This window comes from Prevotella pallens ATCC 700821, from assembly GCF_000220255.1.
GTDB lineage: Bacteria > Bacteroidota > Bacteroidia > Bacteroidales > Bacteroidaceae > Prevotella > Prevotella pallens.
The window spans coordinates 1,516,225-1,561,659 of sequence record NZ_GL982513.1 but is presented as its reverse complement, the minus strand read 5'-3'; the positions used below and the strand labels follow the sequence as shown (position 1 = coordinate 1,561,659).

General features: G+C 36.3%; 36 protein-coding genes and 1 pseudogene. 27 read left to right on the top strand and 10 right to left on the bottom strand.

The genetic code is table 11. The features are described 5' to 3' along the window. The first annotated feature begins 331 nt into the window (after positions 1-331). The 18 genes from HMPREF9144_RS06045 (at position 332) to HMPREF9144_RS05955 (ending at position 21,026) form a co-directional block, all read left to right on the top strand. A complete protein-coding gene (locus HMPREF9144_RS06045) occupies positions 332-700 on the top strand; it encodes a hypothetical protein (RefSeq protein ID WP_249031165.1) in 369 nt (122 codons plus the stop codon). 112 nt (positions 701-812) lie between these two features. Further along, the gene (locus tag HMPREF9144_RS06040) at positions 813-1,409 is read left to right on the top strand and encodes a DUF3256 family protein (RefSeq protein WP_006045030.1); all 597 of its coding nucleotides are present in this window, start codon (positions 813-815) and stop codon (positions 1,407-1,409) included. Between the two features lie 231 nt (positions 1,410-1,640). Further along, on the top strand, positions 1,641-2,903 hold the full coding sequence (locus tag HMPREF9144_RS06035) for an MFS transporter (RefSeq protein WP_006045029.1): 1,263 nt from the start codon (positions 1,641-1,643) through the stop codon (positions 2,901-2,903). Next, positions 2,903-3,463, top strand: coding sequence for a bifunctional nuclease family protein (locus tag HMPREF9144_RS06030; RefSeq protein ID WP_006045028.1), 561 nt, complete (start codon positions 2,903-2,905; stop codon positions 3,461-3,463). Before HMPREF9144_RS06035 ends, HMPREF9144_RS06030 begins: the two co-directional genes overlap by 1 nt. Before the next feature lie 12 nt (positions 3,464-3,475). After that, complete coding sequence (locus HMPREF9144_RS06025; RefSeq protein WP_006045027.1) at positions 3,476-4,198, top strand: 16S rRNA (uracil(1498)-N(3))-methyltransferase; 723 nt, start codon at positions 3,476-3,478, stop codon at positions 4,196-4,198. Positions 4,199-4,311: 113 nt separating this feature from the next. Next, positions 4,312-7,572, top strand: a complete 3,261-nt coding sequence (locus HMPREF9144_RS06020; RefSeq protein ID WP_006045026.1) for a TonB-dependent receptor — start codon at positions 4,312-4,314, stop codon at positions 7,570-7,572. 181 nt (positions 7,573-7,753) lie between these two features. Then, the gene (locus HMPREF9144_RS06015) at positions 7,754-8,131 is read left to right on the top strand and encodes a DUF2141 domain-containing protein (protein ID WP_040595404.1); all 378 of its coding nucleotides are present in this window, start codon (positions 7,754-7,756) and stop codon (positions 8,129-8,131) included. Between the two features lie 62 nt (positions 8,132-8,193). Then, positions 8,194-10,305, top strand: a complete 2,112-nt coding sequence (locus tag HMPREF9144_RS06010; protein WP_006045024.1) for an outer membrane beta-barrel family protein — start codon at positions 8,194-8,196, stop codon at positions 10,303-10,305. Positions 10,306-10,307: 2 nt separating this feature from the next. After that, the gene (locus tag HMPREF9144_RS06005; RefSeq protein WP_257009647.1) at positions 10,308-10,922 is read left to right on the top strand and encodes a tellurium resistance protein TerC; all 615 of its coding nucleotides are present in this window, start codon (positions 10,308-10,310) and stop codon (positions 10,920-10,922) included. Further along, a complete protein-coding gene (locus tag HMPREF9144_RS06000; protein ID WP_006045022.1) occupies positions 10,912-11,214 on the top strand; it encodes a winged helix-turn-helix domain-containing protein in 303 nt (100 codons plus the stop codon). The genes HMPREF9144_RS06005 and HMPREF9144_RS06000 overlap by 11 nt, the downstream gene beginning before the upstream one ends. Positions 11,215-11,227: 13 nt before the next feature. Then, positions 11,228-12,556, top strand: a complete 1,329-nt coding sequence (locus HMPREF9144_RS05995; RefSeq protein ID WP_006045021.1) for a S41 family peptidase — start codon at positions 11,228-11,230, stop codon at positions 12,554-12,556. 51 nt (positions 12,557-12,607) lie between these two features. Continuing rightward, on the top strand, positions 12,608-13,321 hold the full coding sequence (locus tag HMPREF9144_RS05990; protein ID WP_040595403.1) for a hypothetical protein: 714 nt from the start codon (positions 12,608-12,610) through the stop codon (positions 13,319-13,321). Between the two features lie 612 nt (positions 13,322-13,933). Beyond that, entirely contained in the window at positions 13,934-15,004 is a 1,071-nt protein-coding gene (locus HMPREF9144_RS05985) for an agmatine deiminase family protein (RefSeq protein WP_006045019.1), read from the top strand. Between the two features lie 34 nt (positions 15,005-15,038). After that, on the top strand, positions 15,039-15,923 hold the full coding sequence (locus tag HMPREF9144_RS05980; RefSeq protein WP_006045018.1) for a carbon-nitrogen hydrolase: 885 nt from the start codon (positions 15,039-15,041) through the stop codon (positions 15,921-15,923). 521 nt (positions 15,924-16,444) lie between these two features. Further along, positions 16,445-17,005 carry a sugar O-acetyltransferase gene (locus HMPREF9144_RS05970; protein WP_040595606.1) on the top strand — a complete coding sequence of 187 codons (561 nt, stop codon included), beginning with the start codon at positions 16,445-16,447 and terminating at the stop codon, positions 17,003-17,005. 16 nt (positions 17,006-17,021) lie between these two features. Next, positions 17,022-17,921: an RluA family pseudouridine synthase gene (locus HMPREF9144_RS05965; protein ID WP_006045016.1), complete on the top strand. Its 900-nt coding sequence runs from the start codon at positions 17,022-17,024 to the stop codon at positions 17,919-17,921. 695 nt (positions 17,922-18,616) lie between these two features. Then, complete coding sequence (gene hcp / locus HMPREF9144_RS05960) at positions 18,617-20,260, top strand: hydroxylamine reductase (protein ID WP_006045014.1); 1,644 nt, start codon at positions 18,617-18,619, stop codon at positions 20,258-20,260. A gap of 97 nt (positions 20,261-20,357) precedes the next feature. After that, positions 20,358-21,026 (top strand): Crp/Fnr family transcriptional regulator, encoded by a 669-nt coding sequence (locus HMPREF9144_RS05955; RefSeq protein ID WP_006045013.1) that lies wholly within the window; start codon positions 20,358-20,360, stop codon positions 21,024-21,026. A gap of 104 nt (positions 21,027-21,130) precedes the next feature. Here HMPREF9144_RS05955 and HMPREF9144_RS05950 read toward each other — a convergent pair whose 3' ends face one another. Next, on the bottom strand, positions 21,131-22,108 hold the full coding sequence (locus tag HMPREF9144_RS05950) for an ROK family protein (RefSeq protein WP_006045012.1): 978 nt from the start codon (positions 22,106-22,108) through the stop codon (positions 21,131-21,133). Positions 22,109-22,232: 124 nt separating this feature from the next. Between HMPREF9144_RS05950 and HMPREF9144_RS05945 the strand changes: the two genes are divergently transcribed. The 4 genes from HMPREF9144_RS05945 to HMPREF9144_RS05930 are packed head-to-tail and all read left to right on the top strand — an operon-like array spanning position 22,233 to position 26,026. Then, positions 22,233-22,913 carry a LysE family translocator gene (locus HMPREF9144_RS05945; RefSeq protein WP_006045011.1) on the top strand — a complete coding sequence of 227 codons (681 nt, stop codon included), beginning with the start codon at positions 22,233-22,235 and terminating at the stop codon, positions 22,911-22,913. A 5-nt stretch (positions 22,914-22,918) separates the two neighbouring features. Beyond that, on the top strand, positions 22,919-23,524 hold the full coding sequence (locus tag HMPREF9144_RS05940; RefSeq protein ID WP_006045010.1) for a DUF4924 family protein: 606 nt from the start codon (positions 22,919-22,921) through the stop codon (positions 23,522-23,524). Between the two features lie 11 nt (positions 23,525-23,535). Next, on the top strand, positions 23,536-24,417 hold the full coding sequence (gene rfbD / locus HMPREF9144_RS05935) for a dTDP-4-dehydrorhamnose reductase (RefSeq protein ID WP_006045009.1): 882 nt from the start codon (positions 23,536-23,538) through the stop codon (positions 24,415-24,417). A gap of 40 nt (positions 24,418-24,457) precedes the next feature. Beyond that, positions 24,458-26,026, top strand: a complete 1,569-nt coding sequence (locus tag HMPREF9144_RS05930) for a peptide chain release factor 3 (RefSeq protein ID WP_040595604.1) — start codon at positions 24,458-24,460, stop codon at positions 26,024-26,026. Positions 26,027-26,791: 765 nt separating this feature from the next. On the opposite strand, the gene HMPREF9144_RS05925 is transcribed toward HMPREF9144_RS05930, so the two are convergent. Further along, positions 26,792-27,484 (bottom strand): tRNA1(Val) (adenine(37)-N6)-methyltransferase, encoded by a 693-nt coding sequence (locus tag HMPREF9144_RS05925; protein WP_006045007.1) that lies wholly within the window; start codon positions 27,482-27,484, stop codon positions 26,792-26,794. Further along, entirely contained in the window at positions 27,485-28,513 is a 1,029-nt protein-coding gene (locus HMPREF9144_RS05920; RefSeq protein ID WP_006045006.1) for a diacylglycerol/lipid kinase family protein, read from the bottom strand. 187 nt (positions 28,514-28,700) lie between these two features. On the opposite strand from HMPREF9144_RS05920, the gene spt reads away from it, so the two are divergent. Continuing rightward, a complete protein-coding gene (gene spt, locus HMPREF9144_RS05915) occupies positions 28,701-29,891 on the top strand; it encodes a serine palmitoyltransferase (RefSeq protein ID WP_040595602.1) in 1,191 nt (396 codons plus the stop codon). A 214-nt stretch (positions 29,892-30,105) separates the two neighbouring features. Here spt and HMPREF9144_RS05910 read toward each other — a convergent pair whose 3' ends face one another. Beyond that, positions 30,106-32,301, bottom strand: a complete 2,196-nt coding sequence (locus HMPREF9144_RS05910) for a S9 family peptidase (RefSeq protein WP_006045004.1) — start codon at positions 32,299-32,301, stop codon at positions 30,106-30,108. Between the two features lie 60 nt (positions 32,302-32,361). On the opposite strand from HMPREF9144_RS05910, the gene mnmL reads away from it, so the two are divergent. Next, on the top strand, positions 32,362-33,264 hold the full coding sequence (mnmL, locus tag HMPREF9144_RS05905; protein WP_006045003.1) for a tRNA modification radical SAM protein MnmL/YtqA: 903 nt from the start codon (positions 32,362-32,364) through the stop codon (positions 33,262-33,264). Positions 33,265-33,539: 275 nt separating this feature from the next. Beyond that, complete coding sequence (locus tag HMPREF9144_RS05900; RefSeq protein ID WP_006045002.1) at positions 33,540-36,002, top strand: transglutaminase family protein; 2,463 nt, start codon at positions 33,540-33,542, stop codon at positions 36,000-36,002. A gap of 441 nt (positions 36,003-36,443) precedes the next feature. Here HMPREF9144_RS05900 and HMPREF9144_RS05895 read toward each other — a convergent pair whose 3' ends face one another. Together HMPREF9144_RS05895 and HMPREF9144_RS05890 are read right to left on the bottom strand one after the other, a co-directional pair. After that, positions 36,444-37,136, bottom strand: coding sequence for a copper homeostasis protein CutC (locus HMPREF9144_RS05895; RefSeq protein WP_006045001.1), 693 nt, complete (start codon positions 37,134-37,136; stop codon positions 36,444-36,446). 5 nt (positions 37,137-37,141) lie between these two features. After that, a complete protein-coding gene (locus tag HMPREF9144_RS05890; RefSeq protein WP_006045000.1) occupies positions 37,142-38,500 on the bottom strand; it encodes an alpha-L-fucosidase in 1,359 nt (452 codons plus the stop codon). A 225-nt stretch (positions 38,501-38,725) separates the two neighbouring features. Between HMPREF9144_RS05890 and HMPREF9144_RS05885 the strand changes: the two genes are divergently transcribed. After that, complete coding sequence (locus HMPREF9144_RS05885; RefSeq protein WP_006044999.1) at positions 38,726-39,766, top strand: hypothetical protein; 1,041 nt, start codon at positions 38,726-38,728, stop codon at positions 39,764-39,766. Positions 39,767-39,820: 54 nt separating this feature from the next. Then, positions 39,821-41,446 carry a hypothetical protein gene (locus HMPREF9144_RS05880; protein WP_006044998.1) on the top strand — a complete coding sequence of 542 codons (1,626 nt, stop codon included), beginning with the start codon at positions 39,821-39,823 and terminating at the stop codon, positions 41,444-41,446. A 109-nt stretch (positions 41,447-41,555) separates the two neighbouring features. On the opposite strand, the pseudogene HMPREF9144_RS12880 reads toward HMPREF9144_RS05880, so the two are convergent. The 4 genes and pseudogenes from HMPREF9144_RS12880 to HMPREF9144_RS05855 all read right to left on the bottom strand — a co-directional run. Beyond that, positions 41,556-42,247, bottom strand: a pseudogene (locus HMPREF9144_RS12880) (ISL3 family transposase). A gap of 672 nt (positions 42,248-42,919) precedes the next feature. Further along, on the bottom strand, positions 42,920-43,498 hold the full coding sequence (locus HMPREF9144_RS13260) for a hypothetical protein (RefSeq protein WP_146739280.1): 579 nt from the start codon (positions 43,496-43,498) through the stop codon (positions 42,920-42,922). Between the two features lie 57 nt (positions 43,499-43,555). Further along, a complete protein-coding gene (locus HMPREF9144_RS05860; RefSeq protein ID WP_040595400.1) occupies positions 43,556-44,251 on the bottom strand; it encodes a hypothetical protein in 696 nt (231 codons plus the stop codon). A gap of 834 nt (positions 44,252-45,085) precedes the next feature. Continuing rightward, positions 45,086-45,435 (bottom strand): ISL3 family transposase (locus tag HMPREF9144_RS05855; protein WP_006044992.1); only part of this gene is annotated, 350 nt, incomplete at its 5' end.

Here is a 45,435-nt window from a genome sequence, read left to right as displayed (position 1 = left end):
CAGGTGCATATTTTTATTTTAGCTTTTCCTTATTTTTGGTTTAACACTTCTTTGTTATAGGGATCTATTTTTGTAGGCTCTTTCTTGTTAATGTGTGCCAGATAAAATAGAGCACAAGTAAACAATTTATGCTGAAATAATAGACACTTATAAAAATAACTATTATAGATTTCTTAAAAAAAGTATTTACTTTCGTCAATTTCTATATAACTTTGCACAAAAAATAGATAAAGAATTTAAAATAATGAAGAAAAGTTTAGGGTTTATAATCCTCTTATTTGTATTTACATTAAATTTGTCAGCACAACAACAGATTGAAAACATTAAATTTATGGTAGACAACGCAGAGACAATGCGAGTGTTAGAGAAAATGTTTGGTGTTCCCTATCTATTGAGTAACGAGAAAGCTATTTATAAAAATGTTGCATTTGATGGCGAAAAATATAATGAGGCGGAATGTTTTTTTAATAAAGATGGAAAATTTAATCAGTTGCGTCTAACAACTTATTGCAAAAGTAAAGACAATGCAATAACACGGATGAATAATTTATCAAAAAAATATGAAGGACGTTATAATATAACCAATTCAGAAAATTTAGACGATGGAAAATTTGTAGTAGGATATAATAGTAAAAACAGAACAATGATAATGATTTCTACGTATAAAAACAATTGCGATGTAAGTTTTTCGCTCTTCTAATAAGCGATATAATAAATAGACATTTTTTTATTACAATTTAAAATATAAGGTCCAATTATCTAAATACAAAGCATCGTAGTATTATTAACATATTATTCTATGTAAACTTAATATGAAAAGAATATTTTTGACCCTAATGATAACTTTCAATCTCATTGCAGTAAACGCACAAGAAATGCGTCAGCTTTGGATTGAAATGCCAGATTCTATTGTGCCATATCTCAATAAAAGTTTAAGAACAGAATTAGCAGACTATGTTACAATGAAAATGAAACCAGAGGTTGTGAATAGTTTGCAAGATACAACACGTATAGAGAAATTTACCAACAATTATATTCGTGTACAGTTAAACAATGCATCTAAATTAGAAATAAAGAGTTTAGATAATTCAACTATAGCACTAGTACAAACATGGAATGGACCAATTGCAGAAAGTAAATTAATGCTATTTTCAAAAGAATGGAAGTTGAAACCTTTTGAAATAGACCTTACTCCTGTATTTGAAAAGCCCGATTCTATGTTACAACAACGCTATGAAGACTTATTGAATATGGCAAATATTACACTTTGTGAGTTTAAATTGTCAGAGTCAGACAATAGTTTAACCATTAAATTCACAGTTCCGTTACTTTCGTCTAACGATAAAACAGATATGAGCAACATTTTAAAACAAAGAAAACTTAATTGGAATGGGGCTTTCTTTAAATAATATTAATTTATAACAGATTGCAATGGCAAAACTTTATGGTATGATAAATTCTGCTTAACTTTGCAATGTGTTTTTCATGGTATTAGATTATTAAGGTTAATAAAAAGATTGATTGTCGTGAGACAATCAATTTTTTTTTGCCCATATTGTATCTTTAATATAAATACTTAACTTTACTTTGGTAGTTTCTGATAAAAGCTGTACTTTTGTTGCCAAACAAAGTTCTAAAAGATGAGTTTAAAGATACGTTTAGCACTAATGAACTTCTTAGAGTTCGCAGTGTGGGGAGCATATTTAACGTCAATGGGACGTTATCTTGGAAATATAGGTATTGGTGAAAATATCGGATTGTTCTATTCTATGCAAGGTATTGTTTCTATATTTATGCCAGCATTAATGGGAATTGTGGCAGATAGATGGATACCTGCACAACGCTTATTAGGATATTGCCACCTATTAGCAGGCCTATTTATGTTTGGTACAGCATTTTATGGAATAAGTGCAGGGACAAATGTAAACTTTAGTATAATTTTTACACTTTATTCTATGTCGGTTGCTTTTTATATGCCAACTATTGCCTTAGCTAATTCTGTTGCTTATTCAGCATTATCACAAGCAGGAATGGATACTGTAAAAGACTTTCCGCCCATTCGAGTTTTTGGGACAATAGGATTTATATTTACAATGTTGCTGGTAGACATTATAGGATTTCAAAGCAATCAAAACCAATTCCTTACTTCTGGTATTGTGAGTATTATACTTTTCCTTTATACATTTACATTACCAAGTTGTGAAATATCTGTAGGAAATGAGAAAAAGAGTTTGGTTGATGCTTTTGGATTAAAAGCTTTCTCGTTGTTTAAACAAAAAGAAATGGCAATCTTCTTTATTTTCTCAATGTTATTAGGCGTAAGTTTGCAAATAACAAATAGTTTTGCAAATCCTTTTTTGTTTAGTTTTGCTGCACAACCCGAATTTACAAACGCATTTGGTGTGCAACATGCAAATATACTTATAAGTCTTTCACAATTAAGCGAAACTTGCTGCATTCTACTTATTCCATTCTTTATGCGTCGCTATGGAATTAAGAAAGTAATGTTGATAGCAATGTTAGGTTGGGTTTTACGTTTTGGACTTTTCGGTTTAGGAAATCCAGGAATGCCAGGTGTTTTATTATTTGTTTTATCGATGATAGTCTATGGAATAGCCTTTGATTTCTTTAATATATCAGGTTCTCTTTTTGTAGACAAAAACACAAATCCCTCAATACGTTCTTCAGCACAAGGCTTGTTTATGTTAATGACTAATGGTATTGGCGCAACAATAGGAACACTTGCGGCTCAAGCTATAATTAATAACTATACTGAATTGAAACAATTTGGCGATAATATACTAACAGTAGGCGACTGGAAAACGTGTTGGTTTATATTTGCTGGTTATGCTCTAGTTGTTGCAATAAGTTTTGCCGTCATATTCCACCCGAAAGAAAAGTAATGAACAAGATACAAATCTTTTTTAAAGGAATAACAGAAATAGTTGGTGGCTCTAATATGGGGCTTTTAGTACTTACTAACCAATTAGAAGATAAACAAATAGCCATTGTTTGCGATAAAATAATGGTGCATGAACTGAATATTAGAATAGGAGATAACCCAATTCGGCATAGTCTTCTGCCTGAAGTGCTTTGTTGGTTAAATTCAAATATAGATTCTGAACATTACGAAATATTGTTTAATTCTATATCTGATGGTCAATATAAAGTAGTAATAATAAATAAAATTACGTACGAAATGGTTCCTATTCGTGCCTCAGATGCAATACTTTTATCGAAAATTGCCAACATAGATATTTATATGGAGGAAAAGCTTTTTAAAAGACAAAGTGTTCCTTATGAGTCGGGGAAAAGTAAGGTTGCACTTCCTTTAAATGCATTAACATTAGAAATGTTAGAAAAGGCTTTACGAAAAGCAATAAAAGACGAAAATTATGAGTTAGCTTCTAGTATTCGCGATGAATTGAACAGGCGCAAGAATAGTGAAGAAAGAAAAAAGTAAGACTATCCAACAATGAAAGAAGCACGATACTTTTATGTCCCTAACGCAACCGAAGATAATGAATTGCCAACTGACGAAGCAATTCATGCAATTCGTGTGTTACGATTAAAAATAGGCGATGATATTTTTTTGATAGATGGTAAAGGAAGTTTCTACGAAGCAGTGGTAACTTTAGCAAATTCAAAACACTGTCTTTACAAAATAACCCAAACGTTGGTTCAAAACAAAACTTGGAAAGGACATATACATTTAGCAATTGCTCCAACAAAAGACATAAGCCGTATAGAATGGCTTGTAGAAAAAGCAACAGAGATAGGCTTCGATGAAATATCTTTCTTAAATTGTCAGTTCTCCGAACGCAAAAATCTACGCATAGATAGGATAGAACGTATTGTTATATCGGCAATGAAACAAAGTAGAAAAGCGTGGAAACCCATTGTAAACAATATGCTTTCATTCGAAGATTTTATGCAGAAAGAAGTAACTGGACAAAAATTTATTTGCCATTGTTATAACGAAATAGAAAAAACAGACTTCTTTTCCAATATAAATAATTCAGGTCTATTCGAAGACATAACAGTATTAATAGGTCCTGAAGGCGATTTTTCCATCAACGAAGTACACCAAGCTTTGCAACAACAATATAAAAGTACAACATTAGGAAATAGTCGTTTGCGAACAGAAACAGCAGGATTAGCGGCTGTATTAATGGCAAATTTGGCAAATCGAATCTAACTTTCTTGTTAAGAACTAAGTTTTTAACAGCATTACTAACTGAGTTTTGGCAAATTTTAATTATATTTGCACCATAATTTTATAACGTTATTAAATATTAACATCAAGTTATTATGCAAAAAAGATTGCTTTCTCTTGTTGTAACACTGCTTGTTATATCCGTTTCGGCTATGGCACAGATAACAACATCAGGTATTAGTGGTAGAGTAACATCAAATGGCGAAGAAGTTATTGGTGCTACAGTAACTGCAACACACCAACCTTCGGGTACTATTTATCGAGCTTTGACCAATATAGATGGTCGTTTTACAATTCAAGGTATGCGTGTTGGTGGACCTTATAAAGTAGAAATTTCCTACATTGGTAATCGAACAAAGGTATTCCAAGACGTAACTTTACGCTTAGGAGAGGTAGAAGATTTGTCGTGTAAACTACAAACAGATTCAAAAGAACTGCAAGAAGTTGTTGTTGTAGGAAAGGCTGGAATAAATGGAACGAAGACAGGAGCAGCTCAAAGTCTTTCAGCAAAGCAAATTGCCGAAATTCCAAGTATAACTCACGGTATTGCCGATGTAGCACGATTGAATCCACAACTAACAACATCAAGTAATGGAGCAATGTCGTTCGCTGGAACAAGTAACCGTTATAATTCATTTATGATAGACGGTGCTATGAATAACGATGTATTTGGCCTTACTGCCGATGGATCTAATGGTGGACAGGCTGGTACACAACCAGTCTCTATGGAAACTATTGAGCAAATTCAAATAAATGTAGCCCCATTCGATGTTCGTCAGAGTGGTTTTACAGGCGGTGCTATCAATGCTATTACCAAATCAGGAACAAATAAATTCCACGGAAGTGTTTATGGCTTTGGAAACAATCAGAATCTTATTGGTAACCATTATCCTTATTCCGATGGAACAGGTTATGCACCTAAATATCAAAAACAGCAGGAATATCAATGGGGAATCACATTTGGCGGACCTATTATAAAGGATAAATTATTCTTCTTTGTGAATTATGAAGATGCAAATAAAAAATACCCAAATATAAATGGCTACGGACAAACAGGTTCTCGAGTTCTTAAAGAAGAGGCTGATGATGTGCTTTCTAAAATTAAAGCAATGGCTGCAAAGCAAGGATACGAATATAATGGAGCTTTCGGTAATCCTGATATTTATACCAAGAGCAAAAAGTTTGGTGCAAAAATTGACTGGAATATTAACGACTTCAATAAATTTTCATTCCGTTGGAGCTTAGTAGATGCAAAACAATTAAGTAATGTCAGCAGTGCCTCTTCGTTAAACGACAATCACTATTATTATCCATTCGAGAGTAAAACAAACTCTTTTACAGCAGAATTACAAAGCCGTTTATCTGCTGTTGTTAGTAATGAGGCTCGTGCAAGTTATGTTAGAGTGCGCGATCAACGTGCTGTAACATCGGCAGCACCAATGATATCTCTTCAAGTAACAGGTGGTTCACTTAATATTGGAAACGAGCGTTCGTCTATGGCAAATACTCTTGATCAAGATATTTATACCGTAGAAGATAACCTTACGTGGTATAATGGAAATCATACGTTTACTTTTGGTACACATAACGAGTTCTACAAGTTTGCTAATCTGTTCATTCAAGATGCAAATGGTACTTATAACTTTGCAGACTTAGCGCATTTTAATAAGTATTATACAGACTTTATGGCAGACAATCTTGATCCAAATTATGCTTATTTTAAGCAATATCGTTTTGGAATGGCTAATAAAGAAGTAACAGGAGACCCACGTTGGAAAGCTCCTTTCTCTGCCGGTCAGTTAGGTTTTTATGCTCAAGATAAATGGAATGCCACACCTTCGTTCCAACTTACATACGGCTTACGAATGGAAATTCCTCTTTTCTTCGATACTCCTACAGCTAATACTGGTTTTAATGAATATGCTTCGAAACGAGGCTGGGGTGTCCGTACTGATCATAAATTATCTAGTACTCCTTTATGGAGTCCACGTGTAGGCTTCCGTTGGGATATTAATAACGATCGGCAATTTATTCTTCGTGGAGGCTTGGGTGTATTTACTGGACGTATCCCATACGTTTGGATAAGCAACAACTTTGCTAATACAGGTATTCAAATGTCTAAATATAATGTTTATAATCCTAAAGGACTTAACCTTATCTTCGATCCTAATAAACAATTAGACAATGCCGACAAGCTAAAAGCTTCAACAGGAAATCAAGAAATAAACGTATTTGCCGATAATTTTAAATTTACGCAAACGCTTAAATTTAATCTTGGTTTCGACTTTAAAGCTTTGGGAATAGATTGGACAGCTGAGGCTATCTACTCTAAAACATTGAACGATATTTATTATAAAAACCTTGCTATAGAAGAAACTGGACGAACATTTGGTCAAGAAACTGGATATACCTGGGATAATCGGACTATGTTTGAGCAAACAACAAAGGGTACTCCTTATGCATACGTATACGGATTGTATAATACCAATAAAGGTTATACCGTAAACTTATCACTAAAAGCTGAGAAGCATTTCAACTTTGGTCTCGATCTTATGGCAAGTTACACCTGGACACGTTCTATGAGTGTAAATAGTGGTACCTCTTCAGTTGCAGGAAGCAACTGGATGTTTAATACTACTTATCGTAATCCGAATGATCCTGAACTTGGTTTCAGTGCTTATAATGTACCTCATCGTATTCAAGCAAGTGCATATTATCATGTTGGTTATGGTACACGAAAGCAATGGCAAACTACAGTTGGAGTTATTTATCAGGGACGTAGTGGTTCTCCATACGTTATAGAAATGTATGGTGATATGAATAACGATGGTGCACGTGGAAATGATATTATGTTTATTCCTACCGATGCACAAATAGACCAAATGCACTTTGCACCAACAACTGTAAATAATAGCAAGAATACTTATCCTTTAATAACAAAGGTTTTAGGAACTAACTATAGTGGAAATTTGACAGAAGATCAACAACGTGCTTTATTGAAACAATGGATTGCCGACGACTCTTATATGAGTAAACACCGAGGTGAATATTTCAAGCGCTATGCCGATAATCTAGCTTTCGAACATCACTTCGATGTTCACTTTGCACAGAAATATAGCTTTAAAGTGGGTGGACAAATCAATTCTTTGGAATTAAGCTTCGATATTATTAATATAGGAAACTTGCTCAATAAAGATTGGGGACACACTTATGGTGATGGTTTCGGACGTTATTTCAGTCCATTTAACTATGAAGGCGATGGATTATTTAAGTTTGATGGTACACACGTAAATCGTGATTATGACAGTTATAACAGCCGTTGGCGTGGTCAGATAGGATTGCGTTACACATTCTAGAAATACAATAACTCTAGAAATACAATAACCTAATATGAATAAGAGAAGGAATATCTTTATATTTCTTCTCTTATTTTTGTTAAATAAAGTTATATAATTCTCATAATCAGTATTTTATTTGGTTTATATTATAAACTACATTACTTTTGCAATATAATTAATAAACTAAAGGAGGACTATTATGAAACGATTACTATTATCTATGATTACTTTTGCCGTATGTGCAATTTGTAGTGGTAAAACTGTAACATTATCTATTAATGGAATTAGAGAAACAGAAGGAACGCTTTTAATAATGGTAGAGAATATTGAGGCGACCGACAATGCAGCTAACCCTGTAATGTTGATGGAAGTTGTGAAAGGGCATAAAATGGATATAAAATTTGAAATACCTGAATGGAGTAAGTTTAAAGTGAGTGCCTTTATTGATACAAATGGAAATAAGCAGATTGATAAAGACGAATACGGACGTCCAACAGAAGGTTTTATTCAGCAGGTTTATACAGAAAAAGATATAAAGAAAGGTGTACTCAATGCAAATGTTACCTATTTACAATAAAAGATAAGAATGTATTTTGAGTGAGTTGTTACTGAATGCACTAATCTTTAAAAGAAATACCAATGTTATTTTTGAGTATTATGCTTTCAATGTTCGTATCGTCTTCAGATACCGTGAATGTGTCGAAGGAACATACTTTGCAAGAAGTTGTTGTTGTAGCAAGTAGGATAAGAAATAAAGGTAACAAGATAATTGTGCAAATGCGTGAGGACGAAAACAAAACAATGGACGAAGTTTTGGAGTCTGTTCCTCACGTAACAGTAACGGAGAGTGGTATTAGCATAGACGGAAGAGGGAAAGTGAAGGTTCTTCTCAATGGACACGAGGTGCGAATGGAAGGCGCAGCATTGATAAGTTACTTGCAAAGCTTGCGTTCTTCGGATATCAGCAAGGTGGAAGTCCAGACTATTGCCGATGCTTCGCAAGATGCCAACGTGCAGGGCGGAGTAATAAATATTGTTCTTCGGAAGCAGAAAGATAACGGAGCGAATGGCTCGATAGAAAACCGTTTGAACGTTGCCAACACATTTTTCCGCAACACTGCAGCCGTTTCGGTGTTTTCAAGATGGAACAAAGTAAACCTATATGCTTCGTTTTCCAATCCTATTACGACTAAGGATAACGGAGAAGGTCATATAAAGCGAGTTTTCAACCTACCTTCATACGATTATAATTCTATGAGTAACTATCGCATTCCAGCGAGAGACTATTATTGGAGAGTAGGCGGATTTGCCGATTTAAGCACTCGTTGGAATATCGGAGCAGAGTATGCGTTCACGCTGAACCGTTTGAAAAGAACAACCAACGACCGCACATCTATGCAGACACCAGAGATAAGTATGCACGATGTATTGAGCACTTACACGCAAAAGCTACGAAATCATTTGCATTCTCTGCAGGCAGATGTATCATATAAGGTAGATAATGAAGGCTCAAAAATAAAGTTTTCTACTTCATGTGATGTCAGGCGACTGTGTGGTGATAATGTAAATCTGTTTGAAAACAAGTGCGATTCGAGCAATACAGCATCTATATATAAGGTATTGGCAATGGATTTATCGGTATTCAAACAATTTACAAAGAATAGCAATCTATTGTTTGGACTGAAACACAATGCCATATCGGCAGACAACAATACGCTGTATGGCGGCGTTTCGTCAGACCAGAACGACAACAGTAATGCTGCTTTTGAGCAGAAAGAACGCATATTTGCAGGGTATGCACAGTTTACAGCTGCTTACAAGAAACTGAATTACGAAGTGGGACTGCGATATGAATATGTAGCCACCAAAGAGTTTCCAACGAACATAAAGCGAAATTACAGCGACTTGTTCCCTTACGTTTCGATAGGCTATGACATAGACGAGTACGGCAAATGGAAAGTTATCGCATCGTATTCTCGAAAGATAGCCCGCCCATTGTTCAGTCAGCAGAACCCTACGAAGACGCAGACATCGTTGTTTACTTATACGATAGGCAATATTGCCTTGCGCCCTGAATACGTAAACAGCATTCGTTCGACGTTCGTTTACAACAATGTGTATTCGCTGACGTTGGGCGTTGATATGCACAGCGACCTGATTAGAGAGTTCTCTTTTGAAACACCAGACAACCCTATGGGCAGTTATGTTACTTACATCAACCACCATCAGGAAAACCATTGGTACGCTTATCTAAGCTTGCCTTTCCAGCCTTGCTATTGGTTCAACATAAACTTCAATACGCTTCTGTGCTATCAAACCATTCAGATAACGAAGGGCGAAAGCATAAAAGGACATTTCCTATATATGAACAACACGAAGGCAACTTTCCGACTGCCGCACAATTTCAATGTGGAAGTATCGTTAAACGCCATATCCCGACTGCATTCGGGCAACTCGATGATTAGGTCTTATCAGCGTGTAGACCTACTGTTGTCGAAAGCTTTCAAGCCAAGAGTAAATTTGACGTTGGCAGTGAAGAATGTATTCAACAAGCAGTACGGATTCATTGAAACGCACAGCCGCTATTCCAACTTCTACGATACGATGCAAGGAAGCAACAGTAGGAACATTCAACTTACGCTTACTTACAACTTCGGCAAAGGAAAAGGCGGCAGAAAGCTGAAGCGCGACGACAATGGCGAAGCGGAACGCTTGAACGATTTCAATAAAAACAACAATATAAAGCTATGATTATGAAAGAAAAAGAATTAACAGTAGCAGAGAGTTTGAAACTCATAGAGAGAACGATAGAGCAGAGTAGGAGAGACGTTGCCAAGGCTTCGGCACAGCCGTTGCTTGTTTGGGGCGGATTGGTATTATCTACTTCACTCATCATTTGGTTGCTCATAACGAACACACCGAAGGGAGAAGGCGGTGGCAGTTGGCATTTGCTTTGGATATTGATGTCGCTGATAGGTGGCATATACCAGTACTATTTCAACCGTTCTTGGTCTGTTCCCGACACCATCGTCAGCCGTACCATTGGCTACATGTGGGGTGTATTCGGAATATCGGTGTTTGTTTTGTGGGCTATCAATATATGTGCGATAACCTTTGGCGGCATCTCCGTAAGGCAAATCATACCGATGACGCCAACCATCATTCTGTTTATGGGCTTGTCGGTTGCCGTTACAGGATTGATGATGAATCGCTTGTTCATCTCCATTATTGGTGCGGTGGCGTGTGCGATATGTGCTTACTTCTCACTTGTTAATCAGGGTGTGAACGAATTGCTGTGCATAGCCGTTACAGCCGTGTTCACACTGATAGTTCCAGGTTTATATTTAAAGTTCAGCAATGGTAGATAACGATTTCCTCCCCCTCGACCCTTTGCTGAACAACGAATTGCGTTTGGCAATTATGTCGATACTAATGAGTGCCGACAGTGCCGACTTCACCTACATAAAGAATACCACGAAGGCTACATCGGGCAACATAAGTGTGCAGATAGACAAGTTGGAAAAGGCGAAGTATATAAAGGTGAAGAAAGGCTACAAGGGCAAAGTTCCCCAAACCGTTTGCCGTATAACGCCACAAGGAATACAAGCATTGGCAAACCACGTGCAGGCATTAAAGTCGTATTTGAATTTAAACATATAATGATAGTATTGAAATGAAGCGTTTTTTCTTAATTCTTACATTCGTACAAACATTTATCGGCACAATGAATGCTGGTAACACAGACAATGGGAAACTGAGCAGACAGCAAGCTATTGATGACTTAGATAGTTTAGTTTATATGTTGTGTGAGGTGCACCCCAATGTTTTCTCTGTGTGTACACCTACCGCATTCCTTTCACAAGCGAATACCATCAAGCAAGCATTCCCAGATAGTCTGACCACGCTCGACTTCTATCGGAGTGTTGCACCCTTAGTGGCTGCCGTTGGCGATGGACATACAGCACTTTACTTTCCTTACAAAGATGCTTTCGAAAAAGATATGCCGCGTTTTCCTTTAATGGTTTCAGTTGATGCCAACGATTCTACGATTACTACACGCGGAACCTTGTTCGGCGTTCCTGAAGGAGCGAAGATAGTTTCTATTAATGGGGTAAGCAGCAAGGAAATGATTGAAAAAATGCTACCTTATGCGTCAGGTGAACGGACTTTCTTTAGGCTAACAAATGTGAACAATGGGTTTCTTGCTTGGTTCTATATGTTGTATAATGCTGCTGAATATGACATACAATACATTGAGAATGGCAAAATTGTTAACCGAAAGATGTATAGCGTTTCGTTAGAAGAGAAGCAAAAGGAGATGAAACGTGGTATGAAAGAAGTACCACAGAATGATTTTGCGAGTTACCGCATTATCAATAAAAAAGCTGCTTTAATGACTGTTCCTCACTTTATGAATGCGCAAGAACTTGCAGATGTATGCCGTAAGATGGTGGCAGACTTGAATACACGCCATATTGAGAACCTGATAATTGATATTCGAGATAATGGCGGAGGAACTTCAATGGCAGGTGATACTTTACTTTCATACATTGCAAAAACGCCATTTATGCAGTACGAAAAGGTTTGGACGAAGGTAACACCAATTACGCAAAGGTTAGCACGCCGAAAATACGAACAAGGAGTAAACTTCTATATAATTGATAAGATGACCCAACCGCAAGCCGATGCTGCGCAACGCTTCAGCGGGAAAGTATGGGTACTTGTCAATCATCATTCTTTTTCAGCAGCAGCAAGTTTTGCTTGGACTGTTAAGGCTTTCAGCATAGGTACACTTGTAGGCGAAGAAGCAGGTGGAATGAATATTTCCTATGGCGATGTGGTGGGTTATGCATTGCCACATTCCAAATTACAACTCAGCATTTCTTTCAAACGTTTTTGGCTTTTCGGAGCCGATGAGAACAATATACACGGTGCGTTGCCCGATATAAATGTTGAAAGCAGCAAAGCTTTAGAATCTGTATTGAAGAAGATTTCATATTAGTGCTACACAGGTGTAGTGTGTAAGAAAACAGAAACGATTGTTAGGAAAACTATGAGACGGTTATTAAACACTTTAGGCGTAATAGCACTGCTAACACTGTATTTCGTAGATTGTTTGGCAAGTAACAGAACTACGATTGTACCAAAGTGGATATTGGCGCAAATTGAAGAGACTAAAGCTACAACTGTTAATGCAGACTTTTCGGAGATACTTGCAGATAAACGAGTGCATTATGTTGGTTTTATTGGTACTAATTATCAGAAACTCACGATTGAAATACAACAAGTGTATAAAGCAAATAACCTACAATATAATGTTAGTGGACATTCTGCTGTAAAAGGAAATAAATGCCGTTTCACGGGGAAAATAACTATAATAGAAAACAGAGTATTCACTGAACCAACATATAGTATTGACGATTCGATGCGAGGTAAATTCAAACGGCGTGGTTGTACAATAGCAAGATATAAGTTCAACGAAAAACTTACTGAGAAAGGAAGCGGAATTTTCTCTGGTTATTTATTGTTCTTTTGGTTTGAAACCAATGATAGAACAATTAAATACGATGATATTGACGATTATTCCGATTCGTATTGCAACAATCTTTATTCGGGAACATGGCAAAGCTACAAAACAAAGAAGAGCAAACCTTGTGCATGGGGACAATACAGAATACCCAACAGTGGCGACCTTGATATAGGCGCAGGAGAGTTTTCTGTAAATCCGAAATATATACAGAATGGTTGGATAAATGGCAATGAGTAATTGCCTGCCAAAAAAACACTCTTGTATCTTCATTGTCTGCACACATTTTGTGTTGTGCCAACCTTATAAATTACCTCTGTGTATAGTGTTTGCTGCAATTCTCTCACGTGTTCTATACAATTTATATACGTATGTTCTGTTAGTGCAATACTGGTAAAGTGTTATTACTTACACGTAAGTAAAACTTTATTTACGTGTAAGTAAAACTCTACTTACGTGTAAGTAAAACTTTATTTACGTGTAAATAAAACTCTACAACGCGTAATGTAATAACGTTTATTGCCCATAAAAAGACAACAGAGATATGTAAGAAGCAGAAGAAAGCTATGAGAAAGCTATAGCATCATCGTAGTGCTGTGTTTCTGTGCAAGCCATTTAAGAGCAATTTCCTACATAAACAGTTGAAAATAGTAGGGCTAACAATAGAAGCGCAATAATAGCAATGCAAAAATACATAATGAGAGGTGAGGAACTTAAAAAGATGGTTAAGCGAATAAATTTATAAAAAAACTTGTTCACGATTTTATGTTGTCGTATCTTTGCAGTAAACAAATTGCCTATTTCATAAGATAAAGGTATTATTCGATAATGGCAAATAACTTTTATTAAAGCGTGAACACATTGAACAAATATTCTTTTAGACTTCCTGCAGAATGGGAAAAGCAAAGTGGCATAATGCTAATATGGCCACATAAAGAAACAGATTGGCAACCCTATTTGGAAGAGATAACAGCAACTTATATTGAACTTGCTGATGTTATAACACAATACGAGAAGTTGCTCATAGTAGCACAATATGCTGAAGAAGTAAAAGAACTGCTTGCGAAACATTTGAGAGCAGAACAAATTCATCAAATTATATTTCGTCAATGCGATAATAACGACACGTGGGCAAGAGATGTTGCACCTATTACGTTGCTTCCTATAGCCGAGAATGCAGAAACAAAAATAGGTCCGCATTTGTTAGACTTTTGTTTTAATGGTTGGGGAGAGAAATTCCGGTCAGATAAAGATAACAGCATAAACAGACAACTTTATTTTATGGAAACATTCAATGGCACATTAGAAAACCATAAAGACTTTGTTTTGGAAGGAGGCTCAATAGAGAGCGATGGTAAACATACGTTGTTCACCACAACCTCGTGTCTGAATGCACCACATAGAAATCAGCCCTTAACACAAGAGAATATAGAAAAGCGTTTACTCGAAGTTTTTCCAGATGTGCAGCGCATAGTATGGATAGAACATGGAGAGTTGCAAGGCGACGACACAGATGGGCACATTGATACCATATTTCGTTGTGCGCCAAACGACACATTGCTCTATATAGGTACCGATAACGTGAACGATTCGCACTATAACGATTTAAAGGCTCTCGAAGACCAAGTGCAATCGTTTAGAACCTTAGATGGGAAACCCTACAACTTGTATAAGCTACCTTTGCCCGATGCTATTTACGATGAAGGCGAAAGACTGCCCGCTACCTATGCAAACTTCTTAATACTTAATGGAGCAGTAATTGTTCCTACCTACAACCAGCCAGAAAACGACAAGCAGGCTTTAAATATAATACAGTTAGCTTTCCCTAATTACGATATAATTGGCGTAAATTCACAAACCATTATACGCCAACACGGGTCTATTCATTGTCTAACAATGCAGTTCCCTGAAGGAATCTTATAAGAAACATTTTAGTCCCCCTCAAAACGGAAATATTATGCGAGAATTGAAAATAGGAATGTTGCAGTTGCACAACACAGCTGACACAGAAAAGAATATAGAGAACCTTATAGAAGGCATTAAAGACTTAGCCAAACGCGGAGCAGAACTTGTTGTTTTACAAGAACTGCACAACTCGCTCTACTTCTGTCAAGTGGAAGACGTAGACAACTTTAATCTTGCCGAAACTATTCCAGGTCCATCAACAGAACTTTATGGTGCAGTAGCAAAAGAATGCGGAATAGTGCTTGTAACTTCATTATTCGAAAAACGTGCAGCAGGTCTATATCATAACACTGCAGTTGTATTTGAAAAAGATGGAACCATAGCAGGAAAATATAGAAAGATGCACATTCCAGACGACCCAGCTTATTACGAAAAGTTCTATTTCACGCCAGGCGATATAGGTTTTAAGCCAATCAATACGAGCGTTGGACGATTAGGAATACTTGTTTGTTGGGATCAGTGGTATCCCGAAGCAGCAAGACTAATGGCTTTACAAGGAGCAGAAATCTTAATTTATCCAACTGCAATAGGTTATGAAAGTAGCGATAGCGAAGAAGAACAACAACGCCAACGCGAAGCATGGACCACAGTAATGCGTGGACATGCTGTGGCAAACGGTTTACCAGTGGTAGCTGTAAATAGGGTAGGACATGAGCCAGATCCAAGCCACCAAACTAATGGAATACAGTTTTGGGGCAGTAGCTTCGTAGCTGGTCCACAAGGAGAGTTACATTATCAAGCCTGTACAGACGACGAGGAAAGTATTATTGTGAATATAGACCTTGAACGGAGTGAGAACGTACGACGCTGGTGGCCATTTCTGCGAGATAGACGCATAGACAATTATGGCGATATCACAAAACGTTTTATCGACTAAAATAACAGAAAAGAATGGCAACGATAAGAAAAGCTACCTTAACCGATATGCCCATTGTGCTATCAATAATACAACATGGTAGAGAAAAAATGATAGCATCAGGTAATTCGCATCAGTGGGGGAAATTACACCCTTCTGACGAACAAATAAAAATGGATATAGAGAAAGAAAATAGCTATCTTGTTTTGTCAGACGAAGGCTCTCCTATAGCTACCTTTGCTTTTATAGAAGGAGTAGATTCAACTTATCTGGAAATAGAAGGAAAAGGCTGGTTAAACAACGAACATTATGGCACAATTCACCGCATTGCATCAGTTCCAAACGTTCATGGCATTCTATCTATTGTTATAGAATATTGCTTTCAGAAGGTAAAGAATATCCGAATAGATACGCACGAAGAGAATTTTATAATGCGCAAAGGTTTACAGAAGTTAGGCTTTACGTATTGTGGCGTAATACATTTAGAGAATGGCGAACCACGATTGGCTTTCCAAAAGACTATTGATAACAGCACAAGAAATATGACAGAAAGAGAGAAACAAGAACAAGGATTGCCTTACAACGCATTAGATCCTGAGGTGTTAAAGGGGCTGAGCGAGTGCGAAGAAGAGTGCTTTTACTTAAACCATCTATCACCATCTAAAAGAGAAGAACGCACCGAACGGTTAAGGAAACTGTTGGGTAAGACTGGAAATAGATTTAAAATAATTCAGCCGTTCTTTTGCGACTATGGTTTCAATATAGAAATAGGAGAGAAGTTCTTTGCTAATACCAACCTTGTTATATTGGACGAAGCAAAGGTAACATTTGGCGACAATGTATTCATTGCTCCTAATTGCGCATTCTATACAGTGGGTCATGCTATAGACCCAGATGAAAGAAATGCTGAAATACAATATGCGTATCCAATTAAGGTAGGTAATAATGTTTGGATTGGTGGCAATGTTATAGTTCTTCCTGGTGTTACCATAGGTAATAATGTTGTGATTGGTGCTGGCTCGGTAGTAACAAAGAATATTCCAGACAATGTTGTAGCTGTTGGAAATCCGTGTAGAGTAATAAAGAGAATAGACGTTAAATAAGAAAGCTACGTGCAGAATGAAGAAAGATAATCCATATAAAAAGAAAGATAAATATGTGCAAATAAAGGTACAAAACGATGCACCTTTATTGGAATGGCTATTAGAGAATGTAAAGCAAAGTAAGTCTAAAACAAAAGCCACTTTACAAAATCGTGGTATAAAAGTGAATAACAGAATTGTAACGCAGTTCGATTTTGCTTTGCACAAAGGCGATAAAGTGTTTGTAAGCACAACGAAGAAGAACGACCAATTTCAAAGTAAATACGTAAAGTTAGTTTACGAAGACAGATATTTAGTAGTAGTAGAAAAGGCGCACGGAATACTATCTATGGGAGTTGGGAAGTCATCGCTAAATGTAAAAACTATACTCGACAACTATTTCAAACGCTCTCGTCAGAAATGTACTGCACACGTAGTGCATCGTCTCGATCGTGAAACATCTGGATTGCTCATTTATGCTAAAGATATGGAAACAAGGCAAATTCTTGAACACGAATGGCACAATATGGTTTATGATAGGCGTTATATTGCTATACTTAGCGGTAAAATAAACACCGAAGGCGGAACGATAGCTAATTGGTTAAAAGATAACAAGATGTATGTTACATATAGTTCGCCCATAGACAATGGTGGAAAGTATGCGGTTACACATTTCCATGTTCTAAAAACTACTGATACGCATTCGTTGGTTGAATTTACCTTAGAGACTGGACGTAAAAACCAAATACGTGTTCATGCGGCCGACATCGGGCACCCAGTGTGTGGCGATTCTAAATACGGTAATGGCGACGATCCAATAAATCGCTTATGTTTGCACGCTTATATTCTTTGCTTTTATCACCCCATAACCCATCAGCCTATGGAGTTTAGTACACAAATTCCAATAGCCTTTAAACGTATTTTGGAAAAAGATTAAACACATGGAACATATTGGAAATACATTATATGCCATTCTTTGTTTTATAGTTCTCATCTTCATTATAAAGAAGATTACGAGCTGTGTATTACGAATAATATTGGGACTTTTCCTCTTTTGTGTTATATGCTGGTTGCTAAATGTTTTCGGCATATAATGTTTACCTTATATTATATATAGCCATATAGCTTGTTGTAGTGATATATTTACATAGCATTCATTTGCAATAAAGTACCTCAGATTATCAGGAAAAACCAAGTAAATGTTAGCTACTCTTGTTTTAGATATCTGTTCCGTTCTTCTCAGATATCTATCCCGTTCTTCTCAGATATCTGTAACGTTTGTTTCAGATATCTGAAAGTTGCGAATTAGATATCACAATAAACTACAGCCTTTGTGATATCATATAATAATACCAAAAAGACACTTATTAAGATGAGGCTTATGCTATCTTTTATTCTCCAATATTTTAATTTAAATGCTATTATAAATATCTGACCAATAAAGCGTTCTTCTGGATATAGTTATATAAAAGTAAAATCTATTACAATTATCTTCTTTTGCAAAGTATCTCTACATCTTTTCTACTGAGCCTATTTTTTTTAATGATTATTTAACAATAGTCAGGAACAAATGTTACCTTACCTTAATATCTATACTAATACCTTTGCACCAGAAACTTAATTAAAAACATTATGATAGAAAATAAAATGTTCTGTTTTCAATGTCAGGAAACAGCAAAAGGAACAGGTTGTACCATTAAAGGAGTATGCGGTAAAGAGGCAGAAACCTCAAAGTGGCAAGATTTATTAATAAGCGTTGTGCGTGGTATAGGAACTATTCAACACGCATTAGGTGGAAAGCCATCGAAAGAAGTTGCTGATTATATTGTAGATTCGTTGTTTGCAACAATAACAAATGCAAACTTTGACGATCAGAGTATTTTAAATAAAGTAGATACAGGTTTATCTCTTAAAAAGAAATTGATAGAGGAAGCATCTAATAAGAATATATCACTTCCTGACTATCAAGAAGTTCGTTGGGGTGGAGAAAAATCTGATTATTCAGAAGAAGGAATAAGAGAAGGAGTACTCCGCAACGAAAATCCCGATCTTCGTTCATTAAAAGAGCTAACAATACTTGGTCTTAAAGGTATGTCTGCATACTATGATCATGCTTCTCGTTTGGACGAAACGAACGATGAGATTATAGCATTTATGTGCAAAGCTCTTTCTGAAATTAGCAATCCAAATGCAGATATGGACACACTTATCAGCCTTGTACTCGAAACAGGTAAGTATGGTGTAGATGCAATGGCATTACTCGACAAGGCAAATACAAGTGCGTATGGCAATCCTGAGATTACAAAAGTTAATATTGGTGTAGGTAAAAATCCTGGTATTCTTGTCTCAGGACACGACCTTAAAGATATTGAAGATCTGTTAATTCAGACCGAAGGAACAGGTATAGACGTTTATACTCATAGCGAAATGCTACCAGCTCACTACTATCCTCGTCTTAAGAAATACAAACATCTTGTAGGAAACTATGGTAATGCATGGTGGAAGCAAAAGGAAGAGTTTGCAAGCTTCAATGGTCCAATTATCTTTACAACAAACTGTATAGTTCCTCCTACTAAGAATGCAAATTATGCTGATAGAGTTTTCACAACTAACGCTACTGGTTTTCCAGGTTGGAAACATATTGCTACAGGTAAAGATGGAAAGAAAGATTTTTCAGAGGTTATAGCATTAGCAAAAACTTGTGAAGCTCCACAAGAAATAGAGAAAGGCGAAATAGTAGGTGGATTCGCACATGCACAAGTATTTGCTCTTGCCGATAAAATAGTAGAGGCAGTTAAGAGTGGTGCCATTCGGAAATTTGTTGTTATGAGTGGTTGTGATGGTCGTATGAAGAGTCGCAATTATTATGAAGAATTTGCAAAGGCGTTACCAAAAGATGTAGTAATCCTTACCAGTGGTTGTGCTAAATATAAATACAACAAGCTAAATCTTGGAGACATCAATGGAATTCCACGAGTATTAGATGCAGGACAATGTAACGACTCATATTCTTGGGCGGTAGTTGCACTCAAGCTGAAAGAAATATTTGGTGCAAATGACATTAACGACTTACCAATATTCTTCAATATTGCATGGTATGAACAGAAAGCTGTTATTGTTCTTCTAGCACTGCTCCATCTTGGGGTGAAGAATATACATATAGGTCCAACACTTCCTGCCTTTGTTTCAGAAAATGTTCTAAAGGTTTTAATAGATAACTTTGGACTTGCTGGTAATGGAACGGTAGAAGAAGATATTCAGAAATATATTCTTTAGAATAAATTAAGTCCCTCGATATTTTGTCGAGGGACTTTTCTTATTATCACTACAATAAAAATCCATATAATACGTTAATCTTATAAATTGAATAATAATGGAAGTATCAATGTACGAGACACTCGCCAGTAGTCCTTTTTTCAATGGATTAACCGCTAAAGAGATACAAGCAATACTACAAACAGTAAATTACAAGATAGTGGAGTATCCTGCAAAAGAAATATACACACTTGCAGGAATGCCATGCAAGTATGCCGATTTTATTCTTAAGGGCGAGTTAATATCACGAATGACAGGCTTATCTGGGAAGCAAGTCCAAATAGATCGTTTAAAGGCGTGTATTTTAATAGCTCCAGCCTTTATCTTTGCAAAAAATAATGCAATGCCAGTTAGTGTTGAAACAGCACAACACACAACGATTATGCGTATGATGCCATCAGAGCTTAAGCATTTAATAGATTCAAATGAGCGTATACGTATGAATTTTATTCAGCTTCTTTCCTCAATCAACGTGTTTCTCACTCAGAAACTTCGTATGTTATCTCTTCTTACAGTTCGAGAGAAAGTAGCTTACTTTTTAATGAAAGTAGCAAAAGAGCAGCAAAGTCGTACAATTAAATTAAGTAACACTCGTCAAGAAATTGCCGATACATTTGGAATACAAAAGTTTTCATTGTTGCGATGCCTTTCTGAATTTGAGGATAATGGAGCTATTAAGATAGATGGCAAACAGATAACAATTCTCAACTCAGATAAAATGAAATAGACCTTGATAAAATGTTTTATCAAGGTCTATAAAATTAAAAGTTTATATTTCCTTATAATCTTCTTTGAGTTACGAATAGTTGTATCGTACCTAAATATATGCAATTACATTTCCCAACCAATAGCTGAAGCACCTAAAACAGCAGCAGCTGCATCGTCAAGCGAGCTTACAAGGAACTTTACATTATCTTTGTAAATTGGTAATACATATTTCTGATATGCTTCTTTAATAGGATTCATCAGTAAATCGCCTGCTTTAGTTAATCCTCCAAAGAAAACAAATGCCTCAGGTGATGTAAATGCTGCAAAATCAGCACAAGCAGCTCCAAGCATATCTCCTGTGAAAGCAAAGATATCTAATGCCATCTTATCACCTTTTCCTGCAGCAATCGAAACATCAAGTGATGTTATTTCCTCGTGGTCTATCTCGCGAAGCAATGATGGCTCGTTTGATTTCTGAAGAAATTCACGAGCAGTCCGTGCAACTCCAGTAGCAGAACAATAAGTTTCCAAACAACCCTTTCTACCACAACCACAAAGACGTCCACTATCATCGCGTACCATTATTGTATGTCCAAGTTCGCCCGCAAAACCATCAGAGCCATAAACCATTTGTCCATTTACAACAATACCAGATCCAACTCCTGTACCGAGAGTAATCATAATAAAATTCTTCATACCTCTAGCTACTCCGTATTGCATCTCACCAATTGCTGCAGCATTCGCATCATTGGTTAATCCGACAGGAATACCTAAACGGTCTGAAAACATATCTGCCAATGGTACTACACCTTCATGTCCCCAAACTAAATTTGCAGCGTGTTCAATAGTTCCACGATAAAAATTACCATTCGGAGCTCCGATACCCATTGCTTGTATTTGGCTAATACCGCCTACCTTTGTAATGATTGGCTTTAACACTTCAATTCCTGCATCTACAAAATCTTCAACAGTTTTATAACTTTGAGTCTTTATAGAAGAGGTAGAAAGCACTTGTCCACGTTGGTCTACTATTCCAAAAACAGAATTAGTACCCCCTAAGTCTAATCCTATAACGAATGATTTCGGCTCTTGTACATCCATCTTCTTTTTTATATTATATTTAGTTTAATTTGTGGGACAAAGTTATTAAAAAAGCGGAATATGGCAAACTTTTAATTGGTAAATTTGCTTATTCCATATAATTTTCGCAATTTTGCACCAAGTTATGAATATGCTTCTCCTAATCCAATTAGATATACTCGATTTTATATTTAAAGGTATATTAATCGGTATTATTGCGTCTGCACCAATGGGTCCAGTTGGTATTTTGTGTATTCAACGAACTTTAAATAAAGGCAGGTGGTATGGATTTATAACTGGTGTTGGTGCTGCTATAAGTGATATTATTTATGCACTTACTGTCGGACTCGGTATGAGTTTTATAATGGAACCACTACAAGATCCAACTAATCAGTTTGTTTTGCAAATCTCTGGAAGTGTTATCTTGATGCTTTTTGGTGTTTATTGCTTTATGTCTGATCCAACAAAAAAAATGCGCAAGGGGGGTAATACAAAGGGAACACTCTTTCATAATGGACTAACTGCTTTCCTTGTTACTTTCTCTAATCCATTAATAATCTTCTTGTTTGTTGCTACTTTTGCACAATTTGCTTTTATTCAACCGTCTCGTCCTGTTGAAATGGGCATTGGTTTAGCTTCTATTCCTATAGGAGCTTTAATTTGGTGGTATGGTCTTACGTGGCTTGTAAACAAGATACATAACATCTTTGATATGAGTGGTATTCTGATTATTAACAAGATTATAGGATCGATAGTTATTATTTTCTCACTTATAATGCTAATAGGTACAGTGTTTAATTTGTATCATTTACCTTCTTATTATTAACTTTTATGCTTATTGCTAAAGAACTACGAAAGAAAAGTATTGCTGAATATCTATTGTATATGTGGCAAATAGAGGATATTATACGTGCTTATCAATGTTCTCTAATGAAAATTCGCAGAGAGTATATAGATAAATTCGATTATACAGATGTGCAGAAAGATGAAGAGGAAGATTGGTTTGGCGACCTTATAAGAATGATGAATCAAGAAGGATGTAGAGAAAGTGGACATTTGCAAATAAATAAAGTGGTAATGCAATCGCTTAATGAACTCCACGCACAGCTACTAGCCTCATCTAAATTTCCATTCTATTCTGCAGAGTATTATCGTGTATTGCCTTTTATTGTAGAACTTCGTGGAAAAACGAAGCAGGTTGCTGATAGAATGGCGCGCAAAAACGAACCTAATTTAAAAGAGATTGCTGCCAATCTTGGGCATAGCGAGATAGAAACTTGCTTTGATCTTCTTTACGGCGTAATGATGCTTCGACTGCAAAAGAAGGAAATTAGCCATGAAACAGAAGTAGCATTAAAAGAAATAACAACGCTCATTGGTATGCTTTCAGACTATTATCTGAAAGATAAAACTGAAGGATTACAATTTGAAGATTAAAAAAAAGAAATATGAACATATTAGTTACAGGTGCAAACGGTATGCTGGGAAATACCATTCAGGTGATAGTGAAGAACAGCAACGACCATTATATTTTTACTGATGTATGCGATGGCTATCAAAAACTTGATATTACGGACCTTGACGATATACGTAAAATAGTAAAGGAACATAATATAAAATGTATAATAAATTGTGCGGCGTGGACAAACGTTGATGCTGCAGAAACTGCTGGCAACATTGTAGAAACGCTCAATGCCACTGCTCCAGAAAACTTAGCAAAGGCTATGAAAGAGGTTGATGGACTGTTGGTACACATCAGCACCGATTATGTTTTTGGCGGAGACCCATACAACACACCTTGCAAAGAAGACCAGAAAGGCACACCAACAGGTGTTTATGGACTAACGAAACTACACGGCGAAGAGAAAATTAAAGCTATCGGAGGAAAATACATCATTATAAGAACTGCATGGCTATATGGTGAATTTGGTAAGAATTTTGTAAAAACAATGATGAATCTTACTGCCACGAAGTCCGAACTGAAGGTTGTGTTCGACCAATGTGGTACGCCAACTTACGCTGTAGATCTAGCCAATGCAATTTTCAATATCGTTGAAAACAGAAAATACGAAGGTAAAACAGGTATATATCATTTTTCGAATGAAGGAGTTTGTAGCTGGTACGACTTTGCAAAGCAAATTGCAAAACTAGCCGGCAATACCAACTGCAACATTCAGCCGTGTCATAGCAACGAGTTTCCATCGCCTGTAAAACGTCCAGCTTATTCTGTGTTCGACAAAACAAAAATAAAAGAGACCTTTGGCACAAATGTCCCTTATTGGGAAGATAGTTTGGAGAGATGTATGGAAAACTTGTTGAGAGAAGCATAAAAACAATAGTTGCTCACGAAAGACAATGAATAATATTCCTATGAACGAAATAGAACGTAGAAGAACCTTTGCTATTATTTCACACCCTGACGCTGGTAAAACTACTCTTACAGAGAAGTTTCTTTTGTTTGGTGGACAGATACAAGTGGCAGGGGCAGTTAAGAATAACAAGATAAAGAAGACGGCAACTTCCGACTGGATGGATATAGAAAAACAACGTGGTATTTCTGTTTCCACCTCAGTTATGGAATTCGATTACGAAGGCTATAAGGTGAATATATTAGATACACCAGGACACCAAGACTTTGCAGAAGATACTTATCGAACACTTACTGCTGTTGATTCAGCTATTATTGTGGTGGATTCTGCAAAAGGTGTAGAAACGCAAACAAGAAAACTTATGGAAGTGTGCCGAATGCGTAACACTCCTGTAATAATTTTCATAAACAAGATGGACCGTGAAGGTCGTGAACCGTTCGACTTACTTGATGAACTGGAAGAGGAATTGCAAATAAGTGTCCGCCCACTTTCTTGGCCAATAGGACAAGGACAACGTTTCAAAGGAGTTTATAACATATACGAACAGAATCTAAACTTATTCACGCCAAACAAGCAACGTGTAACAGAAAAGGTAGAAATTAAATTGGACAATGCCGATTTAGCTGCTCATATTGGAGACGATGCTGCAGAACAATTGCGTGCCGACCTTGAACTGGTTGATGGGGTATACCCTGAATTTAATCTCGAAGCATACCGTTCAGCAAAGGTTGCACCTGTTTTCTTTGGTTCAGCACTGAATAATTTTGGTGTACAGGAACTACTGAATTGTTTCGTTCGCATTGCACCAAGCCCCAAACCTACTATGGCTGAGGAACGACTGGTTGAGCCTGAAGAGAAAAAGTTTAGTGGTTTTATATTTAAAATCACTGCAAATATCGACCCTAACCATCGTAGTTGTATTGCATTTTGTAAGATTTGTTCAGGAAAGTTTGAGCGCAATCAGCCTTATCTACATGTAAGAAACGGCAAAACACTACGTTTCTCATCGCCTACACAATTTATGGCGCAACGTAAAAGTACTGTCGATGAAGCATATCCAGGTGATATAGTAGGCTTACCCGATACTGGCGGTGTATTCAAAATAGGCGATACTCTTACCGAAGGAGAACAATTGCACTTTCGAGGACTACCTAGTTTCTCACCCGAACTGTTTAAATACATAGAGAACGATGATCCTATGAAAGCCAAACAATTTCAGAAAGGTTTGGAACAACTTATGAACGAAGGTGTAGCACAGCTATTCATCAATCAGTTCAACAATCGTAAAATTGTAGGAACCGTAGGACAACTTCAGTTCGAAGTAATACAATATCGTTTGGAACACGAATACAACGCCAAGTGTAGATGGGAACCTGTACACCTACACAAAGCTTGTTGGATAGAAGCAGAAAATGCCGAAGCACTCGAGAACTTCAAGAAACGTAAATATCAGTATATGGCAAAAGATACAGAAGGACGAGATGTGTTTCTTGCTGATTCTGGCTATGTGCTCAGTATGGCACAACAAGATTTTGAAGATATAAAGTTCCACTTTACTAGCGAATTTTAGTGAATAGGTATTGATTATAATGCCTATTTAAGGCTAAGTAGTCTGCCTTATTATATAATAAATTTTCGTTAAAATAAAAAGTATTAAACTACTATTCCCCCTATCGAATATGGCGTTGCATATAAAGAGATGCAACGCCATATTTATTTTATATAGCTGGTTTTTGAAGAGAATATAAACAGCATCTACTTTTACGTATAGATTAAATAGAGTGTATAAGAAGTATAGAAAATTCACCCAGATGTTAGTAGCTCTTCTTTCAGATATCTATTACGTTCGTTTCAGATATCTGTCAGTTGCGTTTTAGATATCTGTCAGTTGCAAATTAGAAATCATAACAAACTACATCCTTTGAGACGTTTATTTCTCCTTATTTTACTAGATAATTTTTGGTTATATTAGCTACTTCTGTAGACGCTTTCTTATTATGCCTACTGAATAGTTAAACACAAGTTTAAAACCTATGTTGGAATAATAAACTCCTGGTCCTACTATATTATATTGCTTGAGCGGAATTTATTTAAATGCAAATTATGAATTCCTTTATTCTTCAACATTTTATTTTTAATACTGTTATAAATATCTGAATAATAATGTGATATTTCAATATTAGTGCATATAAGTAGAATTTCTTATACTAACTCTTTTATCTCCATCGCTTTTCTAATGTATCTATTTTACTCACCAATGGCCTATTTATGTTGAATGAGTTCTCTCTAATATTGTAGAAAGAATCTATTCTCGTATGTAGCTAAATGAACATCATTATTTAAGATAAAACTCATCTGTTAATTCTCTATACCATTCCGATTTCTTTCCATTACAATCTTGCAAGCATTCTGTTGTTGAGTAGTATTCGCTTGGAATCTTTCCTAATTCTATTAACACCCGTTTAGGGTGTTTGTAAGGAGTGGTCTGTATAAATATTTTTTTTAAGACTGAAAATCCATTTGAAATAGCCTCAGGTTCTATAATATGATACGAATCAATAGGAAGAATTAAAGAAAAGAGTCCACTTGATGAAAGTAGTTTATAGGCTGATTTTATAAGAACATTGAAGGGGAGCGTGTCAGTGTGTCTTGCTATGGTTTTATTTTTATTTCGATTTTTCATTGAATTTTCAAAATAGGGCGGATTACATACTATAGCATCATATAGACCTTGTTTTTCAGAATAATTCTGCAACGAACAATGTTTAACGGTAATTTGTTCTGCAAATGGAGAACTTTCTACATTTCTCTTTGCTTGCATTACAGCCCTTGCATCTATTTCTATGGCATCAATATGAGAAGAAGAAAATCGTTGCGCTAGCATTAAAGCTATTAATCCAGTTCCTGTTCCAATATCAAGAATATATTTGCCTCCAGTTGCCCAACTCCCTAACAGAACACCATCAGTTCCCACTTTCATAGCACATTCATCTTGTTCTATATGGAACTGTTTAAAAGTAAAGCCCATTTATATATTTAGTTTTCGTAGTATTGTTTTATTCAGAGCCTGAAACTTCCTACCTTGTTTATTTAAATTGGAACGAATTAAATCAATATTTGAGAATAATTGCGAGAAAGAAGTTTGTATCATATTGGGCTTTCGTTTATCCTTGTGTTCTTTCGGATTAACAACAACTTTAATTCCTCGTGGTACAATCTTAATATCAACATCGTTTCCTGCCATAATCGGGTCGCCATCAAAATGTATTACGCCTTCTTTTTTTCTATGGATATGAATATGTTTTGCTTTGAATGTTTTTATCTTGGAACTTTTATTGAGTGTTTTATTGAACATCTCTATTGCTACTTGTGGTGCATCGAGTATATCAAAAGGTTCCATAATAATAATATCCAACATGCCATCGCTCATTGACGCTTGTGGTGCAATATAAGCATTATTTCCATATTGCGATGCATTTGCTACCGATACAAGGAATGCTTTGTAATGGTGAGTTCCTTCATTATCTTCAATATCGTATGTTTCGGGTTCGTATTTTAATCCCTCCTCCAATACTTTCTGAACGTATGTTATAACACCTCGTTTACCAGCTTCTGCAAATTTCATAGAAATGAAAGCATCAAATCCCATTCCACAGGTACAAAAGAATGGCATATCGTTAATTATACCATAATCTAATTTATGAATACATGCTTGATTTAATATTTGAAGACTTCCTTTTACGTTCACAGGAATATCCAAGTGCCGAGCAAGTCCATTGCCAGAGCCAACTGGAATAATTCCCAATGCAGTGTCTGTATTAATAAGTGCTTTTCCTATTTCGTTTACAGTACCATCGCCTCCAACGGCAACAACAATGGTAAACTTGTCTTTTACAGCCTGTTGTGTTAGTTTTGTAGCGTGTCCTGCATATTCTGTATATACAATCTGGTAATCGAATAAATTCTTGTCAATGCATTTATCAATTAATTCTGGAAGAGAATCCTTTTTGCCTATTCCAGACTTAGGATTTATAATGAATAGAATTTTAGCCTTCATATATCACGTTTTGTTTTCTTGCGAAGAATTAAACAACAAAATTACATATTAATTAGTATCCCATCATTGTTTTATAGTGAAAAAACTTTAATTCGTTAATCAATTAATAATTAATGCAATATTTCAGTAAAAAATTGTATCTTTGCAGCCTAAAGAAAAACGTAGCTTAGCTACACCTAATTTAAATATGGGACAGTTACAAGAAAAATACAAGAGTTACCGTGATCCGCAAAAGTTTATGAAAATGGGTGTATACCCATATTTTCGCGAAATCACAAGTAAGCAAGGCACTGAAGTAACCGATATAGATGGACATCACATATTGATGTTTGGCTCTAATGCTTATACGGGTCTAACAAACGATCCAAGAGTTATCGAAGCTGGTAAAAAGGCCTTAGACAAATATGGTTCTGGATGTGCTGGTAGCCGATTCCTGAATGGTACATTGGACTTGCATGTACAATTGGAAGAAGAACTTGCAAAGTATATGCATAAAGACGATGTTCTTTGTTTCTCTACAGGATTTTCTGTAAATTCAGGAGTTTTAGCAACAGTAGTTGGACGTGGTGATTATATTATTTGCGATGACCGTGACCACGCTAGTATTGTAGATGGACGACGCTTGAGTTTTGCTACGCAACTACATTATAAGCATAATGATATGGAAGATCTTGAGCGAGTATTACAAAAATTACCTCAAGATGCTATAAAACTTATAGTTGTTGATGGTGTATTCTCTATGGAAGGAGACCTTGCTAACCTCCCAGAGATAGTACGATTGAAACATAAGTATAATTGTTCTGTTATGGTCGATGAGGCTCATGGATTGGGCGTTTTTGGTAAGCAGGGTAGAGGAGTTTGTGATCATTTTGGTTTGACAGACGATGTTGACCTTATTATGGGAACATTCTCAAAGAGTTTGGCTTCTATTGGTGGGTTTATTGCTGCTGATAAAGATACTATAAACTTCTTACGACATACATGTAGAACTTATATTTTCTCTGCTAGTAATACACCTGCAGCAACAGCTGCTGCCTTAGAGGCTTTACATATTATTCAAGCTGAGCCAGAACGACAAGATCATTTGTGGGAAGTTACAAATTATGCATTGCAACGTTTCCGTGAAGAAGGTTTTGAGATAGGTGATACTGCTAGTCCTATAATTCCACTTTATGTACGCGATATCAATAAAACGTTTATTGTAACAAAGTTGGCTTACGATGCAGGCGTATTTATTAATCCTGTTATACCACCCGCATGTGCTCCACAAGATACACTCGTAAGATTTGCACTTATGGCAACACATACGAAAGAACAAGTTGAGCGTGGCGTTGTAATTCTAAAGCAGATTTTCCAAGATCAAGGTATTATTAAATAGTGTTGTAGAGTTATACTCGCAATTCTTCCAAATAAAAGGGCTTGTAATCGTTGTTGTTGTCGATTACAAGCCCTTTTACTTTATAACAAATATGGTGTCAGCAATAATTCGTAGATAATTGTAAGTTATCTTTTTGTTTAATATAAATCAATGGCTAGAAACCCTGAAGTTATGGCTTCAGGGCACTTCTAACAACTGATAAATTATATTTGTTTTATTTCAAGTTCTTCACAAACCATTCTGTAATTTGTCGGAAGAGATGGTTACGTGTGTTACCACCGAAAATACTATGATTGCGGTTCGTATAGAAGTTTTCTTTGAAATCTTTATCTGCTTGCACTAATGCTTCTGAATATTCGTAAGCATTCTGAATATGCACATTATCATCGGCAATACCATGACAGATGAGTAATTTAGCATTCATTTTAGATGCACGTTCGATAGGGTTTACAGCATATCCATCAGGATTTTCTTGTGGTGTACGCATATAACGCTCAGTATAAACAGTATCATACCAACGCCAATTAGTTGGTGGAGCAACAGAAACACCTGCTTTAAAGGCATTGCGTCCTTCACTTAAACTCATTAAAGTATTGAAACCACCAAAGCTCCAGCCCCATATACCAATATTATTAGCATCAACAAATGGTTGTTTTGCTATCCAAAGAGCAGCCTCAACCTGATCTTTTGATTCTAAATCACCTAATTTAAGATAAGTACATTTCTCAAATTCCGAGCCACGGGCACCAGTTCCACGTCCATCAACACAAGCGACAATAAATCCCTGCTGTGTAAGATACGATTCGTAAATGCCACCAGCACCCATTGCACCAAGTGTCCAACGATCTACAACCTGCTGACTTCCAGGACCACTGTATTGGTAAAAGATGACAGGATACTTCTTATTAGGGTCGAAATTCTTAGGCTTTACTATCCATCCATTCAGTTGAACACCTTCAGAAGTAGTGAACTTGAAGAAATCACGAGTGGGCAAATCATATTTAGCCATATCCTTTATGAGGGCATCGTTGTTGAGAACTTCTCGTACAATATGTCCTTTATTATTGTAGATAGCGTATGAATACGGAGAGTTTCTGTCGCTCCAATTATTCAGGAAGTACTTATAATCGCCAGAGAACACAGCAGAATTCCAACCATCCTTTGTTGTTAAACACGTTACTTTTCCATTCTTGTCGGCTACATATATTTCACGTTGCATTGGTGTTTTTACAGCTGCTTGAAAATAAGTTTTACCTGTAGTTTCATCAAAGCCATAGACTTCATCAACATCATACTTTCCTTTTTCTATTTGGCGAATAAATCTTCCATCAATATTATAAAGGTATAAGTGCATATGGCCATCGCGGTCAGAGGGGAAAAGTATATAATCGTTCATTACACGAATACCTCCCATAGCTTCTTCTTTAACATATTTATTTGCATTCTCTTTTATAAGCAAGTTACATTCACCTGTAGTTGGGTTTGCTTTGTAGAGGTTTAGCTCGTCTTGATGGCGGTTCATCGTATAAATAATAATACGGTCGGCGAATTTAGTAGACTTTATCCGTGGGATGTAACCATCAGAATCGAGTGGAAAATTATAAGTGATAGTATTTCCTGATTCTAATGAATAAGCGTGAACAGATACTTTCGAGTTTTCTTCTCCAGCTTTTGGATATTTGTAAGAATACAGACCTGGATAAACAGCATACTGTTTGAATGTAGGTTTCGCACCTTCAAACATTTGTAATGAATAGGTTTTAACTTTTGATTCATCGTAACGTATCCAACTTAAAGTCTTGCTATCGGCACTCCATGCCAATGCATTATTAAAACCAAATTCCTCTTCATTCACCCAATCAGGCACTCCGTTGATTATTTCATTGAACTTTCCATCGGTTGTTATTTGCTTTTCAGTAGTTCCATCGGTGATAAAGATATTATTGCTGCGTACAAATGCAATATACTTTCCATTTGGAGAGAAGGTTGGAATTTGTTGTGGACCATCTTTCGATAGTGTCTTCAGAGATTTATTCTTTACATCATATAGAAGGAAATCTGCAGTAAAGGAACGGCGATAAATTCGCTTTGTATCTGTTTGAATAAGAATAAACTGCCCATCGCCTGTAATTTCATAATCTTCTATTGACTTTAGATTGGAATCATGATACTTGGTAAAGTCGAAAAGTACACCTGTTTCTTTACCAGTAACAAAAGAGTAGGCTACTATTTTCTTTCTATCCGCAGAAATTTGCGCATAATCCGATGTTCCTCTCAATGGGTTAATACCAGAAATAGTCTTAGCTGCGAAAGCACCTTTCGTCATATCTTCCAACTTAAGAGGCTCATTCGCAAACGTATGAACAGACGTTGCTACTAACGCTGCACACATAAGAAGTATTTTTTTCATTGTATATTAAATTGATTTAGTACAGCAAAAGTACAAAAAAAGAAGTAAATTTGCAAAACAATGGAACAATACTATAATGATTTTGGTACTTGGATAAGAAAACAACTACCTTTTAGAGTGCAGAAAATTTCTATAGATGCAGGATTTACTTGTCCTAATCGAGACGGGAAAATCGGTGTTGGTGGTTGTATATTCTGTGATAATAAGAGCTTCAATCCATCTTATTGTAGTCATAGAAAGAGCATAACAGAACAGTTGGAAGATGGTAAACACTTCTTTGCGAAGAAATATCCAGATATGAAATATTTAGCTTATTTCCAAGCATATACAAATACATACGATAAAGTGGATAAGCTAAAACTGCTTTACGAAGAGGCTTTACAAGTAAAAGATGTTGTTGGTATTGTAATAGGCACACGGCCTGACTGTGTTAGCAACGAATTGTTAGATTATTTGGAAGAATTGAATAAAGAAACATTCCTTATCGTAGAATACGGTATTGAAAGTTGTAACGATGAAACTTTGCACTATATAAACCGTGGGCACAACTTTGCATGTACACGCAAAGCAATAGAAAAAACCGCGGAAAGAAATATTTATGTAGGTGGGCACGTTATAATGGGACTACCTGGTGAAGATGCTTCGGAAAGCCTGAGACAGGCTCCCATCATATCATCGTTGCCACTGACGATGCTCAAAATACACCAAATGCAGATTATAAAAGGCACGAGATTAGCGAAGATATACAAAGAAAAACCTTTTCATTTATATACTGTTGAGGAGTATATTGACCTTATCATAAAATATATAAGACTATTGAGAAGAGATTTAGTATTAGAGAGGTTTGTAACTCAGAGCCCATCAGAAATGCTGGTTGCACCGAAATGGGGACTAAAGAATTATGAATTTACTAACTTATTGAATAAAAGATTGAGAGAAGAAGGATTACAATTGAAAGTATAAATAGTTATAATGTGGTACTTTATTAAATATGATATTGCGCATAAGATGTATGATATAAACTGAAACTATCAATAAAATATACTTTATTATAAAAATGGAATTGTAGACCGCTACTCTTGTTCGTTTTATGGAGATAAATCTACGAGTAGTAAGTCAAGTTTCTTAAAAAAGGTATAGTATAATTTTTCTTACTCAATAAAAAAACGTAATTTTGCCTAATATAATATTTTTCTAAATCATTTTGGGTCTATTTGGGCTCTCTGAATTTTACTAACATGAGAAAGAACATTCTATTTTTGCTCGCAATAGTTCTATGTTGGAACAGCAGCAGCATTGCAAACTGTTTTTACAAATCGTCCAAGCGAAATGTAAAAGCGGTACAAACCCCCGAGATTAATTATTTGAATTTCTTGTATAAGTATATGGCTTTGCCAGACAAGACCGATTACAGTAAATCTTTTTATGCAGAAAATGTTGCACTATCGTTGCAGGCACGCCGTGAAATGCCGTGGGGAAGAACTGTACCCGAACGCGAGTTTAAGCACTTTGTACTACCTGTTCGTGTAAATAATGAGAATTTGGACGATAGTCGAAAAGTTTTTTATGCAGAACTGAAAGATCGAGTTAAAAATCTCTCAATGAAAGATGCTATTCTCGAAGTGAACCATTGGTGTCACGAAAAGGTAACTTATCGTCCAACTGATGGGCGCACAAGCAGTCCGTTAGCTTCAGTTTGTACAGCGTATGGCAGATGTGGCGAAGAGAGCACCTTCCTTGTTGCAGCACTCAGATCGGTTGGTATACCTGCGCGCCAAGTATATACGCCACGTTGGGCACATACCGATGATAATCATGCATGGGTTGAAGCGTGGGCAGATGGAAAGTGGTATTTCCTTGGAGCATGCGAACCAGAACCTATCTTGAATTTAGGTTGGTTTAACGAAAGTGCCTCTCGAGGTATGCTTATGCACACAAAAGTATTCGGTGATTATGATGGCCCAGAGGAAGTAATGAGCAAGACTCCGCTCTATACAGAGATAAACGTAATAAGCAATTATGCACCTACAGCTAATGTTAAAGTAGTTATTGTAGACGAGAAAGGCAAACCCGTAAAAGACGCAAAGGTTGAATTTAAACTATACAACTATGCCGAATTCTACACTGTAGCACGAAAGACGACAGACTTTAATGGTGTGGCTACGCTTACTGCTGGTAAGGGCGATATGATTGTTTGGGCATCTAAAGATGGAAAGGTTGGTATTGATAAGGTTTCGTTTGGTAAAACAAAGGAACTAAACCTTATACTAAAGCGTAACGGATTGCCTCAAACAAAGGCTTGGGATATCACACCGCCACCTGTAAGTACAGTTCTTCCGAATGTAACTGATGCGCAACGGGCTGAGAATACAAAGCGTTTGGCTTATGAAGATTCTATTCGTCAAGCATACGAAGCTACAATGAAAGATAAGTCGCGTGGCAATTATGCTACTATTCAGACTTTCTTGCGTGAGGCAAAAAATAAAGAAATGGCACAGCGCCTTTTAAATGTTATTTCGGAAAAAGATCTTCGTGATGTGCAGTTGGCAGTGTTAAAAGACCATGAAGTAGCTAAAACTGATACCTCAGAACTCTACTGTAAGTACGTAATGAATCCACGTGTAGAGATAGAATGGCTTTCTCCTTATCGTCATTTCTTAGCAAGAAAGATGGCAGGTATAAGGTCGCCACAAGCTCTTATAGATTGGTGTAAAACAAATATTGCTATCGATGAGACACACAATCCGCAACGATTGCGTATGTTGCCTATGAGTGTCTGGCGTGATAGAAAGACTGATAAATTAGGTAGAGCAATTTTCTTTGTGGCTGCTGCTCGAAGTTTAGGTTTTCCTGCTCGTATTAATGAAATTAATGGAAAACTACAATACAATGCTAACGGAGCTTGGATTGATGTGGAGTTTGATGGTAAACAGGCGGAAAAGAGTGTACCAAAGGGGACATTATTGTTAGTATACAAACCCACGAAATATAACGATAATCCTAAATACTATAGTCATTTTACCATAAGTAAAATAGAAAATGGCGTTGCACAGCTTCTTACCTATCCAGAAACAGCTACATGGAAAGACGATTTCTCTAAAGGAACGGAGCTAGAAGAGGGAACATATATGCTTATAACAGGCACGCGTATGGCAAGTGGCCAGGTTTTGGCTGAAACTCAATTATTCACGATAGAGGCAGGCAAAGATACTCGTTTAGTGTTTACTATGCGCGAAGACGACAATGCTGTACAGGTAATAGGTAGCTTTAATGCAGAAGATATATACCACGATAGGGCTACCAACAGCGACAAGAGCTTGCTGTCTACGGCAGGAAGAGGCTATTATATGGTGGGCATTGTTGCGCCGAACCAGGAGCCAACCAACCACACATTGCGCGATATCAGTACATATAAGACACAGTTTGAGAAGTGGGGTCGTAAGATGATATTCCTTTTTGAAGATGCCGATAATTTGTCTCGCTTCAACTTTAAGGAGTTCGACAATTTGCCTTCTAATGTTGTTTGGGGTACAGATATAGATAAGAAGATTGTAAGCGAAATACGTGAACAATTGAAGTTGATAAGCCCTTCGCTTCCAATTTTCATTATTTGCGATAGCTTCAATCGTGTTGTATACGTACAACAAGGTTATACTATTAATATAGGTGAACAGATTTTGAAGGTTATAGGAAAACTTTAGAAGATTATTCTATTTAATTATATAATAATAGTAAAACACCAATCTTATAGTGCTGAATACTAAGATTGGTGTTTTGTTTATATGTTTATCTTAATCCACAATATTTTGATGTAGTGATAATATTTTTTGTTTGATTATCACATATATCATTCAATAGCTTTCGTGAATTATAAAATAAAACTATAGAGATTGTTGTTCGTTATGATATCTAATTTGCAACTGACAGATATCTAAAACACAACTGACAGATATCTAAAACACAACTGATAGATATCTGAAACGAAGTAACTATATTTAATATGTTTTTTTCTGATTTTACTAGACACTTTTAAGTTATTTTCTACTGAGTCTATAATAGTACCTTAGTATAGAATATTCATATAAATATACTTAGTCCTTAACAGCATATCATTCTTAGAAGAATATTTGATATATAGTTATTTACACGTCATTAGTTTGTTCTATTTCCTGAATAATTTGTGCTACAGTTTCTACAAGAGTTTCTTTTCTGTTATATTCAGTCATACCTGATGCAGATCCATGTATCTCGTTTGTACCAGTCGCAATAAGTATCTTCTTTGCATTTTGAGGTGTTACACCTCCACCTGGCAAAATTGTTAGTCGTCCTTTAGTGTATTCTACATATTCTTTCAATGCAGATATACCTTCCTCGGCACTACGTGCTTGACCAGATGTTAAAATGCGTGTGCAGTTCAATTCTACAAGCGCATCAATAGCTCTCAAAGGTTCTCTACAAACATCGAAAGCGCGATGAAACGTGAAGGGCTTTCCTTCGCAGGCGTTAATCAGTCGATGCGTGGTTGCTATATCTATGTTATGATCTATAGTTAATGCACCACAGACTATTGCATCAGTATATGGAAGTATTTCTTTAATATCAGCTTCCATCACTTTTATTTCTTCTTCATTATAAAAGAAATCTCCTTCACGTGGTCTTATAAGTGTATGAATGGTGAGTTCTGGAAACATTTTACGTACTATTTTTATGAGACCCAACGAAGGTGTTAGTCCGTCAAGCGATAGAGCAGAGCATAGCTCTATACGTTTAGCACCCCCTGTTACAGCATTTATAACACTTTGTAAGCTACCTGTACAAACTTCTAATATCGGCATAGTTCTTATTTCTCTAATTCTACAACATAATCAACAATGCCCTTATGATTACCAATATTAATATTAAGGACCTTAGTTTTCTTATTATAATTATACGGAAGAGGCTTGTGCGAAAGGAAATCGATAATGTATTTGGGTTTTATTGGTATTGTGAAAGATATGGTTTCTGCATCTTGCTTTAGCACGTGTAAATAAGTTTTCTTACCCTTTGATGTACTTACACCCCAAGTACATTCAGGCACATTGCCTGCCATTGTTTCATAGATACTAGCTCCGTACTTTTGCATCCATTTTCCAATACCTTGTAGACGGTCGAGTGTAAGGGCAGGAAGTTCACCGTTTGGTTGTGGGCCAATATTGAGTAAAAGATTACTTCCCTTAGCTGCAGAACGAACAAGGAGCTCTATTAGTTGGTTAGTTGACTTATAGTCGATATCTGAAACCTTATATCCCCACATACCATTCATAGTTTGACAAGCCTCAAGAGGTAGATGACTGATAGCCTGCCCAGACAGTCCAGCTTTATTTTCACCTGGTAAATCGCGCTCAAACATTTGGAAATCTTCACCATTTATCGGTGCTATGTGATGGTTGTTGCCGATTAAACAAGCAGGTTGAATGCTATGAATGTAACGATAGAATTCTTCCATACGCCAATCGAAGGGGATACTATCGCTATCGTGATCCCAGTAGCCATCTAACCAAATCGCACCAACTTTTCCATAATTATGGAGCAATTCACTTATTTGTCCTTTCATAAAGTTAAAATAAGAATCATAGTTGGGCTTCAAGTTTCTGCCAGTATAAAGTCCAGTTCTACCGATAGGATAATCCTCTCTTATCCAATCGAGTATGGAATAGTATATGTGTAAGTCTATATTCTGTTGATGACAGGCATTTGCAAGTTCCTTTAAAACATCTCGTTTAAAAGGAGTTGCATCAACTATATTATAGTTACTTTCCTTTGTTTTAAACATAGAAAAGCTGTCATGGTGGCGTGAAGTGAAGGTAATATACTTAGCACCTGAATCCTTAATAGCCTTTATCCATGCGTTAGCATCGAAATAAGATGGATAAAAAGCTGATGCAGCTTTGGCATATTCATCTTTATTTATCTTGTTGTTTAAATACCATTCGCCTTGCGCAAATGTACTATAGATGCCCCAATGTAAAAATATTCCGAAACGAAAGCCTTCAAATCGTTTACGTGCAGCTATATTTTCAGCAGTAGGAACATATTCTTTATGGAAACTTTGAGATATTTTCATCTGGTTGTTCCTCACTTGTTCTTGGCCTTTTATTTGTATAATGTTAGGTATTGTTAGCGCAAAAGCCAATAGAGATGTAGTAATTAGTCTTTTCATTTCTATTTATTATTTTTGTGCAAATATACTTAAAATGTTTTGAACAGATAACATATTTATGATTCTTTCTACTTATGAGGTAATACATTTGTGTTGAATATTTCAAAAAATAGGGAAAAACCTATTTTAGGTTAGGGAAAATCCGTATATTTGCACATAGAGATGTAGTATTTTTGCATCTGTTGAAGTAAGAGAAAGAAAAACAAATAAAATGGAGATGATAATATGAAAAAGTTAGTTCTATTTTCAATTATGGCTCTTTTTCTGCCTACTACATTATTGGCACAAGATGATGTATATTTCACACCATCGAAGGAGTCTATTCGTGAATATAAGGCGGAAAAAGCTGCTCGACGAAATACTTATTATAGCGGTATAAATAAGTCAGATAACGAATATAACCGCAGAGAAACTTTAGATAAAGTTTATAAAAAGATAGGTAGAGACTCATTAGGTAATGACATCGTGCAGATAAAAAATATTGATGGAACCTCCCAAATAGATACAATTTATCAGTTCGATCGTTACTTCGATACTGACGACAGTGACTTTGCGTATAGTCGTCGTATGGGGCGCTTCGATGATTTCTACGGTTATTACGATCCTTGGTTCTATGGATATACTAGTTTTGGTTTCCGTTCTGCATTCGGCTATTGGAATCCTTGGTATATAGGTTATTATGATCCATTCTTTATTGATTACTATTATCCATGGGGATTTTATGGTTATCGTAATAGTTGGTATGACCCATGGGGTTATGGCTACTATGGTTGGGGTTATCCATACTATTATTATGGCTACGCTAGACCGGTATTTGGATATAGCTATACAACGGGACATTCTGGTACAGCTAATCATTGGAATGGACAAGGAGGACGCTTCGGAAGCTATAGTACAGTTTACACTAATCAGATGAACAATGCAGGTTCAACTCGTTCATTCGGCAGTATGGGTGCGCGTAGTGGACAATTTGGAAGATTAAATAGTCGAACTGTTATTGAAAGAGATAATTCTTCTTATAACAGAGGTGGTAATTTTGGTAACTCTTCTCGAAACAGAAACTTTGAAAGCACTGTCAGACGGGATTCATATAGCCGCGATAATTCGTTTAATATAGAACGTAGTAGACCACAGACATACGAATCACGTCCAGCTAATACATTCGGTGGAGGTAACTTTGGTGGCTCTCGTTCTGGTGGAACCTTTGGTGGGGGAAGTTTTGGTGGTTCTCGTTCTGGTGGAGGAAGCTTTGGCGGGCACCGATAAAAGTGTTTTTTATTGTAAAGAGTTTGTTAAAAAGTAGATAACAAAAAGAAAGTTATGAAGATACAGTATTATTTGCTTGCTGCGACATTATTTTCATTGCCTGTAGCAGCTCAAGAGACATACGAAAATGCAAATCTAACGAGTACAGACCTTAATGGTACAGCGCGTTATGTAGGAATGGGTGGAGCTATGGAGGCTCTTGGTGCAGATGTTTCTACAATAGGTAGTAATCCTGCTGGTATTGGTTTATTCCGTAGAAGTCAGTTATCTGTAAGTGGTGGACTACTTATGCAAAGTAATGGAAAGGAGTATGGTGATGGAAAAAAGACTAATGCTAGTTTCGATCAAATAGGTTTTGTATATACCACACGTGCTTCTCGTGGTTCTAATCTTAACTTTGGCTTTAATTACACTAAAGGAAAGAACTTCGATTTCTTGTTAAATGCAAGTGGAAAGTTAGGTAATGGTTCTCAAAACAATCAGTCTTACTTAAAACATGTGCTTGGTTCAGAAAACTATGGAGGTTTTGATGTGCGTAAAAAAGATGATGCATATATCGGCTTTGCCTCTCCACAAGCTAATTTTGTATCATGGACATGGAATCAATTAGACTATTTGTACTTTAATACATTGTTGCCTGATGCTACTACTGCAGGCAAGTTCAATAATTATTTAGCTGATTCTTATACCTTTGATAAGGCAAGTACAGGCTATGTAGGTAACTATGATTTCAATATTAGTGGTAGCATCCAAGACCAATTCTACCTTGGTTTAACATTTGGATTGAAGGACGTACATTATGATTCAGAAAGTAGATACAATGAAAGGTTATCTAATGGAGTAGGAGACGTTAGTGTTTTAGATATTCGCCGTATAACTGGTACAGGATTCGATATTACTGCCGGTATTATTGTTAGACCTATTGCAAGTTCTCCTTTCCGCATTGGTGCTTATGTTAAAACACCGACTTGGTACGATTTAACAACGTCAAACGTTACTCGTATTGATAGGAATACTAACACCGGTGGTAAGAATGACTGGGGAGAAGTGCCTAATAGTTATGATTATAAGCTATGGACTCCTTGGAAGTTCGGCCTTTCTTTGGGTCATACAGTGGGTAATTATCTAGCATTAGGCTTAACATACGAATTCGAGGATCATTCTACGCTCGACTCTCGCATAAACGATGGTGGCTATTATAACGATTATTATGGAACCTATTATGAGACTTCTTCTGCTGATAAGTCGATGAATAAGCATACCAAACAAGCTCTTAAAGGTGTTAGTACTTTGAAGATGGGTGCTGAATACAAGCCCACAAGCAACTTAGCTTTACGTTTAGGTTATAACTATATAAGCCCGAAATATAATAAAGATGCACAAAAGGACCCTACTATTGTATCTCCAGGAAGTGCTTATTCTTCATCAACAGATTTTGTAAATTGGGATTCTACCAATAGATTTACATTTGGTATTGGCTATCAAATAAACAAATTTAATGTTGATTTAGCATATCAATATAGTATGCAAAAGGGTACTTTCTATCCATTCTCTACAATGAATTTTTCCATCCACGACACTGCAACAGGCAACACTACATCATATTCAAATCAGGCAGTAGGAGCAAAGGTGGATAATAATAGAGGGCAACTCTTATTAACAGTGGGCTACCGACTCTAAGATTAGTAAACTATAAATAAGTACCATTACAATATAAAATAAAGAAACACGGTAAGCAAAATATGTTTACCGTGTTTCTTTATTTTGGTTCTACTGTAATTAGTGTGAGTTAACATATGTCTAGCCCACCATAGAAGAATAGAATCGCTATCCGATAGCGTTCGGCAGTACCATATCCTCTGCCGATGGTTTTGATTTCTTGAATCGATCCGTTGGTTCTCTCAGCTTTGCCGTTGTTGGCGCCAGTAACCATGACTCTAATGATGCCTTTGAGGTGTCTCTTGAACATAAAGACAACACCGTTGATCTCTTCAATGTTGTACAGCAAGACATCTGCCATCCAGTCTCCCAACATACCATAAGCCTCCACATCTCTATGATAGTTAAGGCGAAGGAGATCACGAAAGAGTTCTTTGACTTTCCAAGCTTGCGAGACCTGATACTCGGCATTCTCCAGCATATCAAATCTCCGACGGTCGTTGGGAGTGTATTTGGACTTGTCCTTGAGCCAAAGATACTTGTACTGCGCAGTTCCTTGATCTCCTTAACCTCACGCTTGCGCACCTTGTCGACGGCATCGTTCAAATAGGTAACGCAGTGGTACAAGTCATGACAGTGGCTGGCATTGGGGAAATACTTCACAGCGCCATCAATGAAAGGCTCCCACATGTCTGTACATACCGTTTCAACCGAATTGCGCTGTTTCTCTGTGAGCGCTTTAGTGCACAGATTATCAATGCTTTTGGCGCTTCGGCCTGCTTCTACTTCGATAACATGACCGGTATCTCCATCATAGAGCATGCTGACATACTCATGACCACGGCGGATAGACTTCTCATCTATGCACACATGCTTGTAGATACGAGTCTTGTCACGCTTATCCAAACCTCGTTCAACGGCGCGAAGCATAACGCCATGTACCTGCTCGAAAGTAAGGCTGAGAAGACGTGCAGTCTTTGTCTGATTTTTGGTGGAGAGGAGCGTTTCTATCGTTTTTTTTCATCAGCCAAGACAGCCGGGAGTTTGGTAATGCCCAGGGGACAGCGACACTCTTGACCTCTTCGCCATCATGGTAACGAGGAATACGAGCCTCAAGGATGGTCTTGTACTGTGCCACATATCTAAATGCCGCCAACTCCGTTTATGACGGAAGTCAAATATAGGGAATTCTTTCTTTTCAACCTTGATGGTGTCATAGCGATATTTGAGCATGATATGTATCTCTTCGGTGGAGTCATCACAGGTCACATTCTCAATCTCCCAATCATTGTTGTTGTGGAGCAGCAGCTTGGATAATATATCTTCGGTTGTCATCATACTGACTACAAAGATACGAATTTCGTGCCGCTTAATGCGGGATACGGTATGTTAATTCACACTAAATCCCGCAGAACCAGAAATATAAAATAAAAAGCACCAAATGATTACTCAAATGGTGCTGTCTTTTCTTTTGAAGCAATAATAAGTATTGTTTTACTTTATTTTATTAAAAGCGAATTTATCTTCTATTAATGACTTTCCATTATTGGATATTTTCAAGGAACGATTCCCTAAAACGGAAGATTTAAATTTTACAATACCATTGTTATATGTATAAGTAACAGTCTCATCTCTCATTTTACATTCTTCGAGCATATTTCTGTAAGCACTCTCAAAGGTTGATGAATATGCATCACCTCCAATATAGGCAGTAATTTTATTTTTCTTCATAATAGGTCTAATGTATACCTTTACTTTTGTAGCAGAAATAAATTGTAGATTAAATGAAAGTTTTAAGGAGAAAGCCTCATTATCAAAACATGCTAATTTGGGATCTGTTTCTGAGCCAAACATAAATTGGAATGTGTGACCTACTAATGTCGTATTTGTTTTCGGACGCTGATAATTTGAATTACTCAATGTTATGAACTGAGAAGATGAATGTGTGATCATTTCTTCTATATTTGATGCTTTGGAGTACCCCCTTGTTCTCGTTTCACAAATAGCATTGTAGTTGCATAATAACAATAAGCTTAAAAAAATAATAGTACGTTTCTTGAAAGATTTGTTCATAATGATATTTTTATGTTTTAGAAATAGTTTTCTGAAGTACTGTTCTTTGTTTTAGACTCAGTCGTTGTTTTCCTTAATAGTATCTTTTGTATTCTTGAATACTTTACTATGGAGTCTTAAATCTTTAGCAAGTTTCTTTGCCATTGGACCAAATGTTGCGTAGGACAGCCCACCTGATACCAATCCACCTATAACTGGGAGAGCTTTTGAAACCGATTTAGCCAATAATTGCTTTGACATACGTATACCAATCCATTTTGATATTTGTTTTATAAGCATATACCATGCAGCGTGACCAAATGTTATAACAGGAATTCTTTTTGCAACCTGTATAGCTATTTTTTTTGTCATATCGGCTAAAACTTTTGAAGCTGCATTTACCCCAAACATTACTCCGATCATTGGAGTTATTATATTTAGACTGTTTGGGTTTAATTCTCCATCTTTTTGAAAATCTGGGTAGCCATATAGATAAGCTAACTTTTGACAAAGATTTATATAAAACCCATAATATTGTGCTAAATCTGCGATGCCTAGTCCTGTCGCGGCAATAGGATTTCCTGGGATACCAGTTAAAGTTGAGATAATAGAAACCTTGTATCGTGATGTGGATATCACATTATCTGCGACAGCATCTATTAATTCTAAGTCTAATACAGTACGTGGATTTTCTTTGATGATTTGTTCCAATTCTTGTTCTGTGCAAAAATCGGAGAAAACGTTGTTTAGAAACTCTTCTCTGTTAACTTTCATACTAGGGTTTTGCATAGATAGACTCAGTACTTTATTGTATAAGTCTACTCCTGTTGTTTTTCCATAAGAAATACTTTTAATGTATAATTAATAGTCGAAAATATTATTATAGGTTTTAATATACTAGATACATTTTTAAAATGTAAATAGTTGTCTAATAGTACACAGACTGTTTCCCAGAAATATGTGTTTCTAAATTAAATTTTAAAATGAAAAAGCGTGGGAACTATTGAATGTTATTCTACACGAAGCTCTGGACTGCTTTTCACCGAATAACAAACAATAGCCCACGCATTGAGGTATATCATTCCCTTTGGAAAAGGGTACAATAATCCCAAGCATGAGCGTATTGCCGCCATCCTCGGTGAATGTAATTGTCCAGATTACGTGCAGAAGATGATTTCAAACGCTCTTTTAAAAGATAGAACTCTTTATAGTGTACACTTTTATATAGGTACACTGGAATTCGGATACAAAGATAGATAATTTTTCTTATAAAATGTTTTATTCCTTCAAGAAAATACATTCTTAGTGAAATTATTTGTATCTGCTTTTTATCATTATATCAATATCTTGTTATTTTGAGATGTTTATATGTGAATAACACCACATTTAGTTTAAATGTATGTTGCTGTCACTTTTAACATTTGTCGTATTTTATTGACGATAAAAGGGTTATGAGTATATAAGATGTGACAGATATGACAGGAAAAATAGTTTTACCTAAAAGTTGATATAGTGATGTTTAGTTTATAGAGGGCAATAGAAGACTCTAAATGAAAGGATGAGGGCTAATATTAACAGTGTTTTGTTAGTATATAGTTGGTTCTTCCGTTAAATGCGTAGACGCCTATCATGCAATGCATATAGCCTTAATGTGAAGTATTCCTCATTTCTGAATCCATATATCTGTCTTTTCAGAACCTTTATTTTATTGTTAATGCCTTCAATAGTTCCATTTGTTATATAATGGTCATACCATGCTAATATGTATGTCTTGTATGCTCTAATAGTTGAAGCCATTTTCACCAATGGCTGTATTTTAGATTCTATAGCTTGCTTTACCCATTCATCCAACACAGCTTTAGCTTTTTGCTTAGTACACTGATTCCATATTTCCTTAAGATCTTCTTTGAGATAATAGGCAATCATCAGCGGACGGTTTAGGCTCAAGACATTCTCCT

Excerpts from the sequence above, each read along its gene's own strand:
- HMPREF9144_RS05880 (WP_006044998.1), top strand. The coding sequence starts at position 39,821 with ATGAAGATACAGTATTATTTGCTTGCTGCGACATTATTTTCATTGCCT.
- HMPREF9144_RS06040 (WP_006045030.1), top strand. The coding sequence starts at position 813 with ATGAAAAGAATATTTTTGACCCTAATGATAACTTTCAATCTCATTGCA.
- HMPREF9144_RS06000 (WP_006045022.1), top strand. The coding sequence starts at position 10,912 with ATGGTAGATAACGATTTCCTCCCCCTCGACCCTTTGCTGAACAACGAA.
- HMPREF9144_RS06025 (WP_006045027.1), top strand. The coding sequence starts at position 3,476 with ATGAAAGAAGCACGATACTTTTATGTCCCTAACGCAACCGAAGATAAT.
- HMPREF9144_RS05995 (WP_006045021.1), top strand. The coding sequence starts at position 11,228 with ATGAAGCGTTTTTTCTTAATTCTTACATTCGTACAAACATTTATCGGC.
- HMPREF9144_RS05965 (WP_006045016.1), top strand. The coding sequence starts at position 17,022 with ATGAAGAAAGATAATCCATATAAAAAGAAAGATAAATATGTGCAAATA.
- hcp (WP_006045014.1), top strand. The coding sequence starts at position 18,617 with ATGATAGAAAATAAAATGTTCTGTTTTCAATGTCAGGAAACAGCAAAA.
- HMPREF9144_RS06015 (WP_040595404.1), top strand. The coding sequence starts at position 7,754 with ATGAAACGATTACTATTATCTATGATTACTTTTGCCGTATGTGCAATT.
- HMPREF9144_RS05860 (WP_040595400.1), bottom strand. The coding sequence starts at position 44,251 with ATGAAAGTTAACAGAGAAGAGTTTCTAAACAACGTTTTCTCCGATTTT.
- HMPREF9144_RS05990 (WP_040595403.1), top strand. The coding sequence starts at position 12,608 with ATGAGACGGTTATTAAACACTTTAGGCGTAATAGCACTGCTAACACTG.
- HMPREF9144_RS05940 (WP_006045010.1), top strand. The coding sequence starts at position 22,919 with ATGCTTATTGCTAAAGAACTACGAAAGAAAAGTATTGCTGAATATCTA.
- HMPREF9144_RS06045 (WP_249031165.1), top strand. The coding sequence starts at position 332 with ATGGTAGACAACGCAGAGACAATGCGAGTGTTAGAGAAAATGTTTGGT.
- HMPREF9144_RS05885 (WP_006044999.1), top strand. The coding sequence starts at position 38,726 with ATGAAAAAGTTAGTTCTATTTTCAATTATGGCTCTTTTTCTGCCTACT.
- HMPREF9144_RS06035 (WP_006045029.1), top strand. The coding sequence starts at position 1,641 with ATGAGTTTAAAGATACGTTTAGCACTAATGAACTTCTTAGAGTTCGCA.
- mnmL (WP_006045003.1), top strand. The coding sequence starts at position 32,362 with ATGGAACAATACTATAATGATTTTGGTACTTGGATAAGAAAACAACTA.
- HMPREF9144_RS06020 (WP_006045026.1), top strand. The coding sequence starts at position 4,312 with ATGCAAAAAAGATTGCTTTCTCTTGTTGTAACACTGCTTGTTATATCC.
- rfbD (WP_006045009.1), top strand. The coding sequence starts at position 23,536 with ATGAACATATTAGTTACAGGTGCAAACGGTATGCTGGGAAATACCATT.
- HMPREF9144_RS05910 (WP_006045004.1), bottom strand. The coding sequence starts at position 32,301 with ATGAAAAAAATACTTCTTATGTGTGCAGCGTTAGTAGCAACGTCTGTT.
- HMPREF9144_RS06010 (WP_006045024.1), top strand. The coding sequence starts at position 8,194 with ATGTTATTTTTGAGTATTATGCTTTCAATGTTCGTATCGTCTTCAGAT.
- HMPREF9144_RS05970 (WP_040595606.1), top strand. The coding sequence starts at position 16,445 with ATGACAGAAAGAGAGAAACAAGAACAAGGATTGCCTTACAACGCATTA.
- spt (WP_040595602.1), top strand. The coding sequence starts at position 28,701 with ATGGGACAGTTACAAGAAAAATACAAGAGTTACCGTGATCCGCAAAAG.
- HMPREF9144_RS06030 (WP_006045028.1), top strand. The coding sequence starts at position 2,903 with ATGAACAAGATACAAATCTTTTTTAAAGGAATAACAGAAATAGTTGGT.
- HMPREF9144_RS05925 (WP_006045007.1), bottom strand. The coding sequence starts at position 27,484 with ATGGGCTTTACTTTTAAACAGTTCCATATAGAACAAGATGAATGTGCT.
- HMPREF9144_RS05945 (WP_006045011.1), top strand. The coding sequence starts at position 22,233 with ATGAATATGCTTCTCCTAATCCAATTAGATATACTCGATTTTATATTT.
- HMPREF9144_RS05900 (WP_006045002.1), top strand. The coding sequence starts at position 33,540 with ATGAGAAAGAACATTCTATTTTTGCTCGCAATAGTTCTATGTTGGAAC.
- HMPREF9144_RS05890 (WP_006045000.1), bottom strand. The coding sequence starts at position 38,500 with ATGAAAAGACTAATTACTACATCTCTATTGGCTTTTGCGCTAACAATA.
- HMPREF9144_RS05895 (WP_006045001.1), bottom strand. The coding sequence starts at position 37,136 with ATGCCGATATTAGAAGTTTGTACAGGTAGCTTACAAAGTGTTATAAAT.
- HMPREF9144_RS13260 (WP_146739280.1), bottom strand. The coding sequence starts at position 43,498 with ATGAACAAATCTTTCAAGAAACGTACTATTATTTTTTTAAGCTTATTG.
- HMPREF9144_RS05920 (WP_006045006.1), bottom strand. The coding sequence starts at position 28,513 with ATGAAGGCTAAAATTCTATTCATTATAAATCCTAAGTCTGGAATAGGC.
- HMPREF9144_RS05950 (WP_006045012.1), bottom strand. The coding sequence starts at position 22,108 with ATGGATGTACAAGAGCCGAAATCATTCGTTATAGGATTAGACTTAGGG.
- HMPREF9144_RS05980 (WP_006045018.1), top strand. The coding sequence starts at position 15,039 with ATGCGAGAATTGAAAATAGGAATGTTGCAGTTGCACAACACAGCTGAC.
- HMPREF9144_RS05955 (WP_006045013.1), top strand. The coding sequence starts at position 20,358 with ATGGAAGTATCAATGTACGAGACACTCGCCAGTAGTCCTTTTTTCAAT.
- HMPREF9144_RS06005 (WP_257009647.1), top strand. The coding sequence starts at position 10,308 with ATGAAAGAAAAAGAATTAACAGTAGCAGAGAGTTTGAAACTCATAGAG.
- HMPREF9144_RS05930 (WP_040595604.1), top strand. The coding sequence starts at position 24,458 with ATGAACGAAATAGAACGTAGAAGAACCTTTGCTATTATTTCACACCCT.